Origin of the sequence: Sphingobium anseongense, from assembly GCF_037725245.1 — a bacterium.
Classification (GTDB): domain Bacteria; phylum Pseudomonadota; class Alphaproteobacteria; order Sphingomonadales; family Sphingomonadaceae; genus Sphingobium.
In genome coordinates this window covers 1-56636 of sequence record NZ_JBBJUL010000012.1, presented here as the reverse complement: position 1 = coordinate 56636, position 56636 = coordinate 1, and the positions used below count along the sequence as shown (strand labels likewise).

The 56636-nt window shown below is 62.8% G+C and carries 59 protein-coding genes (1 of these 59 running past the window's edge); 7 read left to right on the top strand and 52 right to left on the bottom strand.

The window, feature by feature from the left end; genetic code table 11:
- The 10 genes from WG908_RS14655 to WG908_RS14610 form a co-directional block, all read right to left on the bottom strand.
- On the bottom strand, positions 1–245 hold the 5' end (the start) of the coding sequence (locus WG908_RS14655) for a VirB8 family type IV secretion system protein (RefSeq protein WP_179563578.1). Its footprint begins 445 nt before the window's first position; the window shows 245 of its 690 coding nt (coding positions 1–245); it begins with the start codon at positions 243–245; its stop codon lies off the left edge, out of view.
- Between the two features lie 328 nt (positions 246–573).
- Positions 574–1518, bottom strand: a complete 945-nt coding sequence (locus WG908_RS14650) for a TrbL/VirB6 family protein (protein ID WP_174839267.1) — start codon at positions 1516–1518, stop codon at positions 574–576.
- 15 nt (positions 1519–1533) lie between these two features.
- A complete protein-coding gene (locus WG908_RS14645) occupies positions 1534–1761 on the bottom strand; it encodes an EexN family lipoprotein (RefSeq protein WP_179563579.1) in 228 nt (75 codons plus the stop codon).
- The gene (locus tag WG908_RS14640; RefSeq protein ID WP_179563580.1) at positions 1758–2468 is read right to left on the bottom strand and encodes a TrbJ/VirB5 family protein; all 711 of its coding nucleotides are present in this window, start codon (positions 2466–2468) and stop codon (positions 1758–1760) included. The genes WG908_RS14645 and WG908_RS14640 overlap by 4 nt, the downstream gene beginning before the upstream one ends.
- Positions 2469–2472: 4 nt before the next feature.
- A complete protein-coding gene (locus WG908_RS14635; RefSeq protein ID WP_179563581.1) occupies positions 2473–4890 on the bottom strand; it encodes a VirB4 family type IV secretion/conjugal transfer ATPase in 2418 nt (805 codons plus the stop codon).
- On the bottom strand, positions 4883–5218 hold the full coding sequence (locus tag WG908_RS14630; RefSeq protein WP_179563582.1) for a VirB3 family type IV secretion system protein: 336 nt from the start codon (positions 5216–5218) through the stop codon (positions 4883–4885). The genes WG908_RS14635 and WG908_RS14630 overlap by 8 nt, the downstream gene beginning before the upstream one ends.
- A gap of 10 nt (positions 5219–5228) precedes the next feature.
- A complete protein-coding gene (locus WG908_RS14625) occupies positions 5229–5570 on the bottom strand; it encodes a TrbC/VirB2 family protein (protein ID WP_179563583.1) in 342 nt (113 codons plus the stop codon).
- Complete coding sequence (locus tag WG908_RS14620; RefSeq protein ID WP_340187291.1) at positions 5567–6250, bottom strand: lytic transglycosylase domain-containing protein; 684 nt, start codon at positions 6248–6250, stop codon at positions 5567–5569. Before WG908_RS14620 ends, WG908_RS14625 begins: the two co-directional genes overlap by 4 nt.
- A complete protein-coding gene (locus WG908_RS14615; RefSeq protein ID WP_179563585.1) occupies positions 6247–6609 on the bottom strand; it encodes a hypothetical protein in 363 nt (120 codons plus the stop codon). The genes WG908_RS14620 and WG908_RS14615 overlap by 4 nt, the downstream gene beginning before the upstream one ends.
- Before the next feature lie 240 nt (positions 6610–6849).
- Positions 6850–7608 carry an autoinducer binding domain-containing protein gene (locus WG908_RS14610; RefSeq protein WP_179563586.1) on the bottom strand — a complete coding sequence of 253 codons (759 nt, stop codon included), beginning with the start codon at positions 7606–7608 and terminating at the stop codon, positions 6850–6852.
- Positions 7609–7872: 264 nt separating this feature from the next.
- On the opposite strand from WG908_RS14610, the gene WG908_RS14605 reads away from it, so the two are divergent.
- The gene (locus WG908_RS14605; protein ID WP_179563587.1) at positions 7873–8439 is read left to right on the top strand and encodes a hypothetical protein; all 567 of its coding nucleotides are present in this window, start codon (positions 7873–7875) and stop codon (positions 8437–8439) included.
- A gap of 75 nt (positions 8440–8514) precedes the next feature.
- On the opposite strand, the gene WG908_RS14600 is transcribed toward WG908_RS14605, so the two are convergent.
- From WG908_RS14600 to WG908_RS14425, 36 genes are all read right to left on the bottom strand, one after another.
- A complete protein-coding gene (locus WG908_RS14600; protein WP_179563590.1) occupies positions 8515–9264 on the bottom strand; it encodes an HAD-IIB family hydrolase in 750 nt (249 codons plus the stop codon).
- A complete protein-coding gene (locus WG908_RS14595) occupies positions 9261–10184 on the bottom strand; it encodes an NAD(P)/FAD-dependent oxidoreductase (protein ID WP_179563591.1) in 924 nt (307 codons plus the stop codon). The genes WG908_RS14600 and WG908_RS14595 overlap by 4 nt, the downstream gene beginning before the upstream one ends.
- The gene (locus tag WG908_RS14590; RefSeq protein WP_261937550.1) at positions 10181–12709 is read right to left on the bottom strand and encodes a heavy metal translocating P-type ATPase; all 2529 of its coding nucleotides are present in this window, start codon (positions 12707–12709) and stop codon (positions 10181–10183) included. Before WG908_RS14590 ends, WG908_RS14595 begins: the two co-directional genes overlap by 4 nt.
- The gene (locus WG908_RS14585; protein ID WP_179563593.1) at positions 12709–13314 is read right to left on the bottom strand and encodes a cation diffusion facilitator family transporter; all 606 of its coding nucleotides are present in this window, start codon (positions 13312–13314) and stop codon (positions 12709–12711) included. Before WG908_RS14585 ends, WG908_RS14590 begins: the two co-directional genes overlap by 1 nt.
- Positions 13311–13994, bottom strand: coding sequence for a ZIP family metal transporter (locus WG908_RS14580; protein WP_179563594.1), 684 nt, complete (start codon positions 13992–13994; stop codon positions 13311–13313). The genes WG908_RS14585 and WG908_RS14580 overlap by 4 nt, the downstream gene beginning before the upstream one ends.
- A gap of 31 nt (positions 13995–14025) precedes the next feature.
- On the bottom strand, positions 14026–14370 hold the full coding sequence (locus WG908_RS14575) for an MliC family protein (RefSeq protein ID WP_261937551.1): 345 nt from the start codon (positions 14368–14370) through the stop codon (positions 14026–14028).
- A gap of 56 nt (positions 14371–14426) precedes the next feature.
- Complete coding sequence (locus WG908_RS14570) at positions 14427–14840, bottom strand: hypothetical protein (RefSeq protein WP_179563596.1); 414 nt, start codon at positions 14838–14840, stop codon at positions 14427–14429.
- A gap of 68 nt (positions 14841–14908) precedes the next feature.
- Complete coding sequence (locus WG908_RS14565) at positions 14909–15364, bottom strand: MgtC/SapB family protein (RefSeq protein WP_179563636.1); 456 nt, start codon at positions 15362–15364, stop codon at positions 14909–14911.
- A 556-nt stretch (positions 15365–15920) separates the two neighbouring features.
- Positions 15921–16223 (bottom strand): TFIIB-type zinc ribbon-containing protein, encoded by a 303-nt coding sequence (locus WG908_RS14560; RefSeq protein WP_179563597.1) that lies wholly within the window; start codon positions 16221–16223, stop codon positions 15921–15923.
- A 31-nt stretch (positions 16224–16254) separates the two neighbouring features.
- Positions 16255–16755 carry an SRPBCC family protein gene (locus WG908_RS14555; RefSeq protein ID WP_179563598.1) on the bottom strand — a complete coding sequence of 167 codons (501 nt, stop codon included), beginning with the start codon at positions 16753–16755 and terminating at the stop codon, positions 16255–16257.
- A gap of 155 nt (positions 16756–16910) precedes the next feature.
- The gene (locus WG908_RS14550) at positions 16911–17249 is read right to left on the bottom strand and encodes a putative PII-like signaling protein (protein ID WP_179563637.1); all 339 of its coding nucleotides are present in this window, start codon (positions 17247–17249) and stop codon (positions 16911–16913) included.
- Complete coding sequence (locus tag WG908_RS14545; protein ID WP_179563599.1) at positions 17249–20503, bottom strand: efflux RND transporter permease subunit; 3255 nt, start codon at positions 20501–20503, stop codon at positions 17249–17251. The genes WG908_RS14550 and WG908_RS14545 overlap by 1 nt, the downstream gene beginning before the upstream one ends.
- 3 nt (positions 20504–20506) lie before the next feature.
- Positions 20507–21670 (bottom strand): efflux RND transporter periplasmic adaptor subunit, encoded by a 1164-nt coding sequence (locus tag WG908_RS14540; RefSeq protein WP_179563638.1) that lies wholly within the window; start codon positions 21668–21670, stop codon positions 20507–20509.
- Positions 21670–23028 (bottom strand): TolC family protein, encoded by a 1359-nt coding sequence (locus WG908_RS14535; protein ID WP_179563600.1) that lies wholly within the window; start codon positions 23026–23028, stop codon positions 21670–21672. Before WG908_RS14535 ends, WG908_RS14540 begins: the two co-directional genes overlap by 1 nt.
- 65 nt (positions 23029–23093) lie before the next feature.
- On the bottom strand, positions 23094–23435 hold the full coding sequence (locus WG908_RS14530) for a hypothetical protein (protein WP_179563601.1): 342 nt from the start codon (positions 23433–23435) through the stop codon (positions 23094–23096).
- Between the two features lie 137 nt (positions 23436–23572).
- Positions 23573–24250, bottom strand: a complete 678-nt coding sequence (locus WG908_RS14525; protein WP_179563602.1) for a cation efflux transmembrane domain-containing protein — start codon at positions 24248–24250, stop codon at positions 23573–23575.
- A 93-nt stretch (positions 24251–24343) separates the two neighbouring features.
- Complete coding sequence (locus WG908_RS14520; protein WP_179563603.1) at positions 24344–26275, bottom strand: cytochrome c/FTR1 family iron permease; 1932 nt, start codon at positions 26273–26275, stop codon at positions 24344–24346.
- Between the two features lie 140 nt (positions 26276–26415).
- Positions 26416–26835 (bottom strand): MerR family transcriptional regulator, encoded by a 420-nt coding sequence (locus tag WG908_RS14515; protein WP_179563604.1) that lies wholly within the window; start codon positions 26833–26835, stop codon positions 26416–26418.
- Between the two features lie 83 nt (positions 26836–26918).
- Entirely contained in the window at positions 26919–27977 is a 1059-nt protein-coding gene (locus WG908_RS14510; protein ID WP_179563605.1) for a DMT family transporter, read from the bottom strand.
- Between the two features lie 46 nt (positions 27978–28023).
- Positions 28024–28656: a YgjV family protein gene (locus WG908_RS14505; protein WP_179563606.1), complete on the bottom strand. Its 633-nt coding sequence runs from the start codon at positions 28654–28656 to the stop codon at positions 28024–28026.
- 130 nt (positions 28657–28786) lie between these two features.
- Positions 28787–29179: a copper-binding protein gene (locus tag WG908_RS14500; protein WP_179563607.1), complete on the bottom strand. Its 393-nt coding sequence runs from the start codon at positions 29177–29179 to the stop codon at positions 28787–28789.
- A 17-nt stretch (positions 29180–29196) separates the two neighbouring features.
- Complete coding sequence (locus WG908_RS14495) at positions 29197–32334, bottom strand: efflux RND transporter permease subunit (protein WP_179563608.1); 3138 nt, start codon at positions 32332–32334, stop codon at positions 29197–29199.
- Complete coding sequence (locus WG908_RS14490) at positions 32331–33821, bottom strand: efflux RND transporter periplasmic adaptor subunit (protein WP_179563609.1); 1491 nt, start codon at positions 33819–33821, stop codon at positions 32331–32333. The genes WG908_RS14495 and WG908_RS14490 overlap by 4 nt, the downstream gene beginning before the upstream one ends.
- On the bottom strand, positions 33818–35047 hold the full coding sequence (locus WG908_RS14485) for a TolC family protein (RefSeq protein ID WP_261937553.1): 1230 nt from the start codon (positions 35045–35047) through the stop codon (positions 33818–33820). The genes WG908_RS14490 and WG908_RS14485 overlap by 4 nt, the downstream gene beginning before the upstream one ends.
- 135 nt (positions 35048–35182) lie before the next feature.
- Positions 35183–35476 (bottom strand): hypothetical protein, encoded by a 294-nt coding sequence (locus tag WG908_RS14480; protein WP_149524029.1) that lies wholly within the window; start codon positions 35474–35476, stop codon positions 35183–35185.
- Between the two features lie 101 nt (positions 35477–35577).
- Positions 35578–35952 carry a hypothetical protein gene (locus tag WG908_RS14475; protein ID WP_149524030.1) on the bottom strand — a complete coding sequence of 125 codons (375 nt, stop codon included), beginning with the start codon at positions 35950–35952 and terminating at the stop codon, positions 35578–35580.
- A 46-nt stretch (positions 35953–35998) separates the two neighbouring features.
- Positions 35999–36442 carry a DUF411 domain-containing protein gene (locus WG908_RS14470; RefSeq protein ID WP_179563614.1) on the bottom strand — a complete coding sequence of 148 codons (444 nt, stop codon included), beginning with the start codon at positions 36440–36442 and terminating at the stop codon, positions 35999–36001.
- A gap of 43 nt (positions 36443–36485) precedes the next feature.
- On the bottom strand, positions 36486–36857 hold the full coding sequence (locus tag WG908_RS14465) for a DUF305 domain-containing protein (protein WP_522012760.1): 372 nt from the start codon (positions 36855–36857) through the stop codon (positions 36486–36488).
- A gap of 94 nt (positions 36858–36951) precedes the next feature.
- Positions 36952–37398 (bottom strand): DUF305 domain-containing protein, encoded by a 447-nt coding sequence (locus WG908_RS14460; protein ID WP_179563615.1) that lies wholly within the window; start codon positions 37396–37398, stop codon positions 36952–36954.
- A complete protein-coding gene (locus WG908_RS14455; protein WP_340187295.1) occupies positions 37395–38162 on the bottom strand; it encodes a PepSY domain-containing protein in 768 nt (255 codons plus the stop codon). Before WG908_RS14455 ends, WG908_RS14460 begins: the two co-directional genes overlap by 4 nt.
- The gene (locus WG908_RS14450) at positions 38159–39421 is read right to left on the bottom strand and encodes a copper resistance protein B (RefSeq protein ID WP_179563616.1); all 1263 of its coding nucleotides are present in this window, start codon (positions 39419–39421) and stop codon (positions 38159–38161) included. The genes WG908_RS14455 and WG908_RS14450 overlap by 4 nt, the downstream gene beginning before the upstream one ends.
- Positions 39418–41313, bottom strand: coding sequence for a copper resistance system multicopper oxidase (locus tag WG908_RS14445; RefSeq protein ID WP_179563617.1), 1896 nt, complete (start codon positions 41311–41313; stop codon positions 39418–39420). Before WG908_RS14445 ends, WG908_RS14450 begins: the two co-directional genes overlap by 4 nt.
- 93 nt (positions 41314–41406) lie before the next feature.
- On the bottom strand, positions 41407–41979 hold the full coding sequence (locus WG908_RS14440) for an RNA polymerase sigma factor (protein ID WP_179563618.1): 573 nt from the start codon (positions 41977–41979) through the stop codon (positions 41407–41409).
- Positions 41976–42413 (bottom strand): periplasmic heavy metal sensor, encoded by a 438-nt coding sequence (locus tag WG908_RS14435; RefSeq protein ID WP_179563619.1) that lies wholly within the window; start codon positions 42411–42413, stop codon positions 41976–41978. The genes WG908_RS14440 and WG908_RS14435 overlap by 4 nt, the downstream gene beginning before the upstream one ends.
- Positions 42410–42691, bottom strand: a complete 282-nt coding sequence (locus WG908_RS14430; protein ID WP_174839324.1) for a hypothetical protein — start codon at positions 42689–42691, stop codon at positions 42410–42412. Before WG908_RS14430 ends, WG908_RS14435 begins: the two co-directional genes overlap by 4 nt.
- Before the next feature lie 139 nt (positions 42692–42830).
- Positions 42831–43427, bottom strand: a complete 597-nt coding sequence (locus tag WG908_RS14425; RefSeq protein WP_179563620.1) for a c-type cytochrome — start codon at positions 43425–43427, stop codon at positions 42831–42833.
- A gap of 210 nt (positions 43428–43637) precedes the next feature.
- Here WG908_RS14425 and copC point away from each other — a divergent pair, with 210 nt between their 5' ends.
- Both copC and copD read left to right on the top strand, forming a co-directional pair.
- Entirely contained in the window at positions 43638–44030 is a 393-nt protein-coding gene (copC, locus tag WG908_RS14420; RefSeq protein ID WP_340187290.1) for a copper homeostasis periplasmic binding protein CopC, read from the top strand.
- 4 nt (positions 44031–44034) lie between these two features.
- Entirely contained in the window at positions 44035–44970 is a 936-nt protein-coding gene (gene copD / locus WG908_RS14415) for a copper homeostasis membrane protein CopD (RefSeq protein WP_179563621.1), read from the top strand.
- 10 nt (positions 44971–44980) lie between these two features.
- On the opposite strand, the gene WG908_RS14410 is transcribed toward copD, so the two are convergent.
- Positions 44981–46297, bottom strand: a complete 1317-nt coding sequence (locus WG908_RS14410; protein WP_442947055.1) for a type II restriction enzyme NmeDI-related protein — start codon at positions 46295–46297, stop codon at positions 44981–44983.
- A gap of 67 nt (positions 46298–46364) precedes the next feature.
- Entirely contained in the window at positions 46365–46709 is a 345-nt protein-coding gene (locus WG908_RS14405; protein ID WP_261937555.1) for a flagellar biosynthetic protein FliQ, read from the bottom strand.
- Between the two features lie 242 nt (positions 46710–46951).
- Here WG908_RS14405 and WG908_RS14400 point away from each other — a divergent pair, with 242 nt between their 5' ends.
- The 3 genes from WG908_RS14400 to WG908_RS14390 all read left to right on the top strand — a co-directional run bounded on the left by WG908_RS14400 (position 46952) and on the right by WG908_RS14390 (position 50693).
- Positions 46952–47839: an NAD(P)/FAD-dependent oxidoreductase gene (locus WG908_RS14400; protein ID WP_179563622.1), complete on the top strand. Its 888-nt coding sequence runs from the start codon at positions 46952–46954 to the stop codon at positions 47837–47839.
- 209 nt (positions 47840–48048) lie between these two features.
- Positions 48049–50307, top strand: a complete 2259-nt coding sequence (locus WG908_RS14395) for a heavy metal translocating P-type ATPase (protein WP_218868304.1) — start codon at positions 48049–48051, stop codon at positions 50305–50307.
- The gene (locus WG908_RS14390; RefSeq protein WP_179563624.1) at positions 50304–50693 is read left to right on the top strand and encodes a MerR family transcriptional regulator; all 390 of its coding nucleotides are present in this window, start codon (positions 50304–50306) and stop codon (positions 50691–50693) included. Before WG908_RS14395 ends, WG908_RS14390 begins: the two co-directional genes overlap by 4 nt.
- 113 nt (positions 50694–50806) lie before the next feature.
- Here the strand turns inward: WG908_RS14390 and WG908_RS14385 are convergent, their stop codons facing one another.
- Positions 50807–52018 carry a site-specific integrase gene (locus WG908_RS14385; protein ID WP_179563625.1) on the bottom strand — a complete coding sequence of 404 codons (1212 nt, stop codon included), beginning with the start codon at positions 52016–52018 and terminating at the stop codon, positions 50807–50809.
- A 2-nt stretch (positions 52019–52020) separates the two neighbouring features.
- The gene (locus WG908_RS14380) at positions 52021–53271 is read right to left on the bottom strand and encodes a hypothetical protein (protein WP_179563626.1); all 1251 of its coding nucleotides are present in this window, start codon (positions 53269–53271) and stop codon (positions 52021–52023) included.
- A gap of 213 nt (positions 53272–53484) precedes the next feature.
- On the opposite strand from WG908_RS14380, the gene WG908_RS14375 reads away from it, so the two are divergent.
- Positions 53485–54363 carry a hypothetical protein gene (locus tag WG908_RS14375; protein ID WP_340187289.1) on the top strand — a complete coding sequence of 293 codons (879 nt, stop codon included), beginning with the start codon at positions 53485–53487 and terminating at the stop codon, positions 54361–54363.
- A gap of 7 nt (positions 54364–54370) precedes the next feature.
- On the opposite strand, the gene WG908_RS14370 is transcribed toward WG908_RS14375, so the two are convergent.
- Complete coding sequence (locus WG908_RS14370; protein ID WP_179563628.1) at positions 54371–55387, bottom strand: ParB/RepB/Spo0J family partition protein; 1017 nt, start codon at positions 55385–55387, stop codon at positions 54371–54373.
- Positions 55388–55433: 46 nt separating this feature from the next.
- The coding region (locus WG908_RS14365) for an AAA family ATPase (RefSeq protein WP_340187288.1) at positions 55434–56636 on the bottom strand (1203 nt) is incomplete at its 5' end.

Here is a 56636-nt window from a genome sequence, read left to right as displayed (position 1 = left end):
TGCACGTCGACGGCGCCCGTCGTCTGATTGACGCGAATGATGTACGGCATGACCGTCTTCAGCGGCGCAAGGCCCGCGAGTGCGAAACCCTCCGCGGTCGCGGCAAGCAGGCCCAGGCCAGCTACCACCCAGGCGATGCGTTCGGACCGCAACGATTTACGCTGGCGGTCCTGATCCCAGGATCGGGCATGGCCGAAATAGAGTTCGGCGTCCTTGGCCGGCACGCCTTCGGTCTGATTCCGCATGATCAGCAACTTCCATAGGTGCTGGGAGCTGCTCGCGCCGATGTCTTCTCGGACAAAGGAACGGGCGGGGGCGGTGTGCCGCGATCAGCTGGTTGCTTGATCTGTGGCACGGGTGGTGGGGCAGGGGGCACCACCACGGCGGGGATCGGCGAGCCCGGCAGTACGCTCCCATAGATGTTGACGTCGCGCAGGTGCTTGCCATTGCAGACGGGCAGTTTCTTCGGCCCGGAAGCCCCTTGGGCGAGTGTCGGGAGCAGGGCGATGACGACCGCCGATCGTCGGAGCGCACGGACTATCGTGGACGGCCTCGTCATTGGGTGTTCCTTCCTCATGCGCGGCTCACCGAACCGCCGCGCTGAGCGGCCCGTTCGAGATTGCGACTGTTGCGAGCGATACGGCGTTGCTGGAACGGTGCCGCCATGGACCCCCACGCAGAGCCGGCGAAGGCGCCGATGCCGGCGGACGCGCCCCCGGCAATGCCGGTCGCGATTGACGGCGCCTGGAAAAAGAAGATCGTTCCCAAGAAAATATAAACGGCGAACAGCACCGCACCCAAGGCGGCGTCTCCAACACCTTCGGATGCGGTAATCGCGGTAGCACCAAGGTCAGTGATCAAGGCCGTGATCGCGATGATCACTGCCATCAGCACAATGAAGTTGAAGGCCTGCCCGAGCCAGCCGTGAAATAGCCTTCGCGTGGTCTCGAAGAGCGAAAGGGCGATGAAGATCGGTCCGAGCGCGATGATGATGGCCAGTGCCACCTTCGCGAAAACGGTGATGGAGAAGCCGATCGCCGCAGATAGTCCGGCAAGCGCTTTAAGACCGAGGCTCAGGACGTACAAAACGAGCTTGTATGGGTTGATATCGCTGTAGGTTGCCGCCTCGGTCTCGATCCTCGCGATAATAACGTCACACTGGCTGAAATAGTCGTCGAACACGTTGCCAACGCTCGTGACGGTATGCCCCGCCAACGCCTGCGAGATCGCATCAGGCATGCCGTGAAACAGGGGATTAGTTACCCACTCCGTGTAGGCGACCGTGGTGGCCGCAACGTAGAGCAAACACAGTTTCACCATTCGGTAGACAAGCTCGCCCCACGGCTCGCTGACGATGCCGCGCATCACCATGTAGCCGAACAGCGCAATATAGATGACCAAACCAAGCGCGAGTGGGCCGCGCACAACCTCGATGACATTGTTCAAGCGCTCGTTAAGGAACATGTCGAGCTTGCCGTCGATGTTGGTGTAGAGAGTGGTGAAGAGCCCGTCGGCCATCTCATCTTTCCCCGGTCAATGGGCCGGCGACAGCGAGCGCAGCTTTTGATCAAGCGTCTTCACACTCTCTGCGTTCGAGCATTCCTGTGCGTCGCGATGCGTGCCATCGGCGCACGCCTTCAGGACTTCCGCGAGCTCTTGGGGGTGGGCTTTGAGGTAATCCTTTCCGCGCGCAGGGGGTTGGCACGCGACCAGAAATGCCGGGACCAAAAGCGCGAATGCCTTGAAGATGGTTGCCTTCATTGATGGAGGCTCCCAAGCTTTCTTGCTAAGATTTGCTCGCTCTCCTGCTGCGATCGAATCCGCTGCTCCGCCTGCTGCCTCATTGTGAGCGCCTGAAGTTGCACTGCGTCGTTCTGGATATGAGCATTTTCCACGCCGACACGGGCTTGGATATCCATCACGTCCTTCGCGTCTGACGCGGTGTCGAGCGACGAGCGCAGTTCCTCGAGACCTGTCGTCCGCTGGGCGGTGACGCCATACGCTGCCTCGGCAATGGCCGCGTCGCGCGCCGCCATGTCACCATTTCGAGAGATGGAATCGCGGTTCGACCGCTCGAAAGCCGTCGCATCCGGGCGCAGTTCGGGAAGCTCGACGCGGTTGCTGATACGGATCCGATCTGCGGCGGTCCCAAGGCTACCGAGGCCCGTGGTGTCAGATGACATGAGGCGCTGAATATCCCGTGCTTCGCTCGGCAAGAGGTGGCGAACGGCATCGGTGTTCAGGGACGACGCGATCTGGTTGACGTTCGTCAGCTTGTTGACGCTGTTGTAGAGCTCGGTCGCCTGCGAAATCTGCTGTTTGCCCTGCTCGATCATCGACAGGGTGTTCTTCACGGTCGAGAGCGTCTGCAGGAAGGTGCTGGAATCATAGACCGGGATGCCTTGCGCGAACGCCGGCATGGACATCGTCAGTCCGCTGACAATCGCGAGCGCTCGTAATGCTTTCATGACCTCATCCTTTCCTTCTGGTGGTGGCTCGGCGGCGCTCGTGAAAGACGGGCAGCCAGTCGCTGGGATCGTCGCCATGTTCGCGGCGAACCTGATCGAGGATTCCCACGGTCTCAGTTGTGCCCGAGAGGACGGCCAGCTCGTCGGACAGCCCGCCGAGATCGAGTTCCACGACGATGGAATCGTGACCCTGCTTGACCAGAAAGCGCCGGCTTTCGGGGATCAGATCGTTTCTGATGAGTTTGAACTCGGCGCGGGTGAGGCCAAGCCCATCGATATAATCGACCTCCCGGCCATGCGGGTTGGGCAAGAGGATCTTGGTGGCGACCTGCTCCATGATGCTATGCGAGATGTCCGAGCGCAGCGCGTCGGCCGGGCTTTGCGTCCCGAAGACCAGAAACGCATTCTGCTTCCGGTATGTCTTGAGGCCATCCTGCGCGAAGGCGCGGAAGGCATCATCGCCCAGCGCCTTCCAGAACTCGTCGATATCGATTACGAGCCGGCGGCCATCGAGCAGGGCATCGATCCGGTGGAACATGTACATCATCAGCGGCGTGCGGATCTCGGGATTGTCGAGGAAATCCGTCATGTCGAAACCGATGAACCTGGCCTCGAGCGTCAACTCGTCGCGGTCATTGTCGAACACCCAGCCAAGCGCTCCGCCCCGTGACCATTTCTCAAGCCGTGCCCCGATACCTTCCGGATCACGTTGTCCGAGCAATTGGCGTAGCGCGAGGATGGACCGTTCTTCCGGGGGAAGGCGCCCGATCGAGAGGATGCCCTCGTCGATCATCCGCTCCTGCGTGACGCCGAGCTGGATGCCCGAGGGGGTCACCAGATGCCGGATCAGCCTGCCGAGGAAGACGATATTGCCCGGGGTCTGCTCGAGCGCGCGGAGCGGAGCGAAGCCTGTCGGCACGCCGTTACGCAGCGCCAGATACGTGCCACCGGATGACCGTACATAGATTTCGGCGCCTCGGTCCTTGTCGATGAAGATCTGCTGCGCGCCGGTTTTCTCGAGCTGCGCCATCAGGAAATTCTGGACGACAGTCTTGCCGCCTCCCGACGGACCGATGATCAGCGTATGGCCGAGATCGTTCACATGAAAATTGAAGTAGAAGGGGGACTGAGCCGCGGTCTTCATCAAAGCGATGGCAGCGCCCCAATGATTGCCCTCCGCCTTGCCGGCAGGAAAGGTGTGGAAGGGGGAGAGAGCGGCGAAATTGCGCGACGTGATCGCCGCCGGCCGCGCACGCCACGCAAAGTTGCCCGGAAGCTGCGACCAGAAAGCGGCTTCCAGCGCCGGGCCTTCCCGCGCCGAGACCAGACCGGCATCGGCGAGCGCAGCCCGTGCCGTCGAAAGATTTTCGGCTAGGCGTTTCTGATTTTCACCGAAGACCGCGAGCGAGAAATGATGCTCGCCCAGGACAAAGCGATTGCTCTGCAGATCGTCGGCCGCGTCCGCCAACTCAAGCGCCTGACTTGCAGCGGCATCCTCGGTCGATGCCATCTGGTTCTGGCGCCGCCGCAGGCGCTCGGAGGCCCGCGCCTTGCCCATGAACGCAAAGGACTGCGTGACAACGAACGCGAAGTCCTGGCTAAGGAGCGCGTTCATCTGGCCGGGTCGCGTCATGGCCGGATATTCGCGGATACCGAACAGACCGACAAAGCGGCTCGTATCATGCGCGCGCACCTCGACCGTCTCGCGGCCGAAGATCACGCGTTCCCCATAGATGGCGGAACCGAGATGGCCGCGGACCAGCGGCACTCTGCCGGCGCGGCCCATCATTACCAGCTCGAGCACCTCGAGCGGTTGGGAGAACATCAGGCCGTTATGCTCGTAGAGGTGCAGACGCCGAGGCCGGCAGCGTGCGAGGAGCTTCTCGATATCGCGCGCCTTGTCCTCGAAGCGTGCGAGCTCATCCTCGTCCACCTCGGTCCCTTCCTTGCGTGCCGACGCCAGACGGCGAAGCAGCACGCCGGTGCGGTCGGCCGATCCCACGGACGGGCGCATGATCAGGGTGAGGTACAGTTCGTTGACAAACATCCGCTTGGCGGTGACGCGCGCACGATATTTTGCATCGAGGTCGGCCGCAAAAGCCGAGCGGAACTCGCCTTCGGGATAGTCCGTGATCGGCCGGCGAACGATGTGGGTCCAGATCGCGAGGCGGTCGTCGGCAATATTGCGCAGCGTACCGTTGAGCTTCTCGTGCCAGTCGTTGAGATGGACAGGGTCGGCGGTTTCAAACGCCATGCCTTCGAGCTTGAACATCATCATGAGGTCGCGCCCGTCGAGCGCGATGACGTTCTCGTCGATATGGCGCGCATAGGGCAGGTAACGCGCCGGGTCGGCCTCTTGTTTGAGGATCCGCCATGGCGTGCGGGCTGTCGCTCCGCTCAATGCGCTGGCCCGGCTAGCCACGTGCGAAGCCCGGGCGCTTCGCCCCGTCGATCGGCAGGGGAGAGTAGGAGCTGCCGCCCCACCAGCCGCGGTTGCGGCAGCGCGCCTTGGTCGTCGTCCACAGCCACAGCAGTCGAAACGCGTTGGCGTCGTGCCGGACAATCAGTCGGGCAATCGTCAGAAACGCACCGGCCAATGCGAAAGCGTAGAGCGGGTTGCCGGTGATGATGAGGGTCAGGCACGCTGCCAGCGCGATCGGCAGCGATGCCTCGATCGGTACGCCCAACCACATCGTTGGTCGGGTCACGGCCAGGAAGAGTGTCTCTTCCCTAAGCTTTTCGTCGTCCATCGCGGCGCACTCACGCGCCGCCGGTGATGGTATCGACGATCCACTGCGCGCTGAACACGATGAAGATACCGACAATGACCGTCACGAGGAGACCGAGGCTGGCACGGCCCGTGAAGAACATGAAGCCGACGATGACGACCGCGATCACCGCGATCGTCTTGGCAAATGTGCCGGTCAGCCAGGTCTTGATATTCTCGGCCATCGACGTGACGCCATCGGCCGCCTGGGCATGCGCGGGGTCGCTCAGCAGCATCGAAACCAGGATGGCGGTGGCGATGAGCGCCAGCGTCTGGACGAAAGCGCGGCGACGTGGCGGGAGCCAGATCGATATGGTCGAAGCGGGAATTGTCATTCGGTCGGTCCTTCTCTCGATGCCGGCGTCCCGTCACCAAACACCATCATCGAGGCGGTTTGGGCGCCTGCGGAAATGTCCCAGGACCGCGGTGCTTTCACCGCCGTCTGCACAATGCGAGGCTCCTGGATTGGCGTTTCGGATGCGGGTATTGGAGGGGTGGACCTGGCCGAGCCTGCGCCGGTTGGCGCCAATCCCCTGATCGCGGGAATAATGACCGCAGAGCTCGCATAGACTCTCGCCACATAGCCGTTGCCAAAGCCACGGGCCTGACTTCCGGTATTGTACATCGAGAGAGCAACGGAGATCGCGCGATCGGACGAACCCTGGGTGCGCGCCGCGTCAAGAAAGTTGCTCGACAGGACCCGCGCTGCTGCGGCGAGATTGCGACAGGGATCGAATGTGTCCTCGACCGAGAGACCCAGCCATCGAAGATTGGCGCTGTTGATCTGCCCGATGCCGAGGTCGATATTATATCCCTTGGCGATCAACGATCGGGCGATCCGGGCGGCCGCCGCAGGCGTCGCGGGTCTTTCGGGTCGGATGCCGCGGGCGTTTACGCCGATGGCCAATGTGTCGAACTTGCTTTCGGTATGCACGACGGAAACCAGTGTTTCCGGCGCGACCGATGGCGCGCATTGCTGCGCGAGGGCAACGACGCTGGCCAGTTGCAGGATCATTGTGAACCCATTCTGGCTGGATACGGGGCCGGCGTAACGCGCTCGATATTGGCAAGCGAATAGGTTTGTTGCCGACCATCGGCAAACGTCATCACGACACGGCGGCGGGTGGCGGAGTCACGGTCGTAAACCTTGGTCTTCGCGACACCGCCGCCGCTACAGCCGGGAAAGGAGCCGCCGGTCGCCAGCTTTTGCCAAAGCTTGGTCATCGGGGGGATGCACGCGCCGTATTGCATCGCACCGCCCGGATTTGCGAGGCAAAGCAGAACCTGGCAGCCAAGATCGTTGGCTCGCGCCGGAACCGTCTGGGCGGACATCGCCACGAACGGCACGGCAAGGGCGATGTGCAGGCGCTGCATCCGATTTCTCCGCTTTTCAGCGCCGCTGCATTAAAAATGCTCCGACCACTTTCCGTTGAAAATCACCTCTCTTTTGAACCCGGCGCGGCAAATTCGGGCAATCCCCCCACAAGGGGGGAGCGGACGAACAAAGGATGGCAAGGGCGTAGAAATGGAAGTCGGCGTTGATGGCCAACGACCCTAGGAGCCTCAAGTCAAAACGACCTGAAGTGCTGCTCGCTATTGTGAGAGGCGGCGCTACTAGACGAGCGCGTCGATGTTCAGATGTCCGTCTCGCACGGCGCGAAGCACGAGCTGGGTCCGACGACGCACGCCGTATCGCCGGCGTGCACCTTCGACATATTCATGAACAGTATCGCGGCTCAACCCCAGTATCTGTCCGATCTCCCAGTCGCTCTTGCCCTGTGCCACCAGATCAATGCAGTCGATCTGGCGCGGGCTGAGCGCTATCGGCACGTTTGCCAGTTCATCTGGACCGAGAAGGGTTCGAGCCTGGTCGAACGCAACGGTGCCAATCAATCGGGCGGAGAGAAGGTCCGGGCTTGAAATATTGTCATCGCCCTGACGCGCTATGGTGAACATCGCGTCGGGCTCGTCGTGCATCCTGATCGGCATGGTGAACCCAGATGCCAGTCCATGTGCGCGACCCCGTTCAAGGATCGACCGCTGGCGAGCATTGGGCGCGATATAATCGCCGATCTGATCCCAGGTGAGCCCGGAGACGGTTTTGACGCAAGCGGCGTGAACCGGATCCTCAAGATAGAGACGTGACTCCAGGATTTCCTCGATCCAACGCACCGGATAGGTGGTTATCAGCAGGGCTTTGCGGGTGGTCCGCTTCAAGTCGACATTGTGCACCAATGCGAACCAACGGAATCCGAACTGGCGCACAATCGCATCAAGCAAGGATTTGAGCTGATCGAGCGTTGTCGCCTGCCGGCATTCTGCTTCGAATGCGGTGATATCGCCCAAGCGGCCGGCATCTTCGAGACTGCTCATAGTGCGAACGATTCGCATTTTGTTTGCGGCTTCGTCCAGTCACCGTTCGGCGAAGCCATTGAAAAACAAGACCGGCTGCCTCCAGCACCCAACTCCCCGCAAGAAAAGCACAGGTCGTCTTTAACACGAGCCGACCGATGCGATGATGAAAGGGCGCGCGTGACACTTTACCTTCGGGCAAAGTGTCACAGCCGACAAAATGATGAAAATCTGCGGCAAAGGGGATTCACTTCACCCCCTATATGTGCTTGATTCAATCCTGTTATGTTGCACGCTCCGATCATTGGCGACGGCCGCCCGCAACTGGATATGCCCTGCTTGCTGGAGATGCTTGCGCGGTCCTCGTCTCGACCGCGCTACGCTTTCATGGTGCTCAACCTCATTGCACAGGTTTCCCGATCCGATGGCAGCGCGGGGCCGTTAGTGGCCAAGGGCGGCGGCCTCATTCCTTTGCGTGACTGGCTTTGTGATGCGCTCACCCCGATGGGGCAGCGTGACCCCCGGCGCGTTGCCCTGGAAGAGCGGATACGCAGCGATCTGGCAATGTCAGGCGCATTGCCCGCCAACGTCGATCAGGCGACGGCAATCGTCGACGACGCCATCCGTGAGCAAGTGCGGGCGTCGGGAAAAACGAATGTGAGCCGGGCAGTATCCGAACTCGTGCGCGCTGGCTTGCTCAAGCGGCACTATCAGGGCTATTGTGTCGATCATCATAATCGCGGTGCGCAGCGCCAAGCCGTATATGTTCTGGCAGGGTGCGCGCGGGGTCTCATCGGCGGCCGACAAGACCAGCCGAGAGCGGTTCCAAGGCAGGCAGAACTGGCGTTCTAATCGCCTGGGAACTGGCCAAATTTAACATAACTACTATTATCAATCTTTGATTTCCGGCCCTTGTTATTTCGGCTCTCAGCGCTTCAGGCAAGCAATGATCGCCGACACGACGGCGGCGGTTTCGGCGACGTCGCGGACCTTCACCGTATCCACGCCGATTTCCGCCGCCGGATAGTCGTTGCCGCCGGGGTAGATCGCATCGCCGAGGAAGAGCATCCCGGCCAGCGGCACGCCGCTTTCCTTGCTCAGCCGCTTCAGTCCATAACCCTTGTCGACGCCGGCGCGGGTGACATCGATCGACGTGGTGCCGCCCAGGTTGATCGAAAGGCCGGGCAGCGCCGCCCGCAGCGTCTTCTGGATCGCGGTCCGCTTGGCGCGATCGCGATCCCAGCCCTCCTTCGCTTCCAGCGGCGCATCCTGGCCGAGGCCGGAAAAGGTAATCTGGCTTCCCCGATCCTCGATCCGTTCGCCCCAAAAGCGTTCGTCGGCAAGCCCCGCTTCCGACAGCGCACGGTCGAAGGCTGCGCGGATGCTCGCCTTCTCCGCGTCATCGAACAACTCAGCATAGATCGCGCGCCACGCACCGTCGACAAAGCGGTAGAGCTTCGTGCCGGTGGTCGGCATCAGCCATAGTCGCTCGCGCGCGGCGTCGATCGGCAAGCGCGAGGCGACTTGCCGGTCGAATTGCGGCCAGTCGCCGCCCGAGATCACCGCGACATCGACCACGGCCAGCAGACGCGCGAGCGTCGCCGCCATCTCGGCCGACAAGGGGCGCTTGCTCTCCGCAAGCGTCCCGTCGAGGTCGAATACGATCAGCCATTTCACGACGCGGTGCCCTCCCCGTCGCGGTTGCGCAGATCGTTGTGGAGGGCGGTCGCGGCGATTGCCGCATGGCCCATCGCGACGCTGATCTGATCGAGCGACATGACGATATCGCCCGCCGCATAGACGCCGGCGACGCTCGCGCGCTGCTTGGTATCGACGACGATGCAGCGATCGTCGCTCAGCTCGACACCGAGCTGGCGCGCAAGCGCATTGTTGCTGTCCGACCCGAGCGCCGGATACACCGTGTCGACGTGAAGCTCGCTGCCGTCGGTCAGGTGGAGCGCGACCCGATCGCCCGAAAAGTCCATTCGGGCCAGCGGTCTCGCCGCGATCTTGATTCCGGCCGCCGCGAGCGCGGAGCGATCGTCAACACTCAGGTCAATTGTTTCATGCGCGACCAGCGTGATCCGGTCCGAGAAGGTGCGCAGGAACAGCGCCTCCGCGACGCCGTGCGTATCCGCGCCGATCACCCCGATCGCCAGCCCGGTCGCTTCGTAACCGTCGCAGACCGGGCAATAGCGCAGGGCTCCCCGCTGGAGGGCGTCGCGGTGCGTATCTGCATCGAGCGCAGGTCGGCGATTTTCGACCCCGGTTGCGATCAAGACGGCACGCGCGGAGATCGTCACGGTGGACCCTCGCGCTTCGAAACCATCCACCTTACCGTCGATGTTCTCGATGCGATCCGTCAGGATCGTCGCGCCGTAGCGTTTGGCCTGTTCGCGCATCCGCCGCAGCAGCTCTTCGCCCGCGATCCCATCCGGAAAGCCGGCATGATTATGGGAGAGCGGTATCCATTTCGCTCGGCTATGCCCTTCGTCGACCACGACCACGCGGCGGTGATATCGCGCAAGGTAGATCGCCGCCGTGAGGCCCCCGGGGCCGCCGCCGACGATCAGGGCATCGTAGCGGTCCGCCGTCATGCCGCTTGCGTCGCCGGATCGCGGTAGGCGAGCAGCCGCAGCGCATTGAACACGACCAGCAGCGTCGAGCCTTCATGCATCGCGACCGCCGGGCCGATGCCCAGGCCCAAGATCGTCGCGGGCACGAGGAACGCCACGACGCCGAGGCTGACGAACACATTCTGCCGGATAATACCGCGGGTGTGTCGGCTCAGACCCACCGCGAATGGCAGGTGCGCGAGATCGTCGGCCATCAGCGCGACGTCGGCCGTTTCCAGCGCCACGTCCGAGCCCGCAGCGCCCATCGCGATGCCGACGGTCGCCGACGCCATCGCCGGCGCATCGTTGACGCCATCGCCGACCATCGCAACCTTGTCTTCGCCGGCGAGCTTCTTGATCGAGGCAACCTTATCCTCCGGCATCAGGTCGCCCCATGCCTCGTCGAGCCCGACATCCTTGGCGATGGCGTCGGCCACCTTCTGGTGGTCGCCGGAGATCATAATCATCCGGGTGATGCCCATCTCGCGCAGCCGCTTGAGCGCAACTTTGGCCGCCTCGCGCGGCGTGTCCATCAGCCCGATCGCGCCGATGTCCTTATCGCCCTTGCGGACGACCATCGTGGTGCGCCCGCCCTCGCGCAGGGTTGCAATCGCGTCGGTCGCGGCCGCGTTCAGCGTGGGGATACCCTCCACGCCGAACATCTCGGCCTTGCCGATCCACACCGTCTCGCCATCGACGGTCGCGGTGACACCGCGACCTGTCAGGCTCTTGAGATCGGTCGCGGTCGGCAGCTCGCGCCCGCCCAAGCGCTCGCGTCCATCTTTCACGATCGCCTGTGCCAGCGGGTGATCGCTCAAGCCCTCGACTGCGACCGCGAGCGCCAACAGATCCTCTTCGCTCGCGCCGTCGACGGGGACGACATCGGTGATGCGGGGGCGCCCTTCCGTCAGCGTCCCCGTCTTGTCGAAAGCGATCGCCTTTAGCGAGCCGAGGTTTTCGAGCGGCGCGCCGCCCTTTACCAGCACGCCGCCGCGTGCGGCCCGCGCGACGCCGGACAGCACCGCGCTCGGGGTGGCGATCGCCAGGGCACAGGGGCTGGCGGCGACCAGCACCGCCATCGCGCGATAGAAGCTGTCGCGGAACGGCTCGTCGATCACAACCCACGCGAACAGCAGGATGAACGAGAGTGCCAGCACCGCCGGCACGAAGACGCGCTCGAACCGATCGGTGAACCGCTGCGTGGGCGACTTCTGCGTCTCCGCTTCGCTCACCATTTTCACGACCTTCGCGAGCGCGCTTTCGTTGGAACGCCGCGTCACCTCGATCTCGATCGCAGCGCCGCCGTTGATCGTGCCGGCGAACACCCGCGACGTCGCCTCGACCGCATCGGGCTTCGCGCGCGCCGCCTCGACATCGGCGACCGGCTCCTTGTCGACTGGGATGCTCTCGCCGGTGACGGGGGCCTGGTTGATCGCGCTCGACCCCTTGATGACGAAGCCATCGGCGGGCAGGCGTTCGTTCGGGCGCACGACCACCACGTCGCCGACCACCAGCTCCTCGACCGGAATCTCCGTCGTCTGCCCGTCACGGCGCACCGTCGCCTTGTCGGGCGCAAGTTCGGCCAGCGCCTCGATTGCGCGCTTGGCGCGACCCATCGCGTAATGCTCGAGCGCATGGCCGAGGCTGAACAGGAACAGCAGCAGCGCGCCTTCCGCCCAGGCACCGAGCGCCGCGGCGCCGGCGGCCGCGACGAGCATCAGCGTATCGATCTCGAATTTCTTCAGCTTCAGATTGTCGATCGCCTCGCGCAGCGTGAAGAAGCCGCCGAACACATAGGCGCCGACATAGAAGGCGGTCGGCAGCCAGTCGGGCGTACCCGCCACCAGCTTCTCGATCGCGAAGCCGATCGCCAGCAGCGTGCCGCAGGCAAGCGCAAAGATCAGCTCGGTATTGGGGCCGAGGAAATTGGCGTGGGCGTGATCGTGACCATCATCCGGTCCGTGCTTTTCCGCGCCCTCCGCATGGCCACCAGACCCGTGATCGTGCCCGGCATGGCCGTCGGCGCCGTGATCGTGTCCAGCATGATCGGAGCCCGTCCGCTTGCCCGGCTTGACCTTGAGCTTGCCCAGCGCCGCGACGATCGCGGCCTCATCGACGCGCTCCTTGTCATATTCGACCCGGACGCTGCCCGAGGCGCTGGCGTCGGCCTGCAGCACGCCGGGCACTTGGCACAGGGTTTCGCCGACGGTGCGGGCGCGGCGTTCGTGCCCGATCCCCTCGACCTGCCATGTCGCATGGCCGTATCGCCCGCTGATCTCGGCGCCCGCCGCCCGCACCATCTCGCGCACACGCGGCAGCGGCAGGGCCGCCCCGTCGAAATGGATGCACAGCTTTGCCGGTGTGTCGCCATCGGCGGGCAGGACGTGCGCGCGCTCGACGCCGGGTTTGGCGCTCAACGTCGAGACGAGGCGCCCTACACAGGCATCGGCCACGTCGGGAACCTCGGGCAGAAGGACGGGAATATCGAGTTCGAGTTTTTCGGTCATCACGCCGTCTCCGCGTTGGTCTTGGTTTCTGCCCGCGCATCGCGCAGGATTTCGATGCCGCCCTTGATCGCGATCAGAGCGGTAGCCAAGCCGACCAATAGATCGGGCCAATTCGTTCCCAGCCACAGCACCAACGCCCCCGCGATCAGTATGCCGCCGTTGGAGATGAAATCGTTGAAGCTGAAAGTGGTCGCCGCGCGCAGATTAACATCGGGCTGCTTGAGCCGTTGCAGCAGACGCAAACAGATATAGTTCACGACACCGGCAATCGCCGACATCACCATCATTGTCGGCCCGATCGGTTCACTGCCCTGGATATAGCGACGGCCGACGTCGAGCAGGATGCCGCCCGCAAAGATGAGTAGCACCACGCCCGACACGGTTGCAGCCCGTGTCTTCCATGTGCGCCCGTGGCTCAGCGCGACGAGGCTCAGCCCATAGACGGCCGTGTCGGAGAGGTTATCGACGCCATTGGCGATGAGCGCGCTGGAATCGCCAGTCAGGCCGGTCACGAAGAAGCCGGCGGCGATCGCCGCGTTGAGCAACAGCACGATCCAAAGCGTGCGCCTCTCGGCCGAGACCTTTGCGTCCGGTGTAGCCGTCATGCCATGATTTCCTCGATCAGCAGGAGGACGAGGAAGCCGACGAAGAACATCGCGCTGATAAGCGGCGAGTCCGGCTTCTCGTGCGCTTCGACCAGCAACTCTTCGGTGACGAGATAGAGCAGCGCCATAAGGCCGAAGCTCAGGAAGCCGGTGATCCATATCGGCGTCAGCAACGCCACCGGCTGCGCGATCAGCGCACCGATAGGCACAAGCACCGCCAGCGCGCAAGTCAGGCCGATCGCCTTTGCCTTGCGATACCGCCCCACCAGATCGTTGGTGAGGGTCAGGGCCAGGAACAGCACTTCGAGGGTCAGTGCGACGGCCAACAGCGTGCCCGCCTTCTCGCCGGCGATGAAGGCGAGACCGAGAACAAGGCCATCTATCGCCAGATCGAGCCCGATCGCGGCGAGCAGCGCGACAGGCCCCTCAAACCGGCTTTCGGCCGCCTTCAGGCCGAGCATCACGGCGACGCCCAGCGCTCCGCCGATCAACGTCGCGGTCGGAGAACCGCCGTGCATCACCAGCGGCAGGATCTCCGTCGCAGCAGCGGCGAACACCACGCCGGCCGCGAGATGCTGCATGGCCGCCACCAGCTTCTCGCCGGGAGTGCGCCATCCGGCGATCAGCGCGCCGATCATGATCGCGATCATCGGGATCAGGGAGAATTTGAGCGCCGCCATCGTCAGCGCCCCTCTGTGCCGGGTGGGTTGGTCACAAGCTCGTATCCTTCCTGCACAAGACGGGGGGCTTGTCCCCTTCCTCGATCTTGAGTTCGTTGCCCGAGAACATCGCGCTCATCGTGTCGCCGACATATTGAAGCCCGGCCGCAGGCGCGGTCAGGACAACCGGCGCAGCGTCCCCGTCGCGGCGCAGCTCGAGCGTCAGGCCCTCATTCTTGAAGTCGACGAGGAGCGGGCGATCGTCGTCGCACCGATAGGGGTGGCGACCGGGGATGCCGCTGGCATCCCCGCTGTCCCCGGCGTGGATTTCCTGTTCGGTCGGCGGCGCCTTGCGAGGTTGTTCGGAACAGCCCGATAGCGCCAGCGCAACGCTCATGCTGGCGATCCCAATCCGCATTGGCGTCATCAATGCCTCCGGGAAAATCCTGATGCTCATCCAAGCCATTGCGCAGCTCCGACGACGACGGCGATCATGACCATGATGCCCAAGAGCAGCAGCTTTTCCTGTCGCGGATCGCCGACGTTGCGGATGCGCACGGCGATCTGCCAGGCAGGGCGCATCCGGACGCGCCAAGACCCGGCAGCGATCCGGTCCAATTCGGTATCCGAAAGCTGGAAAAACGACTTCACGTCGCCCCGAGAGCGTCCCGTGAGACCCGTCACCCGAAAAACCGGGTCGGCAAACGCCAAGTCAATGGCACTTGGTTTCCCTGCCATCGGTGCGTCGTCGTCGCCCGATGCCCATGACGGACTTAGAAGAGTGATAAGCTGATTTGGGTCTCGTTCGAGCAGAGAAGCCCAGCGTACCAAGCGCGAACGACGGTCGTCGTTCGAAAGCGCAGTCATGGGCCTTGAATGTCCACCGCTTTTTGGCCGGCGCCATTTCACCAGCGAACTTGAGAGACGATTGCGCTTCATTGCCGGTCAGCCGGCTCGAGGTGATTTTGGGAGGCGCGCTTCAGCGGATGGGAAAAGCGCAATGTCAGAAAGGTCGTCAGACTGAGAACCACCGCGATGTCATAGAGACCGTAGCCGACAGCGGCGCCCAGTGCGCCGGTCGACCACAGGCTTGCAGCGGTCGCGGTCCCCGACGCTTTCCCGCGATACTTCAATATGGCGCCGCCGCCGATGAAGCCGACGCCGGTGATCAATCCTTCGAGCAGGCGTGCTTGGGCAGGAGACGTGCGTCCGAGAATGGCGATGCCGACGAGCACGAACCCGCAACTGGCAATGGCGACCAGCGGGAAAGTGCGAATGCCAGCGCTGCGTTCGTCTTTCTCCCGGTCCCAGCCAACCGGAAGCGCAAGCGCATAGGCCAGCGCAAGACTGACGACATGGGAAAGAGTCTCTCCCCAATATGGCAGCGTCATCATGCGGCCGAGCCTTTGCCTTGGCCGCCTGCCACACTGTCCGCTGCATCTTGATAAGCGAGCACCCTTTTGCAGGCCAGCGCGCGCGCACCGGGGCGCTTGAGTGTGATCTGGTCGCCGCCTGAGATCGACACGTTGAGGTTCCGACCGACATAGGTCCGCCCGCTTGCCGGCGATGTTACGCGTTCCGGAGCGGCGTTCGGTCGGGTCTTTATGTCGAGGGTCAGGCCATCGCCGAGGAAGTCGACATCGAGGCGTGAACCATCAGGACAGGCATAGAAATGCTCGCCGATGAAGTTGGGCAGCTCGCGATCACGCGACGCTTCAGCCTCGCTCTTGTTAGTGGCTGGCGAGCAGCCGAGCAGGCCCGGCGCCAGAGCAAGCCCGGTTGCGAGTATGATCCCCCGAACCGGGCCGTTCCCAAGGCGCCGAGCCGCTATTTCCCCGACTTTCCATAATCTGTCGCCATGGGCGCTACAGGGGGCACGCCCATGGCGCGGGCCGTTCTCACACGGACACCCGAAGGACTCGTTGTGTGGCGGCCGATCCATAGCAGTCAGTCGAACAATTCGCTCAGGAAGCCCTTGCGGCGACCCTTATGCCCCCGCTCGTAGCCGTGCTTTCCGCCATGATCGCCATGGCCGCGATCATCGGATGTTCCGAGGCGAACGCCGCTCAACGGCCGCGCGCTGTCATCGCCGGCGCTGCGCTCGATAATCTTGTCGAGTTCGCCGCGATCGAGCCAGACGCCACGACACTGCGGGCAATAGTCGATCTCAATGCCCTGCCGCTCGCTCATGACGAGATCGACGCGGCAAGTCGGGCATAGCAGCCCTGCGGAGGGACGGTTGTCTACCATGATGGATTCCCTTCTTTAGAATGCTGGCCCGTTAGTCGTTCGCGGCACCGCGAGGCGGCGGTGGTTTGATGGGGCGCCGATGATGCCGCATGGACCGCCCTGGCAGTCGCGATTGCCGGCGCAGGAGGGCGAGAAACGCCGCATCCTGCAGCCGCATTGTTCGCCGCAGACCCTTGCGCATTATGCGGCCGGCCAGGCCGCCGATGATGCCACGACATTCGACCGAATGGTGAATGCAGACACCGTTCGCGATCGGCTCGATCTCGTAGCGTTCGTCGAAGGTGAGGAAGCCCTTCACGCCCATCTGCCAACCGATGAGCTGGGGCTTGGTCAGGCGGTTGATGATCATTTGCGTCGTCATCTTGCGGTCGCCTTTGAAGAGCAGCCAGGTGACGTCCATTTCGGCACCGCGTTCGGCATCGCCCGCAATACGATAGATCGGATGCCATCGTGCGTAGCCTCTCAGATCGGAGATCAGCGACCAAACCCGCAGCGCGGACATATTGAACTCGAAACTTGTCTCTTCCTTCATGGCTGCCTGTCCTGTCCGGCCAAGGCGCGGCGAAACCGGAGGCCGCGCAGAGGCGGCCGCCTCCCCGATTGGGCGGGGGATTGATGGGAGCTGGTGGGGCGTCGAGGGCTTGCATGGCGCAAGCCCTCTCGCTTGCCGGACCGCGGTTCATAGTCTTAGGCTTCCAGCGTCTTGCTGGCCTTGCCACCAATGACCTCGACCGCCTCAAGGGTCATCAGCCCGATGTCGGGTACATCGCTCAAGGCAGACACGAACGCGCGCAAAGCGTCCTCGAAATCGACGATTTCGATCACCACTGCCCGATCACTCTCAAGCACATGGCGTCGGTGGACGTGCGCCGATGCCCCGAAGCCTATCAGCGCCTCCAGCACCGTCAGGCCAGCCATCTTTCGATCGCGCGCCAGCGAGGCCACATATTCGAAGACCTTGCGATCGCCGATATAGGCCGCCTCGTCCGTATAGATGCGCAGCAGTTTCCGGACAGGTTCTACCATCATGCTTCTCCTTTCAGGTGGGCGGGTTCCTCGCCATGCGGCGTGCTCGCCTCTTGCTCATTTTGACGATCGGTCCGCCCGAGGATCACTTTCGCGATCGCCGGCAGCACCAGCAGTGTCAGGATGGTGGCCGCGACGAGACCACCGATCACGGTGACGGCCAGCGGCTTCTGCACCTCAGCACCAGTGCCGTGGGCGAGCGCCATCGGCACGAAGCCGATCGCGGGCACGAACCCGGTCATGATGACCGCCCGCATCTTCTCGGCCATGCCGTGGCGGATCGCCTCCGCCACCGGCAATCCAGCTTCGATGCGCTCCCGGATCGCGGACATCACAACAAGGCCGTTCAGCACCGCCACGCCGGCAAGACAGATGAACCCGACCGCCGCCGACACCGAAAAGTTGATGCCGGTCAGCAGCAGGGTAAACACGCCGCCCGCCAGACCAAGTGGCACCGCCAAAAACACCGATGCTGCCCTGCCGAAGCCGCCGAGTGCCATGTAGAGCAACCCGAAGATTACCAGGAAGCACAGCGGCACCACGATCGATAGCCGCTTCGATGCCGCTGCCAAATTCTCGAACTGACCGCCCCATTCGAGGTAGTAACCGGCAGGCAACTTGACCTGTGCGATCTTTGCCTGCGCTTCCTGGACGAATGAACCCGCATCGCGGCCGCCCAGATTGACCTGGACGACCACACGACGCTTGCCGTTCTCCCGGCTGATCTGGTTCAGACCTTCCGTCAGCCGGATTTGCGCCACTTGCGCAAGCGGCACCTGGGCACGCGGCCGTCCCTCGACTTCCGGCAGCAGCACCGGCAGCGTCCGGATTTCGTCAAGGTTCGCGCGCGTGGCCTCAGGCACGCGCACGGTGACATCGAACCGCCGATCGCCCTCATAGACGAGCCCCGATTCACGGCCGCCGAGCCCTGCCGCAACCGTGTCCGCGACGTCGCGCACCGTAAGACCCAACCGCGCTATCGCCGCGCGGTCGAGCCTTACATCAAGCGCCGGCGCACCACCGACCTGCTCGGCCTTGACGCTCGCCGCACCGGGTACGGTCTGAAGCACCCGCACCATCTCGTTGGCGGTCAGCGCCATCTTGTCGAGATCGTCGCCGTAGAGCTTGATCGCGACATCGCCGCGGACACCGGCGATTAGTTCGTTGAAGCGGAGCTGGATCGGCTGACTGACCTCGTAGAGATTTCCGAGGAGCCCTTTGGTAGCTTTCTCAATCTTCGCGACCACGTCGGCTTTAGTCGTACCCTCGGCCCACTCTTCCTTCTCCTTCAGAATGACGAAGCCGTCGGATACGTTCGGCGGCATCGGGTCGCTGGCTACTTCCGCCGTGCCGGTCTTGGAAAACATCAAGGCGACTTCCGGAATCTTTATCACCGCCTCTTCGACCTTGCGTTCCATTGCCAGCGACTGATCGAGGCTGACCGAGGGCACGCGAGTCGATGCGAAGGCGAGATTCTTCTCGTCGAGCTGCGGAATGAACTCCGATCCCAGCAAGCCAAATGCGGGAATTGCCGCCAAAAAGAAGGCTAACCCCCCCAGGATGAACGGCCACGGGCGTGCGATCGCCTTGTCCAGCAAAGGCAGGTAGCGGTCCTTGGACTTCCGGATCAACCACACGTCCTTTTCCGCGACTTTTCCGCGAATCATGATCGCCACCAGCGCCGGCACCAGCGTGATCGCCAGAACGAAAGCCGCCACCAGCGCGAGCATGATGGTGATCGCCATCGGCGAGAACGTCTTGCCCTCGGTGCCCGTGAACGTCAGGAGCGGGGCGAAGGCGAGGAGGATGATCGCCTGACCATATACGGTCGGCTTGATCATCTCCTGCGCGGCCCGCATCGTCTCCTCGAGCCGTTCTCGCAGAGAAAGCAGCCGGCCTTCATGTTCCTGTCGATGCGCCAATCTGGCGAGGCAGTTTTCGATGATGATGACCGCGCCGTCGACGATCAAACCGAAGTCGAGCGCGCCCAGGCTCATCAGGTTTCCGGGGACTTTGAAGGCGTTCATCCCCATCGCCATCATCAGAAACGAGAACGGAATCACCAGTGTCGCGATAATCGCCGCGCGCCAATTGCCGAGCAGCAGAAACAACGACGCCGCAACGAGGATTGCGCCTTCGGTGAGGTTGCGCTGCACCGTAGCCACCGTGGCCCCAACCAACGCCGCGCGGTTCAGCACAACCTTCACCTCGATACCCGGCGGCAGCGTCTTTGCTACCTGATCGAGCTTGGCAGTTGCCGACTCAGCTACGACGCGGCTGTTCTGGCCGATCAACATCAGCACAGTGCCAATGACCGCCTCCCGGCCGTTCATGCTGCCGGCACCCGTCCGCAAATCGCCACCAACGCGAACATTCGCGATCTGGCCGATGGTAATTGGCGTTCCGCCTCGTGTCGCCGCGACCGCGTTGCGGATTTCATCAACGGTTCGCACGCGTGAGTCGACGCGCACGAGATAGGCTTCGCCGCCGCGGTTATAGTAATTCGCACCGACCGCAAGATTGGCGTTTTCGAGAGCCTGGCCGAGCTCGCTGTACGAGACACCGAAACTGGCGAGCTTGGTCGGATCCGGCTCGACCACGAAGGTCTTGGCATAGCCGCCAATCGAATCGACCCCCGCAATGCCTTTAACCGACCGCAGTTGAGGGCCGATAATCCAATCCTGAACGGTGCGCAGGTAGCTCGCTTTGGCCACCCCATCGGTCAGCCGCTCGCCTTCGGGTGTCAGATAGCTGCCGTCAGGCTGCCAGCCGGGTTGGCCAGCAACTTTTTTGGCGCCCTTCCCGTCCGGGTTGGCATAATCAACGGTGTACATGACGATTTCGCCTAGGCCGGTCGACACCGGTCCAACCTGCGGCTGCACGCCGTCGGGCAGGTTTTCTGTCGCTTGGCGCAGCCGTTCACCTACCTGCTGACGCGCAAAATAGAGATCGGTATCGTCAGTGAAGATCGCGCTGACCTGGCTGAAGCCGTTACGCGAGATAGAGCGCGTCGTTTCCAGGCCGGGGATGCCGGCGAGCGCGATTTCGACCGGATAGGTTACGAGTTTCTCGATCTCGACCGGCGAGAGCCGCGGGTCGACCGTATTGATCTGAACCTGTTTGGTGGTGATGTCGGGCACCGCGTCGATCGGCAGCTTGGAGAGCTGCCACACGCCAAGACCGGCGATGACGAGGAACAAGGCTAGGACCGTCCAGCGAGCGCGGACGGAAAGCGCCATAAGGTTGGCTATCATGGCTTATTCTTCCTCGCCCGCGCCCTTGCCGAGTTCGGCCTTGAGCAGGAATGCGTTCTTGGTTGCGACCTGGCTGCCGCCAACGAGACCCTTCAGGATCTCGACGCGACCGCTGCTACGCTGCCCGATCGTGACATTCTGAGCGCGGAAGCCCTGCGCGGTCCGCACGAACACGATGTCGCGCCCCTCGAGCGTCTGGACCGCATTCTCCGGCACCACGATCGCATTGGACGTGCCACCACGGCTCGGCAGCAATCGCACCCGCACCGCGAGACCCGGCTGAAGCGTGCCGGGCACATCGAGGACGGCGGTCGCTGAGCGCGTGTCGTTGGCAAGTCCTGGCGTGACGGCACGCACCTTTGCCTCGACTGTCCGCCCGTCAGGCAGCTCGATGATCGCTCGGTCACCTGGCGAGAGCCGTTGCGCGTCAGTGGGTCCGACGGAAGCCTCTATCTGAATCTTCGACGCATCCGCGACGCGCATCAGCTCGGTCTCGGGCTGGACGAACGCGCCTAGGCTGACATTCTCCGAGGTGACACGGCCTGAAATCGGGCTCGACACCAGCACACCGCGACCGTCCGATGTCACCCGTGCGGCCCCTGCAGCCACACTGGCGCGGCGCGCTTCTGCGGCGGCCGATGCGGCTTCCGCCTCGGCCTGTTCCAGCTCGACCCGCGCCGAGACCTTTTGGCGGAACAGATATTGCTCACGGGCGAGTGCCTTTTGCGCGAGCGTCAACTTGGCAGCCGCAGCGGTGCGATCGGCGGCAAACTGCGCCGCGTCCCGGCTTTCGACGACAGCAAGCGTTTCGCCGGCGCGCACGGGATCACCGAGCCGCTTCAACAGCCGTGTGACCGCGCCGGCGGCGCGGGCGGTCACGATCGCTTCGCCCTGTGGTGACGCGCTGACCGTAGCCTGCGCGACGATCTCCGCGCCGAGTCCACCCGGGTTGATCGTCTCGGTGGCAATACCGGCTTGCTGGACCACCTGCGCGGTCATCGCCACCGTATCAGGGGCCTTTTCCACCTCCGCAGGCGCAGCGGCATTGCCGCTTGCCGCTTCCGTCGCGGCGGGTTCATTCCCAGTCCAGCGTGCGATCCCGTAACCACCAAGTGCGGCGACAATCGCGACGGCGGCGCCGCCGCCTAGCAGGCGCTTATCCATCATCATCGATCATCTCCGGAAATCGTGGGGGCCGGCGTCGTGAGCCGGTCGAGCCGAGCCTGCGCGTCGTGATACGCAGCGAGTGCATCGACGTAGGTCTGGCGGGTTTGCGAAAGGGTGCGCTCGGCATCGAGAAGCGCGATCTGGTCAAACTTGCCCTGACTCCAACCGATCCGGGCGATGCGGGCGGCTTCCTGGGCCGCAGCGAGGCCAGGACCACCTGCCGCCCGCGCCGTCGCGGCAGCATTCGCCACCTCGGTCTGCGCACTGGCAATCTGTTGACGCGTATCGACCACCGCGAGGTTGCGCAGCGCGATGGCCTGCGTCTGTTCGGACCGCGATTGCGCCACAAAGGCGCTCCCGTTGTTGAAAAACGGGATCGGAATCGAGATACCGACCACAGCCGCTGTATCGTTAGTCGCCTCCAACCGGCGAGCGAAGGTGCTGACGGTCAGATCGGGCACCCGCAGCGATCTCGCAACCCGGACCTGCGCATCTGCGGTACGAACGTCGGCTTCCGCAGCAGCCAGCGCCAACGTGCCTTCGACGTCGATGGGTCGGGGCGGTCCGTAGCCATCGATTCGCTCGAACCATGCGCGATCAAGCGGTCCCGTCACCTGCACAGCAAGCAATGTCTCAAGATTGGCACGCGCCGCCTGTGCCTGACGGGCGGCACTGTCGGCCGCGACTTGCGCATTGATGCGCAGCACGTCTGCCCGTTGTTGCTCGATCGGGCCGACGTCGCCGGCCTTGACGCGCTCGCTAGAGACGCGGAACGCGTTGTTGGCGATCCCAGCCTGCTCGCTCAGCACCTCTGCCCGACGCTCGGCAGCAGCGGCTTCGATATAAAGCTGCGTAATCCGCAGGCGGAGATCCGCTCTCGCGATTTCAGCCTGGACCTGCGCGCGAGTTAGGCGAGCGGTTGCAAGCGCGACACGCGCCGGCCGCTTGCCACCCAGCTCTAGCGGGAGCGCAACACCGACCGTCGTTTCGGAACTCCGCAGCCCCTTGTAGACGCCGGTGCCAGCGACGTTCTCGACCTGAGCCTGAAGCTCGGGGTTGGGGCGCAGGCCGGCAACTCGCCGTGCCGCTGTCGCGGCGCCGACGCCGGCAGTCGCCGCCGCGACCGATGGAAGCGGGGCTGGATTATTACCCTCAGGTCCCGATGCCGCGCCATTACGGGCGGCGGCCGACGGGGCTGATGGCATCCCGCCCGCAGCAAGCGCATTCTCAAGCGAGAACGCGTCTGCCGCTTGTGACGAAGGGTTCGCCGCCGGAATGCCGGGCGGCAATGCTGTCTGCGCCCCGGCCGTACTGGCCAAGGTCGCCGCGACCATAACGGCCGCGATTGTACGATACATAGATGATGACTCCTGACGAACCGGATTCGCCCCGCGCGGCAATGGCCGGCGAGGTCAGCGGATCGTCAGGCTTGTGGGGGCCTCAGCGCCGGATCGGCAGTTGAGAGCGGCCGCATGGAATGGCTCGCGAAAATGGGGGCAAGCCGAAGGTCGTGCGTGAGCGCGGCATTGGAGATCTTGACCGGCGCTGCGACATGATCACCGTGGCAGCCGCCGTGATGGTGAGGATACCCTTTGTCACCATCGGAGGGCACTTGATCGGCGTCGCCGGGCGCATGGCCTAGAGCAACTTCGTCCACGCCTATTTCCTGGGATGTAACGCTTACATCCGGCCGTTCCAGCACATGCGCCGTCGCCGTCGTCCCAAGGGAAAGGACGATCGCCAAATAAGCAAGGATGTTGAGCAAGCGTCGCACGGACAACCGACTAACAGGAAAGCCGACAACGGGATAGCCCCGACATCGCATAAAGGAATGAGATGTCATCGCATAATCTCGGGCGATCGGGCGGGTCTTGCGCGAAGGCGGATTGCGATGGAAAGCATCTATTTGCGCTCCAGCAGCTGCAAGCTGCCAGAAGTCAGCGGAAGTTGTGCCGACGCATCCTCAGATGGTTTGGGATATAGCTCCGTCCGCGCCTGGATAATGATTTGAAGGCCACCCCAAATGCCGAGCCCTGCCATGATCAGGGCTACCGCCAGATCCGGCCAAGCCGTGCCCGTGCCGAGCACACCTGCGGCGGCAAGCAATACTGCCAAATTACCGATGGCGTCGTTACGCGAGCAGATCCACACCGATCGCATATTCGCGTCGCCGCTCCGATAGCGGTAGAGCATGAGCGCAACGCTGCCATTTGCGACCAGTGCGATCACGCCGACGATACCCATCGTCCCAGCTTGCGGTATGCCCCCGCCCAGCGCGGCAAGCAGCGTCGTGATCAAGACGTAGAGGCCGAAGGCAAGGATGGTGCCGCCTTTCAGCAATGCGGCGCGCGACCGCCAGCCCAGCGCCATGCTCGCGACCCCGAGGCTGATCGCATAATTGGCGGAGTCGCCTAGAAAATCGAGCGCGTCCGCCTGGAGCGAACGCGACCCCGAGGCGATACCCGCGACGATCTCGCCGGCGAACATCGTCAGATTGATCGCAAGAGCGATCCACAGCACGCGGCGCCAGCGCGGATCGGGCGCCGCCGGCGCATCCGACTGGCAGCTGCTACAGACCATGATTTTCCACGCGTGCAAGCATCATGAGAAGCCTTATGCACCCTCTAGCTACTAGAGGGTCAAGACGAATATCGCTTCCTGCTCTGCTCTTCATCAGGTGGATGCCACGACGGCACGGCGCCGGTTGAGAATGAACCCGCCGGCCACCGCGACGAGCATCAGCAACTGGGCGCCCATCGACTGCACGGTCGGGAAGATGCCGAGCACCGAGACGCGAATTCCGCCCGAGAGCGGGGCGATGTCGATGATGCCGGCTTCCTGCAGCGCGGACACACCCTTGCCGGCGAGCACGATCGTGAGGAGCGCCATCAGCCAGGCGCTATAGGCGAAGAACTTCGCAATCGGCAGGTCGCGACTGTAGCGCAGCATCGCCCAGGCAATGAGGCCGAGCAGCAGGACCGCCGAGCCGGCGCCGGCCAGCATGATACCGCCATTACCCTGGGTCCAGAGCGCGGCATAAAACAGGATGGTCTCGAACACCTCGCGATAGACGACGATGAAGGCCAGGCCGAACAGGAACCAGGCCGATTGCCGTGACAGCGCGCGCGACAACTTTTCGCGGATGTAGCGCTGCCATTGGTCCGCCTGCGCCTTGCCGTGCATCCATATCCCCACGGAGAGCAGGACGACGGCCGCGAACAGCGATCCAAACCCTTCGGTGAGCTCTCGGCTCGCGCCGCTGATCCCGATCGCATAGGTTGCAACCGCCCAGGTCAGGCCGCCCGCCGCCAGCGCGCCGATCCAGCCGCCATGGACATAGGGCAGCACCTCGGGTCGCTCGGCCTTGCGCAGGAAGGCGATCATCGCAACGACGATCAGCAGGGCTTCGAGCCCCTCGCGAAGCAGGATGGTGAACGCGCCCAGAAAGGTCGATGCGCTGCTCGCCGCGTCCGGGGACAAGGCTGCATCGGCGTCATCGAACAAGCCATCGAGCACCTGGATACGGGTGGCTATCTCGTCAGCGGGCCGACCTTGCTGAAGCGAGGCGCGGAATTCGCCCATGGCGCTTTCGATATGCCCCATGAGCGTTGCGTCACGCGCGGTCAGCATCGGCTCGAGCGGTTCGAACCCGTCGAGATACGCGGACAGCGCGAGTTCCTGCGCGGCGTGGCGATCGCCGCTGCGATAGGCGGCAAGGCTGCGCTGCAGCTTGTCGCGCGCGACGCTCAGCGAGCCTGCGGGCTTCGGGATCACCACCTCCGGATGGCGGCGCAGATAGGCGATCGCCACGTCGGCCTTGTCAGGACCAACGGCCTTTGCGAGTGTTTCCGGCGTCAATCCGGCCAGCGCCGTCAGATCGGGAATGGCGCGCCGGAGACTGGCGTCGGATTTCCATAACCGCTCACCCTCAGCCGCCTGGGCATCGGAAAAAGCGAAGCGACCGGCATAGAAGGCCAGCGCCCAGCGATCGGCGCTCGGGAGGATCGCGAAACTTTGCATCGCTGTGCCGTCGATACCCTGCTCGATGACCTGATAGAGCGCGAAGGGGCTGCGCTGCCGTGCGCGCTTCACGTCGCTGAAGGCGATCGGCGGGGTGGTGAGCTTCGAGGCGTCGGGGCCATGCCCATCCCCGGTCATGCCATGGCAGCTCGCGCAATTCTGCGCGAACAGGGTCGCGCCGCGGGCCAGGTCGGGCGCCTTGGCTGGCGCGAGGGGCACCGGATAGGCCTTGAGCAGATCGGCAGCGAGGCCATGGGCAATGCGGGCGACCTCTTCGGGCGTGCCCTTGGCGGCGATCACGCCCTGGAGCCGGCTCGCGCCCGCGGTCAGAGTAGCGCGCGCCGGCGTGGGTGGCAGAGCGGCGAGACGGGTCGATACCGAAGCCGCGAATTCGGTCATCTCGGCAAATTCCGAGGCGCTCTTGACCCGACCGCCGCTGACGGCGCCACCATAATCGACCGCCACATAGTCGAGCAGCCGCCACGCCGTCTGCACGTCGGCGGTATCGGCGCGGGCTATGCCGCTGATGCCGACCATGCATAGGAGTGCCGCCAGTACGGCCATGGCCCGCCGGATCGATGGCATTGGCAAGCGCGTAAAGGCAGGGCTGGAATCGAAAGATTCGCGAAGGTCTGGGCGGGACATCCCAGCCTCATAAACCCTCTAGCCGCTAGAGGGTCAAGCAGTTTTGCGACTTAGTTGCAATAGCCGACGAAGGTGTTTGCTTATCCCGCGCGAGCCGCCTCCGGTGCCAACGTCTCGATGATACGGCATTCCGAAATCGTGCCATGGCCGCATTGGACGATGAGGCTGCTGAGCTCCGAACGCAGCGTTGCCAGATCCTTCAGTTTGCGATCGATCTCGGCGAGATGTTCTCGAGCGATCAGATCCACCGCCGAGCAGGATATCTCCTTCTGATCGGCGAGACCGAGCAGCGCCTGGACCTGATCGAGCGAAAACCCCAACGCCCGGGCGCGCCGGATGAAGCTGAGACGCGCGAGATGTTGCGGCGAATAGGCGCGATAATTGTTCTTGGTGCGGTCAGGCGCCGCCAGCAGACCGGCACTCTCGTAATAGCGGATCGTCTCGACCTTCGTCCCTGTTGCGGCAGCAAGCTTGCCGATGCTGAGCGACCCTGATGACATTGAGCATAACCCTATAGTGACTTTAGGCTTTATAGGCAGGACGATGGCGAAATGTCGAGGTCGCATCCGTTCGGTGCCCAAGGTTATGCGTCATGCCGATGCCGGTGGTGCAGGTCGGGGAAATGGGCATGCCGATGTGTCATTGGCGTATGCCTATGCCAGTGACTGTGGGGTTCGTCTGAAACGACGCCCGGCGAATGTTGGTGCTGATGATGGCTATCATGAACATGGCGATGATCATGTTCGAGAGGTTCGTGCGCATGTTCGTGGCCATGCGATTCGGTCAGGTGCAGCCAGAGCCCGATCGCCATCAGGATCCCGGCGATGACGAAAGGCACGGAGACCGTTTCGCCGAACATCGCGACCGCGAGCAACGCACCGATGAACGGTGCCGTCGAGAAATAGGCTCCCGACCGAGCCGTGCCGAGGTGCCGAAGCGCGAGCACGAACATCACGAGGCTGACGCCGTACCCAAGAAAGCCGATCAGCGCGGCACCCGCAACCACCGGAATCGCTGGCAAGGATGCGCCAAGCGTCAGCGCCAGGAGGAGATTGACGGTCCCTGCGGCCAGCCCTTTCAGCATCGCGATCTGGACGGGATCGGCGCTGCTGAGCTTTCGGGTGAGATTATTGTCGATACCCCAGGCGAGGCAAGCGCCGGCGATCGCCAACATGCCCAAGCCACCGCCCGCGGGAGCGCCACGCCACGATAGCAACACCGCGCCGCCGAGGATCGCCGCAGCGCCGACCAACAGACGGTGATCGACATTTTCGCGGAACACCAGCCAAGCGATGGCGAGGGTCGCAAGACCTTCCAGATTGAGCAGAAGCGACGCGGTGGACGCAGGCGTCGTTGCCAGTCCCGCCATCAGCAAGACCGGTGCGATCCCGCCTCCGCACAGGATGACGAGCGCCAGCCAGGGCATGTCGGATCGGGCGAGCGATGCTTCCCCCTCGCCACGTCCGATCGCTCTGCGCAACGCATATACGAGAGCAAGCCCGCAACCCGATCCGAGATAAAGCAGGCCGGCGAGCAGCCAAGCGTCTACACCGTTACCAAGGACGAGCTTCGCGAACGGTGTACTGGCGCCAAACAATAGTGCTGACAGGATCGCCAGTACGGCACCCGAGCTTGGCTTCACTGGCGAGCGATCATCATACGAATGCTACCTGACTCGTGGATGTTCCCTATACGGTATTTTTCACAAGCAGGTCACGGTCGATCCACCGGTGCTTGAGGCGGATGATCTTCGACTGTCCAGATCGGACAAGAAGCGCAGCTTGTGTGGTGACCAATGTGACGGACGCCGAAGCGCCCACCGAGGCGCGCCGCTGCTTTAGCAGGAATTTCGAAAGATTCGCGATGTTGGATACGAGCGAGACGAGATCCGTACCCAGCGCAAAGAGCGCACCGACTATCAGATTATGCGCAAGCCAGAATGGCGCACCGACAAGAAAGAAACCTTTCATCCGCGTGGTTGAAGTCTGCAGCCGTGCGAGGGTGCCCAAGGAGCTTCCGGTCAAGGCCAAGGCAGACGGGATGCCATGCCACGTCACAATTGAGAGAAAGGCCAAAAGAATGAGGCTCGCACCATAAAGCCTGATGACAACGTAACGGTCTCGCACAGCCGCAGAAATAATGAGTTGCGAGCACGAAATGAGACACGCCATCGCTGCCGTGGGCGATCCCAGCGCAAGAAAATAGAGCGCGAATGCGGCCGCACCGGTGCTCTGGATTTTGATCACCGTCCCGTAATCGTTGAAAAATGGCCAACTCACGACGCACAAGAGAGCGAGGCAGCCAAAGGCGGTGGCAATCATGACTGCCACCGCGCGATGTATAGGACGTCGAGTTGTGCTTGCGTTTTGGCGCGGGATCTCAATTGTTCCATTGCCGAAGCGTGACGGAACAAGGTTAATTACACGCTAATGCGCCAAGGCGATCGCCGGCTCAGGGCTGCTTTTGGATCGCCGTCACCTCGCCGGCGCTGCCGGTTAGTGTGACGTCGAAATCGACCTTTTCGCCTACCTTTGCCGCGCCAGTGACCGCAGGTGCCGCCTTAAACGTCATGGTCATCGCCGGCCATTTGGCTTCAGGTATCGGGCCATGGTCGAGCGTGACTGTGCCTGCGGTCTTGTCGATCGCGGTGACCTTGCCATGGCCCTTGGCCTTGATCGGCGCAGTCGCCGCCGGCGCCATCGCCATATTGCCCATGTCGCCGCTCATGGCTGCAGCGGGTGCCGCCTGGTTGGTCTCGGCCGCAACGGGCGTCTCCGCTTTCTTGCCACAGGCAGCCGTCAGGGCGGTGAGGCCGAGAGCGATGGTCAGTCGTATCATGGTCATGGTCTTCTCCTTGCAGGTCAAACAGGTTGGTGGAGGGATTTGGCCCGTCGCAGCCGAAGCAACAGATAGGCAGCGGGCAGGACGAACATCGAGAGCAGTGGCGCGGTGAGCATGCCGCCGATCATGGGGGCGGCAATCCGACTCATCACCTCCGAACCGGCTCCCGATCCCAGCAGGATCGGCAACAGGCCGGCGAGGATCACCGCGACCGTCATCGCCTTGGGACGGACGCGGAGCAGCGCGCCTTCGCGCACCGCCGCCTCGAGCTGATCGGCATCCGGATCGTCGCCACGCTCTTCCAGCGCGTTCTTGAGGTAGATCAACATGACCACGCCGAACTCGGCCGACACGCCGGCCAGCGCGATAAACCCGACGCCCGTCGCCACCGACTGGTTGAAGCCGAGGAGGTAGAGCGTCCAGATACCGCCGGTGAGTGCGAACGGGAGCGTGCCCATGATCAGCGCGGCTTCATCGAACCGGCCAAAAATCATGAAGAGCAGCACGAAGATGATCAGTAGCGTCGCTGGCACGACCAGCTTGAGCTTTTCGACAGCCCGCTGGAGATATTCGAACTGACCGGAGTAGGCGATACTCACGCCCGGCGAGAGCTTCACCTCCTTCGCCACCGCGCGTTGCAGGTCACCGACCACCGAAGCGAGATCGCGGCCGCGTACATCGACATAGACCCAGGTCGATGGCCGGGCATTCTCGGTCTTGAGCATCGGCGGCCCTTCGGCGATCGCAACCTTCGCCACGGTGCCCAGCGTGATCTGCTGACCGGAAGGCGTCAGGACCGGAAGCGTGCGCAGCCCTTCGAGGCTGTCGCGCAGCTCACGTGGATAGCGCACGCTGATTGGATAGCGCGCCAGCCCTTCGACGGTTTCGCCAATGGTCTCGCCGCCGATCGCGCCCGATACGATCTGCTGCACATCGGCGATGTTGAGCCCGAAACGGGCGGCGGCGGAACGATCGATATCGACATCGACATAGCGCCCGCCGGTCAGGCGCTCGGCCAATGCCGAGCTGACGCCGGGCACCGTCTTGGCCACCGTCTCGACATCATGGGCGATGCGATCGAGCTGGGCGAGATCGGCGCCCGAGACCTTGACCCCGATCGGACTCTTGATGCCGGTCGCGAGCATGTCGATGCGGTTACGGATCGGCGGCACCCACACATTGGCGAGGCCGGGTAGCTTCACCGTGCGGTCCAGCTCTTCAACGAGCTTGTCCGTGGTCATACCGGGCCGCCATTGGTCACGCGGCTTGAACTGGATGGTGGTCTCGAACATTTCGAGCGGCGCGGGATCGGTGGCAGTCTCGGCGCGTCCCGCCTTGCCGAACACGCTCTCAACCTCGGGCACCGTCTTGATCAGCCGGTCGGTCTGCTGGAGCAGTTGCGAGGCCTTTGCCGCCGACAGTCCCGGCAAGGCCGAGGGCATATAGAGCAGGTCGCCTTCGTCCATATTCGGCATGAACTCGCCGCCGAGCCGGGAGAGCGGCCAAGCCGTCGTTGCGAAGACCAGAACCGCAATCAGCAGCACCGCCTTGGGCTTTTTCATCGTCCAGTCGAGGGCGGGCCGGTAGATATGGGTCAGCCATCGATTGATCGGGTTGGACTGCTCGGCGGGTATGCGGCCCCGGATGAGATACCCCATCAGGATGGGGACCAGCGTCACCGAGAGGATCGCGGCCGATGCCATCGCATAGGTCTTTGTGAAGGCGAGTGGCGCGAAAAGCCGGCCCTCCTGTCCTTCCAGTGTGAACACGGGGATGAACGAGAGTGTGATGATCAGAAGGCTGAAGAACAGCGCTGGGCCGACCTCGGCGGCGGCATCTGTGACCACCGTCCAGCGTGTCGGATTATCGAGATGCTGCTGCGGGTGGTCATGTTCCCAGCGCTCAATCTTCTTGTGTGCGTTCTCGATCATGACGACCGCCGCATCGACCATCGCGCCGATCGCGATGGCGATGCCGCCCAGCGACATGATGTTGGCGTTGACCCCTTGGAACCGCATGACGACGAATGCCGCCAGCACGCCTATCGGCAGGGTCAGGATCGCAACCAGTGCCGAACGGACATGCCAGAGGAACAGGCCGCAGACGATCGCGACGACGATGAACTCCTCGATCAGCTTGTGGGTAAGGTTATCGACCGCACGGTCGATGAGCTGCGAGCGGTCATAGGTGGTGACGATCTCCACGCCCGGCGGCAGGCTCGCCTTCAGGGTGGCGAGCTTGTCCTTGACCGCGGCGATGGTTTCGCGCGCATTCTTGCCCGACCGCAGGATCACGACGCCGCCGGCGACCTCGCCTTCGCCGTTCAACTCGGCGATTCCGCGCCGCATCTCGGGGCCAATCTGGACCGTGGCGACATCGCCTAGCCGCACGGGCACACCGCCCATTGCGGTCCGCAGGGGAATGGCCCGGAAATCATCGAGCGTCTTCAGATAGCCCGAGGCACGGACCATATATTCGGCCTCGGCCATCTCCAGCACGGAGCCGCCCGCTTCCTGATTGGCCTGTTGGATCGCCTGCACGGCCTGCTGGTGCGTGATCCCGTAAGCGGCGAGCTTCACCGGATCGAGCAGCACCTGGTACTGCTTGACCATGCCGCCGATGCTGGCGACCTCGGCAACACCGGGAACGGTTTTCAGCTCGTAGCGCAGGAACCAGTCCTGAAACCCGCGAAGCTGGGCCAGATCGTGCCGGCCGGTCCTGTCGACGAGGGCATATTCATAGACCCAACCGACCCCGGTCGCGTCCGGCCCCAACGCACTGCGCGCGCTGGCCGGCAGCCGACCCTGCACCTGATTGAGATATTCGAGCACGCGGCTGCGCGCCCAATAGAGGTCGGTGCCGTCCTCGAAGATCACATAGACGAAGCTGTCGCCGAAGAAGGAATAGCCCCGCACCGTCTTGGCACCCGGCACCGACAGCATGGTGGTCGTCAGCGGATAGGTGACCTGATTCTCGACGATCTGCGGCGCCTGTCCCGGATAGCTGGTGCGGATGATGACCTGCGTGTCGGAGAGGTCCGGTAGCGCGTCGATCGCGGTTGATCGCACCGCCCAGACACCCACGCCGATAAGGGCCAATACACCGATCAGGACGAAGAAGCGGTTCCTGACCGACCAGCGGATGAGATGGGCGATCACTGCCCCGCCACCTTCGCCATGCGCCGCACGGTCGGTCCGGCCGGCGGTTGATCGAACCCGAAACGGACACGATCGCCCGTCTTCAGGCCCCGCGCGACGTTCGGATTGGGAAGCTGGAAGGTCATCGTCATCGCCGGCCAGCCAATCGCCGGCACCGGCTCGTGGCTCAGCGTCACCGAATTGGCGGTAAGCTGCTCGATTTTGCCTACGGTCTCGTAGAGCGCGGCCGTAGCTGCGCGTTTGCCAACTGCCATCGGCACACCGCCACCGATCGGCCGTGCCTGCACGCCGGAAAGACTAGCCTCGGAGTCGATCAGGAATTGGCCCGAAGCGATGACCTTCTCGCCTTCGGAGAGCCCAGCGAGGATCTCGGTGTCGTCCCCGGATTCCCTGCCGGTTTGCACCTCGGCCGGCCGGTAGCGGCCCTTATCTAGCGCAAGCATCACCAAGGTCCGCTTGCCGGTGCGGATCAGCGCCTCGGAGGGTACGAGCAATGCTGGCTGTGCGCTGCCGCCGAACGACACGGTTGCGAACATGCCCGGGCGCAGACGACCACCACGATTGGGTAGTTCGATCCGCACGGTGAGCGTCCGGCTGTCGGCCTGCGTCGTAGGCAGGATCGCCGAGACACGGCCCGACAATGTCTCGCCGGGGAATGCGGCAAGCGTGGCCTGCACGGTTTGTCCGGGCTTGAGCGGTCCCGCGATGGCTTCGGGCACGGCAGCATTGAGCCAGACCGTGCCAAGGCCGTTGACCTCGGCAAGCGTCTGTCCTGCCGTCATCGTCATGCCGGCCCGCACATCTAACGTCTTGATAACGCCGCCGGTTGGCGTGGAAATCGTGATGACATTGTGCGGCCGACCCGTTCGCTCGACCGACGCGACCGTACCAGACGGCATGCCAAGCAGTATGAGCCGCTGGCGCGCTGCCTGTATCAAAGCCGCGCTCCCGGTGCGGCGGACCGCCAGGAACTCGGCCTGTGCGCCACCCCATTCGGGAACGAGCAGGTCGGCGAGTGGGGCACCGGCGCCAATGATGTCGCCGGGCGCCCGGGCATAGACCCTTTGAACGAACCCGCCAGCGCGCGCCTGGACGATCGCGACATCGCGCTGGTTGAAGTCGATCGTGCCGGTGGCGGTTAGGCTGCTGGTCAGTTGTCCCCGTCGTACGGCGACCGCGCGCAGCCCCAGCGTTTGGGACGCAGCGGGATCGATGCGGATGCCCGGCGCGTTGCCGCCGCCTTCATCGGCATATTTGGGGATGGTCTTCATCCCCATCGACGAAAGCGTATCCGGATTGTTGTAGTGCTCTTGCGGCACCATGGGATCGTACCAGTAAAGCACCTTACGACCGGAATCGGCTGTTTGCGTAGGAGCGGTTTCGCTCCCACCGAGGTGGGCGATGCCATAGCCTGCGCCACCAGCGACGAGGGCGAGCGCTGCGGCGGCAAGACCCAGCCGGGCGCGCGGTGATATCTCGAGGCTCATCGATTTTCGCTCCGGTATGTGAGTGTCAATCGGGCGCCGTCAGCGGCGACCAGCGCTTCGCGATCGAGGACAGTGAGGGTGGCGTCGGCAAGCGCGGCATAAGCGTCTGCGACATCGACAAGACTGGCGCGTCCTGCACCATAGCTTGCGGTTTCCAGCCTCACGCGTTGCTCGGCGAGCGGCTGCAGCGTGCCCTGCGCGCGCATCCATTGTTCGTGGTGCATGACATGGTCGGCGATATCGGCATCGAGGTCGGCAGCAAGAGCGCGGCGCGCCGCTTCGCGTTCGGCCAGAACGCGCCCGGCATTGGCCTGGGCAGCGGCGATTCCGGCGTTCTGACGATTGCGGGTGAAGAAAGGCAGGCTGACCGTCACGCCAGCAGAGACATAATCGCCGAAACGGGGATCGCGGCGCTGATAGGCGACATTCACGCCGAAGTCAGAACGCCGACCGGCATCCGCCACCCTTACATCGGCATCGGCTTGCCCAGCCTGGGCATCGATCATCTGGATGGTGGGATGGCGATCGAGGCCAGCACGAAGCTCGGTCCCATCGACCGGGAATTCGGGGATTGGCCCGGCAATCTCAGGCGCCGGATCGCCGGTCCACCGGGTCAGTGTAGCGCGGGCCCGCGCCACGCTCGAGACCAGTTCGCTGCGGCGATCCTGCATCGCCGCGACTGCCTGTTGACCGGCAAGAGTCTGCGCCGGCCGCGCATTGCCCGAAGCGACCGCGCTTGTCGTGGTCCCTACCACGCGCTCAAGCCGGGACAGCACCTCGTCGAGCGCGGCAAGCCTGCGTTCGGCATAGGCCAGATTGATCCAAGCCAAGGCCGTTCCGACCTCAACGGTGCGCGCCTCAACCGCGGTATCGGCCTCAGCCGCCTTGATGTCGCTATCGGCGCGCGCCTGTAGCGCATGGCGCTTAGCGAGGTTGGGAATGTCCTGACTGACCCCGACCCGCGCCATGGTAAAATTGTCCCGCTGCGGCTCGAACGCGAGCGGTCCTGATATCGGGAAGCTGTCTACGCCCACTGCGAGGGTGGGATCGGGCAGCGTTCCCGCGGCCCCACGCGCCGAACGCGCGGCATCAGTGCCAAGTGTCTTCGCTCGAATGGAGGGAGCATCGTGCTTAGCCTGGCGAAGCGCCGCATCGAAGGTCAGCGGACCGGCGAACGCAATCCCGGGGATCGCCGCGAGCAGCGGCGCACAAACAAACAATCGCATGGAAAACTCCTGATCGGAGGACCGGATCGGCCGCGCACACTATGACAGGCATATCAGTGGCGGCGGAATGGGGGGCATTCCGCCGCCACTGCTGGCCTAGCCGTCTATGCGACCTGAAGCGGCCAGAACTTTTGCCTAACCGACCGACGGGGCCGACGAAGGCGATGCCATGCTGTGCATCTGCTTCATGCAATCAGCAGCGTCGGCGCTGCTCATCTTCATCATGTCGCAGTCGCACGCCGCCACTTGCGTGGTATCAGGCACCCAGACGCGCCGCTGTCCCTGGAGCGGCGCACGCGGTCCATATTGCGGGACTGACTTCCACTCATAATGGCCGGACTGTTGGCTGTGGTCCGGTTGGCCGGCGAATGCGGCGACGGGTGCGGCAAGGGCTACGCCCAGCAGCGCATAGAAAACACGGTTCTTCATGACTATCATCCTTTGGCAAATCATCGGGGTAGCCGCAGGTTGGACAGGAGGTCGATCCGCGACAGGCGCAACGACCCTTCCAGCCTTACGGCCGAGTTCGATCAGCCAAGGAGAGTCGGCGGTTCCGGTTCGGGAGCAACGTCACCGCCGCGCAGGACGGTGGTGGTCGACCAGAAGGCCAGGGTCGGATCGGCCGCGCGCACCGCAAGCGTCGGTGCGTCATTGCGAACCGCCATGGGAATGACACAGCCCATCGCGGCGATGCAGGCGAGCGTCATGCCCTTGCAGGGTTTCTGCGCGGGCTGCTGTTGCTGCGTCATCATCTTCATGCAGTCTTCGGACATGCCGGAATCGGCCGTCCCGGTCATCGCCATCGATACGGACACTACAGGCGGTGCTGACGCAAAGGCGGCTTCCTGGCCGAGCAGACCGAGCAGGGCTCCGAGCAGGAGAAAGAGGGGAAGCGCACGTTTCACAGCTGTAATCAACTACGCCAATCTTGATCCAAGAGCAACGCCATGCTCATCCGCCGTGCCGCGCGTAGATAGTTTCGCTTCCTGCACCAAAGGCGAAGACATTGAACGCCTGAACCGGCTGCCCGGGGGCTTCCATGCCTGGTGATCCGAGAGGCATGCCCGTTACGGCAAGACCACGCACACCACGAGGACGCTGCGCGAGAACGCGCTTCATGTCCGCGATAGGGACGTGTCCCTCGAAAACCATGCCGTCGACGATCGCTGTATGACACGATGACAGCCGAGCGGGCACGCCGTGCGTGCGCTGAAAGGCAGATCGCTGCTGATCATCGATTATGGCCACGCGCCGGCCGAATTGCTGGCGGACCTGGGCGGCCCATTTCTCGCAGCAACCACATCCTGGATCGCGATGGACTGTGATAGGTACAGCCGCGGCACTGGCGACCGAGACAGACGCGGCGAACGCAGCAAGAACGAGTTTCAGTGGCATATACACCTTCCGTTATCCTCCGCCCTTGGGCGGGGGAAAGTCTCTACTGCGCACGCTTGTGGTGAGCTCTTAGCCAGCCCTGCAGCTCGCCCACTTCCCGAGTCTGCTCGGTAATCGCCTTGGTCGCCATCGTTCGAACCTGCGCGTCCTTTGTGTCGCGCAAGACGATGCGTGACATCGCGATCGCGCCGCGATGATGTTCGATCATCTTGCGAACCCAGGTTTCCGTCGCGTCGCCGCCCATGGCGGACATCATCTTCTGATGCATCTCCATCTCGGCCGGCGGATACGGGTTGGCCGGCGTAGGGTTCGTCATCTGGCCCATGTCCATCTTCGAATGGTCCATGCCCTGCATTTGCGCGATCGCGGGTGTGGTCAACAATCCGAAGATCATGACGGCGATTATTTTCTTCACAATTCTCTCCTCATCGCCCCGCATTGTTAATACGCGCGAGCGCGCCATTACCCTCGCAAGCCTGCGCTAATTTTCGAGAATGGGATGGCGAAACCTACTTGCGGGCGAGAATAGCCTTCATCTCATCAATCTCGCGCCGTTGGGATTGCTCGATACCACCGCACAGACGGACGATCTCCGGGTCCTTCAAGGTCGCCTCGCGACACATGAGGATCGCCCCCGAATGGTGCGGGATCATCGAACGGAGGAATGCCGTATCGCCGATCGTCGTTTGCGTGCGGATCAGCGCAAACGATCCAGCAAATATCACGACCGAGCCGACCAGAAGGGCCGCATTGGCCGCCTTTGATGGGAACATATGGCCCATTGCGAGGATCATCAGCACCACCATCGGCGCGACCATCATCAGTGTCATGTAGACCATATTGAGATTATTGTAGAAGCTCCCCAGGCTATCGATCATGACGAACATCACCAAATACATGATAATGCCGCCGACCAGGGTCTGCAGCGCGAGGCTCGCATAAGCATTCTTCATCATTGGTCGTCTCCTTTGGCCCCCGCCCCAGAATTCCCCATGCTCGTTCGGTTCTTGCGGCGACGTTTTCGCGGCCAGCGGAAATACAAAAGGACCGAACCAGCGATCGCCAGCGCCAGCCCCCCAGCGGCGAATCCAATCAGCCAAGGTGTGTTGAAATCCTCATGGTTCTTCCAGTCCATGATGTGGAGGCCCCAGAAGAAGTCGTAGAGACGCCATGTGCCATTCCTGACGGCAACGATTCGACCGCTGTTTTGCGCAACATAAATACGGGTCGCGTCGTGGTCCGGGAAATCGACCCGCCATGCCGGCAGCGTCGCCTTATATTCGGTGCTGGCGGTCAAAATGGCGCGTACGCTCGGCGTCGGCGCCACGCCGCGATAGGCTTGGACCGCGACTGCTCGCGCCATTGCAGCATTTAGAGGAGGGATGCGCTTTCCAGTCTCGGCATCCTGTAGCACCACCGCACCATCGGACAGCTCGACCTCGGCGACTTCGCGTCCCAGCAGCAGACGATATCGGACCTCTCGCGCGGGTTTGTTCGCCTCGCGCAACACGAGATCCAGCGGTGCACGGGGACGAGCTTGATCAAGCGTCGCTGGCGATACCCGCTCCACGAGACGTTCACCGCGAACCCGGTCGATCGGCAGCAAGCTCATGATCAGGCCGCTGGCAAACCATAGCAAGAGCTGGACACCGATGATCAGAGCCAGCCAGCGGTGGACGCGGCTAGCCCCGACGTGGAGCCGAAGCCGGTTGCTCCTCAGAACCAGGTCCGCACGCCAATGACGAAACTCGTCGCCTTGACGCCTTTTCCATCGGCGCGGGCATAGTCTGCGGTCTGCCCGAATTTTCGATCGTAGGACACGCCGATATAGGGCGCAAACTCACGTCGAATCTCATAGCGCAGGCGCAGGCCCAGCTCCGCGTTGGAGAGGCCCGACCCGATCCGGGTTTCGGGCACATCCTGGGCCGATAGGTTCAGTTCGACGCGGGGCTGAAGGATCAGGCGCTGCGTGAGGCGCTGATCGTAATAGCCCTCGATCCGTCCCAGCACCTCGCCCTTGTTCGACAGAAACACGGCTGCTTCCGTTTCGAACCAGTAAGGCGCGACGCCCTCAATGCCGATCGTTGCGTAGGTGCGGGAGGGATTGGGCTTAAAATCGTAGCGGACGCCCGCCTGCACATTCCAGTAGGGATCTAGCGCGCGACTGTAGAGTGCCTGAACTTCGGCGCTATCGACGCCTTCTCGAAAAGCCCCTTCGCCCTCGGTCTTTACGACGAGCCGATCGAGATCCTTGCCGAACCACGCTTCGCCATCCCACCGATAGCCATCGCGACCATTTCGGACCTGATATTCGGCCAGATTGAACAGGATCATCGAGGATGTGCTGCCGCCATGTTCGTTGTGCAACATAGCGCGGGAATCGGCCATCGCGCCGTTCTGGTAAATCCGATCCGCATAATGATCGCTCGGCGGCAATGGTGCCGGCGCGTTGCCCGGTGCAAGGCTCGTGCCCCCTGCCCCATGCCCCGCCATCTGCCCGTCCATCGCCATCCCGGGCATCGACGACATGTCATGCTCCATCGGCTGACCACTTCCAGCCGCAGGCATATTCATGCCGGGCATATCGTGTTTCATAGCGCCACCCGCCATGTCCGGCATTGTCATGCCAGGCATGCTCGACATGTCATGTCCGGCATGGGGATCGGCCTTCGGAGATGCCTTGCTTCCCGTCGTTGCCGACATATCCATTCCGGGCATGGTGCCCATTCCCGACATGTCGTGGGCGGCGGCATTGGGTTTCGCCGCCGGTGTCGCGCGCCTGGCGGCTGTTGGTCTGGTAGCAGGCTTGGCCGACGTTTTGCGCTTGGCGGGCGTAGCGGGCTTTGCTGCAGGCCTTTTCTTCGCGGGCGCCTTGGCTGCAGGCATGTTCATGCCCTGCATATTCTGCATGGATTGCGCGCTCGCCGGTACTGCGAAAGCGAGCGGCGCGGCGCTGATCAGGAGAAGAAGCGACTTCATGCGGCTTCTCCCCGGGGACGTACAGAGACGACGCGCATCATCCCGGCGTGCATGTGGTAGAGCATATGGCAGTGGAAGGCCCAATCTCCGACGGCGTTGGCGGTGAGATCGAAGCTCACCTTGCCGCCCGGCGCGACGTTCACCGTGTGCTTGCGCGGCGAATATTCGCCATGGCCCGTGACCAGCTCGAAAAAATGTCCGTGAAGATGGATCGGGTGCGACATCATCGTGTCGTTCACCAGCGTGACACGCACCCGTTCATTTTCGAGAAACGGAATCGGCTCCCGCTTGTCGCTCAGCTTCACGCCGTCGAACGACCACATATAGCGTTCCATGTTTCCGGTCAGATGAATCTCCATTGCGCGGTCGGGTGCCCGCACGTCGGGATTGCGGTCGACCGCCATGAGATCGCGATAGACCAGAACACGGTGCCCGACATCGTCAAGGCCCTGTCCGGGCTCTCCCGTGCGATCCATCGGCATAGGAGAGATCGTCTGCACGCCAGGCCCCATCTTGACCTGCGGGGCTTTGCTGGCGTCGCGCATATTCATGCCGCCCATTCCGCCCATCGCCATGCCGCCCATCGCGTCGCCGGCAGGCGCACCCATTCCAGGCATGTTCGCCATCGAACCATCGGCCGGCTTGTCCATTGCGGGCATCGAGGCCCCGGATTCCATGTTCATTCCAGCCATACCGCCCGCGGCGGCCCCGCTTGCCGACATGTCATGTCCCATCGCTGAGTGGTCCATGCCTTGCATGCCACCCATATCCATGTCCCCCATGCCCATGTCTTTCATATTAGCGAGGGGACGTTTGCGGAGCGGAGGTACTTCAGCTGCCATGCCTTCGCGCGGAGCCAAGGTTGCGCGGGCCATGCCCGACCGATCGACGGATTCGCCGACCAGCGTATAGGCGCGATCATCAGTCGGTGTGACGATGACGTCGTAAGTCTCGGCCACCGCGATCTGGAATTCGTCAACCTCGACGGGCCTGACGTTGAGCCCGTCAGCCTGAACCACGGTGAGCTTGAGTCCCGGAATTCGGACATTGAATGTCGTCATGGCGGAGGCATTGACGAAGCGCAGTCGGACCCGCTCGCCCGGTCGGAAAAGCGCGGTCCAATTATCCTGGGGCCCATGCCCGTTCACGAGGTATGTATAGGTCGAACCCGTGACGTCGGAGACGTCGGTCGGGTCCATCCGCATGTTGCCCCAGTCAAGACGTTCCTTGAGTGGTTGGTCTTCCTTGGCCAGCAGGCCGGCCAGCGTTTGGCGCTGATAGTTGAAATAGCCTCCGCCGACCTGCTTGAGCTTCCGGAAGATCGCGTGGGGGTGCATCTGGCTATGGTCGGAAAGCACGACGACATGCTCGCGATCCGAGCGGATCGGGTCCTCGCCTTCCGGATCGATGACGATCGGCCCATAATGGCCCATCTGCTCCTGCAGCCCCGAATGGCTATGATACCAGTAGGTCCCCGCCTGCACGATCGGGAACTCATAGACGAAGGTCGACTTGGGCTTGATGCCGGGAAAGCTGATCCCGGGCACGCCATCAAACTGGAATGGTACGAGTAAGCCATGCCAGTGGATCGAGCTGTCTTCGTCGAGATCGTTGATCACCGAAAGGCGCGCCGTCTGGCCCTGGCGCAGCCGGATGAGGGGTGCCGGCACCGTGCCGTTGATGCCAATGGCATGGCTTGCCCGGCCATCGATCATCATCATCTGATGGGCGATTTTGAGCGTGATATCGTTCCCGGTGACGATCGGGAGCGGCTTCACGATCCCGGCCGAAACGGGCTGAGCCCATGCTGGCATCCAGGCCGACAATGCCAGACCACCGCCGGTCAATGCGGCACCGCGGAAAAGGTCGCGGCGGTTCAATACCGGGGGCATAGTATCTCCTTGTTCAACGTGCAGCACTCCGGGTCCGCAAAGGCGCTCGAGCGCGGTATCTCTCTCTCCTTACGCGCGAGCGGGGCGCACCCCTCATTCCTCGGCCAAGATTTCCGCAAGGCGCGACCGCGCACGGTAAAGGCGCGTCTCGACCGCCTTGCCACTTATCGAGAGCGCAGTTGCCGCTTCCGACTGATTCAGCCCTTCGACTGTGCGGAGCAACAGAACTTCCCGCAACGAGACCGGTAGCGCGCTGATTGCGGCGGCCATTCGTTTGATCTCCATTTTTGAGTCGGCACTGGCATGCGCGGAGGGTGCATCATCCGGCACTTGTTCGATCTCGGCGTCGGACGCTGCATAACCGAAGGTGAAGAGCTGCCGCACCTTCTGGCGGCGGCGCCAGTCGCGGCATTTGTTGATCGCGATCCGGGACAGCCAAGCCCTTAGCGGCCGCGCGCCATCATATTTTCGCAGATGGCTGAACGCGGAGACGAAGCAGTCCTGGGTGAGGTCTAGCGCGTCCTCGGCATTCCCCACCAGGCCGCGTACCAGTCGAAATATCGCAGCCTGGTGCCGATGCATGATCTCTGCGAAGGCCGGCTGCCGACCGGCGAGCGTTAGCGCCGCAAGTTCACCGTCCGAGCACGCGCGAAGATCCAGACTCACCGTGCATCGTCGGTGAGCGCATGTACCACCGCCTGATCGAAGGTCTTGGCCTGATCAGGGCGCAAGATCTGGCGCATCGCGAAGATATGGCCAAGCGTTTCCTTCTGCAGCTCGCCCATCGCCTGATGCGACTGATCGACGGCCGCCGTGACACCCGGTCCGTTGCCATGTTCGGCTTCGATCGCGGCCGCGAGACGCGCGTTGTCCGCTCTCAGTTCGAGCTCCAGCGCGCGACGACGCACGGCAAAGCGCTGCTCAAGCAGTTCGATCTGCGCCTTCTGACGGTCGTCCAGGTCGAGCTTGCTGTGCAACACGTCGTGGAGTTCGACACCGGCCGCCTTGGGCTGGGGGAAGAAGTGACGCCCAAGGAACACGCCCGCAACGGCTGCGACGAAGGCGACGACAGCTACCAAAAAAATCAACTTTGCCTTCATTGAGAGCCTACCAGCAGCGTCGAGGGGGCAAGCGGATTGGATGGCCCGAACGGCGAGAGCGTGACCGATGCCTCGGCAGGCGGCGTAAATCCGTTGCTGGCGATACCGAGCAGCACTGCTCCAAAGGCGGCCACTGCACCAAACCGGAGTTGAGAAGCGGCCGAAACCTGCGGCAATGCCGCAATGCGTTGGAACACGGCCTCCTCCAGACCGATCAGGCCCGGATGATCCGGTTCATTGCGCAAGCGGGTCAAAAGCCCATCCAAGTCTGTTTTCATCGCAAATCCCAATCTCTATCTGTTCAGCGCGCTGGCACGAGTGCCGCCCCCTCTGCCGTTCGCTCAACCGGCCCTCAGTGATTACGTGCCCCGCGGTCGGTTTGGCTGAACGGCGACCTGTCGGCAGGCGGACACATTGTTACGGCATCATCTTTTTCATGCCAGGCATATCCTTCATCATCGCGTCATGGTCTTCAGGCGCACTGGCAAGTGCTGCCTGATATTGCGCCGGGGTCATCTTGGGCAGTTGCCGCACGAAAGCCACCATGTCCCAGATCAATTCGTCGCTATGCGTTTTACCCCAGGCCGGCATCGCAGTCAGCTTGACCCCATGCTTGATGATCCAGAATTGTTCCCTTGGCGATCGCTGTGGCTCCCGGAAAAGCTCGGGTGCCTTGGGATAAAGGCCTTGGCTGATCTCGGACTTTTCCAGACCCGGTGCGAGATGGCAGCCGCTGCACATCTCGGTGTAAAGTCCTGCGCCGCTCTGCAGCCGTTTCACGTCCGCTAGGTTGGCTGGGACGCCCACGTTGCGAGCCCGGACGGCGATCGAACGATCACGAAGCTGCTCTATCAGCCAATAGACCGGTCTGGTGTGCGGCGAATCTGCCCCGATGTCATAGGCGCCGACATACACAACGATGCCGGCGAGCGCGCTACCGATCAGCGCCGCGACCGCGATGAACGAGCCGCTCGGAAAGTGTTTCCGAAGCCATGCCTTCCTTGAATCTTCCATCGCGTCCTCCCCAGCCGAAAAGCCCTCGGTCGATCGGTGATGTCGCACCCATCCACTTGATCATACGCGCGGCGAGCTTCCACCCCTCATCTGCCGCGCAGGTCTGCGGCGCACACCAGTTGGCGCCCCGAATTCGAAGAAATCGTGCCCGTCGGATGAGGGGTCACGGTGCGCGGTGCGTAAATCGCTTTGTCGGCAGTATCGCCGCCCATGGAGAAATCGATGTTTCGTAAAACAGCTTTCGCCGTCGCCATGGCGGCGTCCGTCCTCGCCGCTACCGCTGTTCAGGCACACCCCAAGCTCAACAGCGCAAACCCGGCAGCCAATGCCGTCGGCGCATCCCCAACGAGGATCCAGCTCGTCTTTTCCGAGGCGCTGGTCGCGCAGTTCTCCGGGATCGACCTGACAATGACCGAAATGCCCGGCATGAAGATGGGGCCGATGAAGATGAATGGCGTCACGACGACCGTGGCTGCAGATGGCAAGACGCTCGTGGCCACGCTTGCCAAGCCGCTGCCGGTTGGAACCTACAAGGTCGACTATCACGTCGTCTCTACCGACACCCATCGCATTCAGGGCAGCTATACCTTCAAGGTCCAGTAAGAGCGTGCCGGACATCATAGCGATTGCGGTCAGGCTAGGGCTTTATCTCGATCTCATGCTGCTTTTCGGGTTGCCGATGTTCGGCCTATATACGTTACGCGGGACCGAGCGAGCATCCGGTTCGGTCCTGCGCTTTCGCTCGGTCTTGGCGACGATCGCGCTCGCCGGCATCGTATTATCGATCTTGGGCATGATAGCCTTGGCGGCCTCGATGGGCGGTGTGCCGGTCGATCAAGTGGACCGCGCCACTGTCAATCTTTTGATATCGGGCACAGCGATCGGCACCGTCTGGCAAGTTCGGGTGGCAGCACTCTTACTGGTCCTGTACTTTTCCATTGTCGGGTGGCGACGCCCTGCATTCGCCCTCTGGTCAGTTTCAGTAACGGCAGCGATCGCTCTCGCGACTTTGGCCTGGACTGGTCACGGCGCAGCTGATGAAGGGTTGTGGGGATGGATCCATCTTGGCGCGGACATCACTCATCTGTTGGCCGCAGGCATATGGATTGGAGCGCTCTCCGCCCTGTGCCTGCTCATTTTTCGCCCAGCGGCCCGCATGGCAATCGATCATGTCCACCTGTCTCACCGGGCGTTGGATGGCTTCGCAAAGGTAGGGTCGATCGTCGTGGGTCTGCTCATCTTGTCAGGCTTCATCAACAGTTGGATCTTGGTAGGACCGTCCAACCTGGCGGCGCTTTTTACGAGCCTCTACGGCGTGTTGCTGGCAGTGAAACTGGTGCTGTTCGGCGCGATGCTGTTCCTGGCCGCCGCTAATCGCTTCTTCCTCACCCCTGCGCTAGCGAATGCGATCGAAACCGGGGAAATATCATCGGCGATTGGGTCACTTCGCCGCAGTCTCATTGTCGAGAGCGGCTGTGCGCTCACCATTCTCGCGCTTGTTGCGTGGCTGGGATTATTGGCACCACCTGCCTCGGGGATGTAGGCATTGAGCCTTACGGCAAAGCACGCGATATGGCCTTGATTGCTTTCAAGCCCGAACCGAACCGGGAAATCGCCTCTCTGTGACGCTCGAGCTCGCCATAGGGAAGATAGGCAATCTCAAGATCTGCGATTCGGCTGAATGCGGGCCGCGCGAGTTGTGCCCGCACTTCGCTCTCCCGCGCGTCGGGCGCCACAAGAAACAGTCCTGCTGTGGCGTGCAGTTCGCTCCCGCTCAAGGCAAGGTCGAGCATCCGGACGATGCCCGAATAAATCGACGTCGAATGCTCGACTTCGAAGGCGGCAGCGACTCGGTCGCCGCCTCGCTCGAGCCAAAGCACATCGATAAGGCGGATGGCATCTGCGCCGATCGATGTTGAAATTGAAGCTGGCAGGCTCTCAAGACACCCGTCCCCCAAGCGCACGCCATCGTGAAGTCGCCCCCGATCGTTGGATGCTATCCAGATATCGTAGCCCAACGCACGGCCTATATCGCGGAGCCAAGCCTGGATTTCCGAATGGGTTCGATCGCTCTCTCCCTGTTTCTGAAGGGCCTTGTTGAGCGTTTGCGCTTCTGCCCTGGCCTGTTCGAGACGTGCCGCCCACGATCCTACCGACTGGTCTTCCTCGTCACGCGGCGGGACTGGATAGCGTCCCGAACCGATGTCGAAAAGCAGGCCACCAATGGCGCCAAGATCGTTGGACAATAAATCGCGGAACCGCTCATTCAGGTCGAGAACGCCCGACCGCATCGCGAGAAAATGCTGCCAGCTCCCCAGCTTCACCTTTCCGCCCGTCAACTTGTTATACCCGTTGACGATCGCCGTGTTGAACGGGGGCACCAACGTGGGGTGCAGGAAATAGAGGAGATTGGCGACCGCGGGCCCGAGCCCCTTGATGTTCAAACGATCAATGGTGTGGATACCCGCGATAATCTCTTCAGCGGTATCGCAGCAGGCGCAATGATCGAGCAACCGGCCAAAAGCGCGCTGGTTCGCCGGGTTTTCGTAAATGTCAGGGATGCGCAATTTGGGCTTCCAGAGAAACGCATGGTCAGCGCCTTTGAATATCTGTCTCTGCTCCGCGACCGAATGAACGACCGTTTCCAGCGAAGAGCCCCGATACGCCACGCCAAACCGACCGGCCTCGATCTCTGCCACCACCTGAGCCAGACCACGCCGGATCGAACGGAAGTTTTTGATGCGCTCGTCCCAGAGAAACCAGCTTTGATACGTCGCGTTGGGGTCTTCTTTCCATCGTTGGATCAGTTGCCGCGCCAGCAATTCAAATTCCGCCAAACCCCTTCCCCCATTCACGTCGATCTTCTTCAACGCTAGCACTCCGCCCCGTATACGAACAGTTCTTGCGCGGGCCGCCGAGGACGAAAAGCGGCCCGCGTCATTTGATATCGTCGGGAATATGCATCAGCAGGTCACGGGTGTAGTCGATCAGAAGATCGCCAACGGTTGCCCCGTAAAGAGCAAGAAACAGGATGAACGCCAAGAGCTTGGGGACGAAGCTCACGGTCTGTTCGTTGATCGACGTCGCGGCCTGGATCATGGAGATAATGAGCCCGACCACCAGCATGATTATCAGCGGAGGTCCAGCGACGAGCATCATCACCCAAAGCGCTCGGCCCATCGAAACCGAAAACGGGCTGTAGGTCTCCATCTCTCCCCCGTCGATGATGGTGTCGTCGCCCGCTGACGTTGCGAGCTGTGGTTGTTGCGGGGCGAGCGACATGGAGCGCAATCGGTCATTCCAATCCGTCTTCCCCACATCCGCTCGCCCCCCCCCCCCACGCTGCGACCCGTGGGCATCTGGGCAGTCCATCCTGCTTGGCGATGGGCTTCATCTGAATTTACGCAGCGACGGAGCTTACCCCTCGCGACCCACCGCTTTTTTTGAAGAGCGCGCCCGCTTTCGAGGGAAGAAGCGGCGTGCCGCGTAATAGCAGTGACGGGCGAGGTCAGCGAAAGGCAGGCATGTACGACTGCGTAATCATCGGAGGCGGCCCCGCGGGGCTGACAGCAGCCACTTATCTCGCCCGGTTTCTGCGTTCTACGCTGGTCATCGATGCTGGCGATGGCCGCGCCTCGCGCATCCCGACGACACATAACCTCCTCGGTTTTCCAGACGGTATCTCTGGCGACAATCTGCTTGTCCGTATGCATCGACATGCCGCCCAGTACGGTGCCGAATTAGTCACTGGGGTCGTCGATCGCATCGACCGGGTCGGAACGGGCTTCGTCGTCGATACGAATGCCAAGACTTTCAGCGCACGGACAATATTGCTTGCGCAAGGCGTGAAAAATCATCGACCGCGAATGGCGCAGGAAACGCATGATCGAGGCGTCGCCCAAGGACTGATACGCTATTGCCCGATCTGCGACGGCTATGAGGTCCGCGGCAAGCGAGTGGCTGTGTTGGGTTGCTCCGACCATGGCGCAGCCGAGGCTCTGTTCGTTCGCCGCTACAGCGACACCGTGACCTTGCTTACTCAGGATGCTTCGGAGCTTTCACAAGCTGACGAGGCAAATCTAACACGGAACGCTATAAGCGTCGAGCGAGCGCCTGTCGGCGATTTGTCGGTCACCGAAAAAGACCTTCTCGTGCATTTGGCCGATGGCCGATTGCTCCAGTTCGACACCCTATATGTCGCCCTCGGAACCTCAATTCGCTCGGAACTGGCGAGAATAGCTGGCGCGGAACTGAGCCCGGCAGGTTGCATCGTTGTCGATGAGCACCAGCAAACGACGGTCGCCGGCCTGTTTGCTGCCGGCGACATGGTTGAAGGGCTGGATCAAATTGCCGTGGCGGCAGGTCAGGCGGCTAAGGCCGCGACGGCCATCCACAATCTGTTGTCGAGCTAAGGCGGCAGCGCTGTGTGAGCCAAGCAAAAAAATAGGTGGGTCGGGCTTGACCCTGACACGATGTCAGACCCCAGATTGCTATTAGTCGATAAGGAGACGAGCCTGTGACTGACCCTGTTCCTGCTAGCAATTCGGGCACCCACAGCTGCTGCGCCGGCAAGCACGGCGGCGACACGGACGCGAAGAGCGCCAAGGATCCGGTTTGCGGCATGAAGGTCGATCCGACAGCAACGCCTCATCATGCCTCGCATGATGGCAAGGACTATCATTTCTGTAGCGCAGGCTGTCGCACCAAGTTTGTCACCGACCCCAAGCGGTATCTGTCGGGCGAGGGCAACACGGCCGCGGTCGCAGCGCCGGGTGCGATCTGGACGTGCCCAATGCACCCGGAAATTCGTCGCGATGGTCCGGGCACCTGCCCGATCTGCGGCATGGCGCTCGAACCCGAAGAGCCGTCGCTTGATGATGCTCCCAATCCTGAGCTGGTCGACTTCACCCGGAGAACCTGGGTGGCTGCTGTTCTTACCGTCCCGCTGCTGGCAATCTCGATGGTCGCGGAGATGCTCGGCATGGATTTCGTGCCGCCGACTTGGTCGCCCTGGGTGCAACTCGCGCTGACGGCGCCGATCGTCCTGTGGGCGGGCTGGCCATTCTTCCAGCGCGGTTGGACCTCGATCGCGACGTGGCACCTCAACATGTTCACGCTCGTGGCGATCGGCGTCGGCGCGGCGTTCGCCTACAGCGTGGTCGCCACGGTCGCGCCGGGTCTATTTCCGTCCTCCTTCCAGATGCACGGGATCGTGCCCGTTTATTACGAGGCGGCAGGGGTCGTGGTGACGCTGGTCCTGCTCGGACAGGTGCTCGAGCTGCGAGCGCGGGCTGCGACCGGTCGCGCGATCCGTGCGCTGATGGATCTTGCGCCGAAGACCGCTCGGCGGATCGATGCCGAGGGCAAAGAGGTGGAGGTCGATCTCGCCGAACTGATGGCCGGCGACCATGTCCGCGTGCGCCCTGGTGAGGCGGTGCCGGTCGATGGCGTTGTTATCGACGGGCGCTCGTCGGTCGACGAGTCCATGATAACGGGAGAACCTGCCCCCGTCCTCAAGGAGAAGGACGCAACTGTCACGGCCGGGACCGTCAATGGCACGGGAACGCTGGTGATCGAGGCGCGCGCGGTCGGCACAGATACGGTGCTCGCGCGGATCGTGAAGATGGTCGCGGAAGCCCAGCGCAGTCGCGCGCCGATCCAGGCGGTTGCTGACCGCGTATCGGGCTGGTTCGTGCCGCTCGTCGTCGCGATCGCGATCGCGACATTCATTGTATGGAATTTCGTCGGTCCTGAGCCGCGCTTTGGTCATGCCCTGCTCAATGCGATCGCCGTGCTCATCATCGCCTGTCCCTGTGCGCTCGGCCTGGCGACGCCAATGTCGATCATGGTAGGAACCGGCCGCGGCGCGCGCGCCGGTGTGCTCGTCAAGGATGCCGAAGCGCTGCAGATGATGGAGAAGGTCGACACGCTGGTGATCGATAAGACCGGCACGCTCACCGAAGGCCGCCCGGCCCTTACGACCATCGAGTTGGCTGAGGGGTATGAGCACAACATGGTGTTATCGGCCGCAGCCGCCGTAGAAGCTCTATCGGAACATCCGCTTGCCCAGGCCATCGTCGAAGCCGCGCGTAAAGCCGAGCTTCCGATTGCGAAAGCCGAGCAGTTTGAGTCCCAGACCGGGCTTGGTGTCAGTGGCAAGGTCGACGGGCGCGACGTGGTGGTCGGCAATGCCGAACAAATGCGTCGCGTTGGCGTGGATCCGTCATCCTTTGATAACGTAGCCGACACGCACCGCAGTGAAGGCGCGGGGGTGATGCTCGTAGCGATCGATGGCCACCTGGTCGGCCTGCTCGTGGTCGCAGATCCGATTAAGCCATCGGCGGCCTTCGCGATCGCCGCCCTGCGCGAGGAAGGGCTGCGGATCGTGATGCTGACCGGCGACGCAAGAGCGACAGCCGATGCGGTGGCGCGGGCTATCGGCGGCATTGACGAAGTCCATGCCGGGCTGAAGCCCGAGGACAAGGCTCGCATCATTGGTGAACTCAAAGCAAATGGCGCAGTGGTCGCGATGGCCGGCGACGGAATCAACGACGCCCCGGCGCTGGCGGCGGCGGATGTCGGCGTCGCCATGGGCACCGGGACTGACGTCGCCATCGAGAGCGCTGGCATGACACTGACCAAGGGCGATCTCGCCGCGATGGTTCGTGCACGCCGGCTCGCGGTCGCCACCATGCGCAACATCCGGCAGAACCTGTTCTTCTCGTTCGTCTTCAATGGGGTCGGCGTACCGGTCGCTGCCGGTATCCTCTACCCCATCGCAGGCATCTTGCTGTCGCCGATGATCGCTGGCGCCGCGATGGCACTGTCGAGCTTCACGGTGGTGACCAATGCGCTAAGACTCAACCGGGCGAGGCTATGAAGATCGGCGAGGCATCGAGCGCCAGCGGCGTCTCGCAGCGCATGATTCGCCATTATGAGAAGATCGGCCTGATCGGTGCCGCGCCGCGCCGCCAGTCTGGCTATCGTGATTATTCCGATGCCGATCTCCATCGACTGCGGTTCATTGCCAATGCCCGCGACCTTGGTTTTCCGATCGAGGATATTCGCTCGCTGCTAAGCTTGTGGTCGGACGGTGCGCGTGAAAGCGCCGACGTAAAGCACATCGCATTGACCCGTGCCGCCGAATTGCATCGCAAGGCGCTTGGATTGGAGGCACTCAGAAGGTCGTTGCTGGACCTCGCCGAGCGTTGCAACGGGGACGAGAGGCCAGATTGTCCGATCATCGACGCACTACAAACTAAATGATCTGGGTGTAGCTTGCACACTGAGAGGTCTTCGAAACGAATAGGAAGCTGCCGCAACTAGGATGCCGGACGATGCCAGCGAGCGGTGTCGCGACACGACATGTGGGCGCTACGTCAGGTGAGCTTCGCCATGAGCCGCCCCGCCGCCCCCTGCTCAGCCGCAAGATTGCGATTGTAGGCAAGCGGCATGCGCGGCGACTTCCACCGCAGAGCGTCCATGATCCCAGCGAGATCCTCGCCGCTCGCGAACAGGTCTTGATTGAGCCCAATCCGCGTGGAGTGCGCGCTTATTCCCTTCAGTAGCCGAGTTAGATCCTCGGCCGTGAGATCGGGGAGTGCGCCGAGATCGAATGCCCGCTGAATGATCGACCGGAAGATCGGCCCGATTGACCCTGGATGCAACGCAGCCGTGCCGACATCGTATTCGACGCGCGCCTTCACTGCGGGCTTGGAAAGCGTCTTGCGCAGATCCCAGCCCTCGCGTCCGGAGATGCTGTCGATCGGCCTGCCGCGCACCGCCGCACGGGCCTTGTACCGTCGCACTTGCACTCGCCGGAACAGATGCCCCGCCGTGATATCGGCGGCTTCGGTCCAGGCCGTGATTGCCGCGACCGTGCGAGGGCTGAGATAGGCGGTCGCCCCCTCCCCGTCCTGATCGCCCTTGCTGCGGAGGATCTGTAGCAGCCGCGCCTCGGGGTCGATCGCCCCTTCAATATGTTCGACCGCGACCGCAACCAGTTCCGAAGCCCGCAGACCGGTATCGTAAGCGGTTGATAGCAGCGCCCGATCGCGCAGGCCCGGCAGATCGTCCGCGCAGCTCTCGAGCAGCGCGCGGATGTTAAGCCCGCGCGCCTTGTCGCGCTCGACGTCGCGGACTGGCCCCTTGAACCGCAGCGGCCGCGCCTGTTTCTGCGCGGCACCCTTCTCGCGGCGCACCGCCTGCAGCCGCAGCTTGACCAATGGCGCTGGCGTTGGATCCTTCAGATCGAGCAACTGGTGGATCTTGGCGATTGACGCCTTGTAGCGCGCCAGCGACGCCGGCCGGCTGCCCTTCTCTGCTCGTGCGTCAAGATAATCGGCTACGGTCTCAGCCGTCGCCGGCAGCGCGAACCGATTGGTTCGCCGACACCAGGCGTCGAACGCTTCGATGTCGGATTTCAGCGCGCGGATGCTGTGAGGTGACGAGGCAGCCTGGAAGGCGTCGATCAGCGCCTTGTTGAGGGTGATCGCCCCCCCAGCCCCAATCTTCGTCACCTCCCAGACGAGATCGATCCCGGAGTTTGGCGGAGATGGGATCGGCGGTAACAGAGCGGGCACCTCTTTCACCTCTAGAGCCTCGATTCCTTGACGATCTGCTCATGGGTGAAAGGCTCGATGCCATAGGCCGCCGCAAGGCCATTGAAGGCCTCGACCGCGACACGCTGGAGCTCGCCGGGCTCGACGGACGTCAGTGTCGCGTCATATTCGTAGGAATCCTCGACGGCCGCGTAACCCTCATCACCAAAGTCGAAGCGACCGCGCGGCCACCAGCTTCCGCGAAGATCGCTCACGCCCAGACGCACATGGATCGGGAGCGAGCCTCCATGCGCAAGCGCGAGAGCGCAGTTACGCTCCAGAAAACCGAGCCACTGTTGGTAGAAATATCCCGTCGCGAGTGTCAGGCGATCGCCTTCGCGTTCGAAGAGGAAGCCGCCGCCCACGCCCCAGAACTCGCCGGTCTGCTCGAACCACTGGGTCACGGCCAAGGTCGGATAGACCCCCTCCTCCGCCGTCCCGGGCCAATAGACCACCGCGCCGCCTCGGCTGATGCCGTAGCTCAGCGTATTGGCGCGGGCGAGCAGCGCCGCATGTCCAGGGTGGTTGGCCAGAGCCTGTTTGGCGCCGGGGTTGGCAGCCCATTTTGAGGGGATCACCCGTGCATATCCCGGATATTTGTCCTTCCAGACAAATTTGGTGGTGCCGTGGGCCGGGTTTGTCACCAACTGCGGCTCGGATCGGTCGAACCAAAGGTTGGCGTCGCCGGCGAAATGCGGTTGCCAATGCACCGCCTCGGGAAGCGGTGCCGGCAACTGATCCATCGCCAGTCGAAGATACTCGGCCATACGCTTTGCGAGGTCTGCGCGCACGCGCCGCAGCTCCTCGCGATCGGCATCGACCGCCAGGTGGAAAGGAATAGGTCCGCGCCGCCCACGCATATCGAAAGGCAGCTTATCGACGGCAGCGCCTTCGAACGCCGTGTTCCAGACTTGCAGGATGCGGTTCTCACCAAGAGCGCGATGTGCATAGCCGAGTTCGATGAGCACGTTCGGATTAGCGCAGGTCTTCCCGCTCACCGAGACAGCGATCGGTGTGACATCGCCCACGAACACCGCGGCTTCGTCGATCTTGCGCAGAATCGTCGCAACAATATCAGGCGTGCCGGCGACGCCCTGTGTGTCCGAGGTGAGGCTCGGCCGATCGGCCTCGTCGAGATCGGCAGCCAGCATGCCGATCGCCTGATCGAGCGCCGATCGGATCACGTCGCGCGTTACGCGGGCGTCGAGATCGCTCTGCCATGACCAGAATACTGTCTTTTCCACGCGCTTGTCGCCCCTACCCGCCTCGGCGGCTTGTACCCTACATTAATAAGACGGGTCAAATGCGCTTATGTGATAACTGCAATTATCGCATGTACGCTTTGGGGTAGTACAATAGACGGAAACCAACTGCTGACTTTGGTTTCCCCAATGGTTGAGATAGAGTCTGGATTGATGGCCTCCCCCTCCCCTTCCTGTGCCTCCAGCGAGCAGGCAATGCTCCTGCTCGGCCGACTGGATGGACGACTGCAGAACAGCCCATGGGCTGACATTTGGCTGGCCCGTGCGCGGTTGCAGGGCGCAGCCCAACTCGCCGGTCTCGCCGGCGTGCCCATCGACGTCCGGCATCTGCAGGACTGGATCTGCGGACGCACATCCCCTCCCCGCGCCTCTGAAGGGTTGAACGATCCCGTCTCTGTGGCGGCGGTGTTCCATCTCGCGATCGAGGCCAGCGTTGGCGACAACGGGCCGCTTGCGCGTGCGACGCTCAACGTCTTGCGCACTGTCCTAGATGATCGATCCGAAGCCGAAGTCTGGGCGGGCAGCGACCTGGCCTATTTCGGTCCCGCGTGGCGGCAGGCTCGCATCGAAGCACAAGCCCCCTACCCTTCTCCTTCGCTGCCCTCCGTTGCCGATCGGATTACCGCTATGCTCAAGACGGTCGTCGTCGCCGAGCAGTCTGCGGTGGACGTGACGGCGATCGACGGTCGGACGCTCACTCTCGAGCCGCGCGTGCGCGATCGCGCCTGGTTGGTGGCCAGCCATGTCCCCGCAATGCTCCATCATGCCGGACTCACTCTCGGCATCCTGCCATCTCTCATTCTATTGCCAAAATTCCCGCCACACGGCGCGGGCGAGTTAACCGATGTCATGACGCGGGCATTGCTCGTGACCTGCCAATCCGGCCTTAAAGATCTCGACTGGATCGAGCGCCAAGGGTCAAAGGCATTGGCCGTGTCCGCAACGCGCCGCAGCAGGGCACCACTCCTTGCCCGGCTTGCGCTCGCCTATCCTGGGCTTCGTCCGTCTGCCGTGGCGCGGCTTCTCGACGTTACTCCACAGGGGGCACGCAAGCTGGTGGCTAAACTCGGGTAAGGCAGCGCTACCGCCAATGCGTATCGAGCAAGGTCTTGATAGCTGCCTCCGCTTCGTCCCGCGAACCGCCACCATGCGGGAGCAAGGTGATCCTAACCCCCTTGCGATCCTTGCCTTCAAACCGAAGCAACGGCTTTCCGGCCTGCGACGCCACGGTTTCGCTCGATCCTGACCTCTTGGGGGATCCTGACTTCTTGGGGGGATCAGCCGCAAGCGCCAGCGCACGAACAATCTCCGGCACGGCGACCGGAGCCCCCTCCCCTCCCGATCGCGCCCTCAGGGCCGCCGCTTCGGCAAATACCCGCTGGCGACGATCGTCGGGTTTCAGCAATGGCTTGATCGTTGTGACGTGCTTGATCCGCAAATCCTGCGGATTGGGAAAGGCGATCATCAACTCGGCCGGCAGACGCGCGAGGTCGAGATAGCGGCTCAACCAGCTTTCGGTGACATTGATCCGCTCGGCCATGACCTTCTGCCTACCCTCATAATAGGCTTCCAGCGCGCGGAGATAATCCCGCGCGCGCTCGAGATCGCTGAGGTCTTCGCGCGCCCTGTTCTCGATGTCCGCTATGCGGAACGCTTCCTCGTCCGACAGTTCGCGAATATCGACGAGAAAGCGGAAGTCGGGATAGTTGTGGCCGCGCAGCCAGCTGATCGACCAATGGCGCCGCGCACCGCAGATCACCTCGAAATCATAGTCGGGTTCGCCCCGCACACGGCGGACGATTGCAGGCATCTCCTGGCGCCCTTGCGCCTTCATGCTTTCGATAAGATCGGCGCACCGCTCTTCGTTGAGCAAGGCATATTCGCGGTTATGCCCAGCCCACATTCGGCAACGCGCAGGATCAACCAATTCATGGGTGCGGCTGACGACCGTCCCCGCCGCCAGTTCGGCCAATCGATTCTCCCGGCCTGTTAGGACATTGGCGCCCAGCCCAGGCCGGCGCGGCGCGGGCGCACCCTCTTCGGGCGGATTGATTCCAGCGGCCAGTTCTGCTGCGAAACTCGCATTTTTCCTGCTCATGAAGCGGTTCCTTCACCCGGAATTGCACCGGTGCAATTTTGCCGTTTCACGCCAGGCCTTCCTTGCGCAAGCGGCTCAAATGGCTGGGCCACATGGCCCGAATATCCAACTCGAGTTCGGCATTCACCCCATCGAGATAGGTGAGGCAGCGGTTGCGGACGGCGCTGCTCGTCACCGGACCGTCCAGCTCATAGACCGTCATCAAACGGGCGGTCGCGTTGTCGATTTCTGCCGAGTCCTTGAGCGGCGTGCGCACCATCGCCTGACCAAACAGCGTCCGCATCAGATTGAGCAGTTCCTTCTGCATCGACTTATTCTCATCAACCTTGGACGCAACGAAGCGCAGAAATCTGAGGGTCGGTGCGAAACCGCGTTCGGCCAGCGTCTCGATGGTCTCATCAAGCATCGCCAGAAACGCCGCGGTCGAGGAAAAGTCCATGACGGTGGGGGGCACCGGCACGACGAGTGCGTTCGCGGCGCGTAACACCGACAATGAGATGGCGCCGAGGGCTGGGGGCGGATCGAGGACGATGACATCAAAGCGATCGGAGATGCTGGCGATACCCTCGGAGAGGCGATCGATAAGCCCCCCCTGCCCTCGCGCCATTCGAGCCGCGATCTCATATTCCGACTGGAACAGCCGCAAGTTTGCCGGGATCAGTTCGAGACCGTCGAAATGCGTTTTGCGCAGCGCATAATCGAGCGAGGTCATCTCCTCCTCCCTGAGGAACGGGTAAAGCGTGTCCTCCTCGCTCAGGTCGAGATCAGGCACATAGCCGAACAACGTCGTCGCGGAGGCCTGACTGTCGCAGTCGATAAGGGCAACGCGGTAGCCCTGGATCGCGAGATATTGGGCAAGGTGGACCGACAAGGTCGATTTGCCGACACCGCCCTTGAAGTTTTGGACGGCGACGACACAGCATGGATCGTCAGCCGCCCGCCAGGGCCTGGTGCCGAACAGGCCTCGCATATCGTTGAGTTGGGCAAGGGTGTAACCAACCCTGCGATTATTCTCGGTTCGCGGTGGTGGCGGAAGACGCCCATCCTTTTCCGCGTCACGGATTGCAGCAGGCGTTCGCCCAACCAGATCAGCGGCCTTTCCGATCGGGAAGGTGGGCTCGCGGCGTTCATCCGCCCGTGCGCTGCGCGCCGAGTCGCGGAGGCGTTCCAGCACCGAGGAGGTACGCTGGGCAAGCGTCGCCACCGAGAGAAGGTCATGGGTGTCGTCGATGTCTAGTGATGCTGCCAC

Bases quoted from the DNA above. Each gene is read 5' to 3' on its own strand.
- WG908_RS14650 (WP_174839267.1), bottom strand. From the start codon at position 1,518: ATGGCCGACGGGCTCTTCACCACTCTCTACACCAACATCGACGGCAAG.
- WG908_RS14645 (WP_179563579.1), bottom strand. From the start codon at position 1,761: ATGAAGGCAACCATCTTCAAGGCATTCGCGCTTTTGGTCCCGGCATTT.
- WG908_RS14640 (WP_179563580.1), bottom strand. From the start codon at position 2,468: ATGAAAGCATTACGAGCGCTCGCGATTGTCAGCGGACTGACGATGTCC.
- WG908_RS14630 (WP_179563582.1), bottom strand. From the start codon at position 5,218: ATGGACGACGAAAAGCTTAGGGAAGAGACACTCTTCCTGGCCGTGACC.
- WG908_RS14625 (WP_179563583.1), bottom strand. From the start codon at position 5,570: ATGACAATTCCCGCTTCGACCATATCGATCTGGCTCCCGCCACGTCGC.
- WG908_RS14620 (WP_340187291.1), bottom strand. From the start codon at position 6,250: ATGATCCTGCAACTGGCCAGCGTCGTTGCCCTCGCGCAGCAATGCGCG.
- WG908_RS14615 (WP_179563585.1), bottom strand. From the start codon at position 6,609: ATGCAGCGCCTGCACATCGCCCTTGCCGTGCCGTTCGTGGCGATGTCC.
- WG908_RS14610 (WP_179563586.1), bottom strand. From the start codon at position 7,608: ATGAGCAGTCTCGAAGATGCCGGCCGCTTGGGCGATATCACCGCATTC.
- WG908_RS14605 (WP_179563587.1), top strand. From the start codon at position 7,873: ATGTTGCACGCTCCGATCATTGGCGACGGCCGCCCGCAACTGGATATG.
- WG908_RS14595 (WP_179563591.1), bottom strand. From the start codon at position 10,184: ATGACGGCGGACCGCTACGATGCCCTGATCGTCGGCGGCGGCCCCGGG.
- WG908_RS14590 (WP_261937550.1), bottom strand. From the start codon at position 12,709: ATGACCGAAAAACTCGAACTCGATATTCCCGTCCTTCTGCCCGAGGTT.
- WG908_RS14585 (WP_179563593.1), bottom strand. From the start codon at position 13,314: ATGACGGCTACACCGGACGCAAAGGTCTCGGCCGAGAGGCGCACGCTT.
- WG908_RS14580 (WP_179563594.1), bottom strand. From the start codon at position 13,994: ATGGCGGCGCTCAAATTCTCCCTGATCCCGATGATCGCGATCATGATC.
- WG908_RS14575 (WP_261937551.1), bottom strand. From the start codon at position 14,370: ATGAGCGTTGCGCTGGCGCTATCGGGCTGTTCCGAACAACCTCGCAAG.
- WG908_RS14570 (WP_179563596.1), bottom strand. From the start codon at position 14,840: ATGACTGCGCTTTCGAACGACGACCGTCGTTCGCGCTTGGTACGCTGG.
- WG908_RS14565 (WP_179563636.1), bottom strand. From the start codon at position 15,364: ATGACGCTGCCATATTGGGGAGAGACTCTTTCCCATGTCGTCAGTCTT.
- WG908_RS14560 (WP_179563597.1), bottom strand. From the start codon at position 16,223: ATGGTAGACAACCGTCCCTCCGCAGGGCTGCTATGCCCGACTTGCCGC.
- WG908_RS14555 (WP_179563598.1), bottom strand. From the start codon at position 16,755: ATGAAGGAAGAGACAAGTTTCGAGTTCAATATGTCCGCGCTGCGGGTT.
- WG908_RS14550 (WP_179563637.1), bottom strand. From the start codon at position 17,249: ATGGTAGAACCTGTCCGGAAACTGCTGCGCATCTATACGGACGAGGCG.
- WG908_RS14545 (WP_179563599.1), bottom strand. From the start codon at position 20,503: ATGATAGCCAACCTTATGGCGCTTTCCGTCCGCGCTCGCTGGACGGTC.
- WG908_RS14540 (WP_179563638.1), bottom strand. From the start codon at position 21,670: ATGATGGATAAGCGCCTGCTAGGCGGCGGCGCCGCCGTCGCGATTGTC.
- WG908_RS14535 (WP_179563600.1), bottom strand. From the start codon at position 23,028: ATGTATCGTACAATCGCGGCCGTTATGGTCGCGGCGACCTTGGCCAGT.
- WG908_RS14525 (WP_179563602.1), bottom strand. From the start codon at position 24,250: ATGGTCTGTAGCAGCTGCCAGTCGGATGCGCCGGCGGCGCCCGATCCG.
- WG908_RS14520 (WP_179563603.1), bottom strand. From the start codon at position 26,275: ATGCCATCGATCCGGCGGGCCATGGCCGTACTGGCGGCACTCCTATGC.
- WG908_RS14515 (WP_179563604.1), bottom strand. From the start codon at position 26,835: ATGTCATCAGGGTCGCTCAGCATCGGCAAGCTTGCTGCCGCAACAGGG.
- WG908_RS14505 (WP_179563606.1), bottom strand. From the start codon at position 28,656: ATGATTGCCACCGCCTTTGGCTGCCTCGCTCTCTTGTGCGTCGTGAGT.
- WG908_RS14500 (WP_179563607.1), bottom strand. From the start codon at position 29,179: ATGACCATGATACGACTGACCATCGCTCTCGGCCTCACCGCCCTGACG.
- WG908_RS14490 (WP_179563609.1), bottom strand. From the start codon at position 33,821: ATGAGCCTCGAGATATCACCGCGCGCCCGGCTGGGTCTTGCCGCCGCA.
- WG908_RS14485 (WP_261937553.1), bottom strand. From the start codon at position 35,047: ATGCGATTGTTTGTTTGTGCGCCGCTGCTCGCGGCGATCCCCGGGATT.
- WG908_RS14480 (WP_149524029.1), bottom strand. From the start codon at position 35,476: ATGAAGAACCGTGTTTTCTATGCGCTGCTGGGCGTAGCCCTTGCCGCA.
- WG908_RS14470 (WP_179563614.1), bottom strand. From the start codon at position 36,442: ATGCCACTGAAACTCGTTCTTGCTGCGTTCGCCGCGTCTGTCTCGGTC.
- WG908_RS14460 (WP_179563615.1), bottom strand. From the start codon at position 37,398: ATGATGAAGAATGCTTATGCGAGCCTCGCGCTGCAGACCCTGGTCGGC.
- WG908_RS14450 (WP_179563616.1), bottom strand. From the start codon at position 39,421: ATGAAGTCGCTTCTTCTCCTGATCAGCGCCGCGCCGCTCGCTTTCGCA.
- WG908_RS14445 (WP_179563617.1), bottom strand. From the start codon at position 41,313: ATGCCCCCGGTATTGAACCGCCGCGACCTTTTCCGCGGTGCCGCATTG.
- WG908_RS14435 (WP_179563619.1), bottom strand. From the start codon at position 42,413: ATGAAGGCAAAGTTGATTTTTTTGGTAGCTGTCGTCGCCTTCGTCGCA.
- WG908_RS14430 (WP_174839324.1), bottom strand. From the start codon at position 42,691: ATGAAAACAGACTTGGATGGGCTTTTGACCCGCTTGCGCAATGAACCG.
- WG908_RS14425 (WP_179563620.1), bottom strand. From the start codon at position 43,427: ATGGAAGATTCAAGGAAGGCATGGCTTCGGAAACACTTTCCGAGCGGC.
- copC (WP_340187290.1), top strand. From the start codon at position 43,638: ATGGAGAAATCGATGTTTCGTAAAACAGCTTTCGCCGTCGCCATGGCG.
- WG908_RS14405 (WP_261937555.1), bottom strand. From the start codon at position 46,709: ATGTCGCTCGCCCCGCAACAACCACAGCTCGCAACGTCAGCGGGCGAC.
- WG908_RS14400 (WP_179563622.1), top strand. From the start codon at position 46,952: ATGTACGACTGCGTAATCATCGGAGGCGGCCCCGCGGGGCTGACAGCA.
- WG908_RS14395 (WP_218868304.1), top strand. From the start codon at position 48,049: ATGAAGGTCGATCCGACAGCAACGCCTCATCATGCCTCGCATGATGGC.
- WG908_RS14390 (WP_179563624.1), top strand. From the start codon at position 50,304: ATGAAGATCGGCGAGGCATCGAGCGCCAGCGGCGTCTCGCAGCGCATG.
- WG908_RS14375 (WP_340187289.1), top strand. From the start codon at position 53,485: ATGCTCCTGCTCGGCCGACTGGATGGACGACTGCAGAACAGCCCATGG.
- WG908_RS14370 (WP_179563628.1), bottom strand. From the start codon at position 55,387: ATGAGCAGGAAAAATGCGAGTTTCGCAGCAGAACTGGCCGCTGGAATC.